45 protein-coding genes and 7 pseudogenes are annotated in these 44,908 nt (G+C 57.3%); 22 read left to right on the top strand and 30 right to left on the bottom strand.

Annotated elements, in window-relative coordinates; genetic code table 11:
* The coding region (locus FQ320_RS26155; protein WP_370513100.1) for a hypothetical protein at positions 1-240 on the top strand (240 nt) is incomplete at its 5' end.
* 480 nt (positions 241-720) lie between these two features.
* On the opposite strand, the gene FQ320_RS22435 is transcribed toward FQ320_RS26155, so the two are convergent.
* Entirely contained in the window at positions 721-894 is a 174-nt protein-coding gene (locus FQ320_RS22435; protein WP_148475529.1) for a CsbD family protein, read from the bottom strand.
* 313 nt (positions 895-1,207) lie between these two features.
* Here FQ320_RS22435 and FQ320_RS25865 point away from each other — a divergent pair, with 313 nt between their 5' ends.
* Together FQ320_RS25865 and FQ320_RS26975 are read left to right on the top strand one after the other, a co-directional pair.
* Positions 1,208-1,378 (top strand): hypothetical protein, encoded by a 171-nt coding sequence (locus tag FQ320_RS25865; protein ID WP_187394039.1) that lies wholly within the window; start codon positions 1,208-1,210, stop codon positions 1,376-1,378.
* Positions 1,363-1,782, top strand: coding sequence for a PHB depolymerase family esterase (locus FQ320_RS26975; RefSeq protein WP_370513099.1), 420 nt, complete (start codon positions 1,363-1,365; stop codon positions 1,780-1,782). Before FQ320_RS25865 ends, FQ320_RS26975 begins: the two co-directional genes overlap by 16 nt.
* A gap of 259 nt (positions 1,783-2,041) precedes the next feature.
* On the opposite strand, the gene FQ320_RS22425 is transcribed toward FQ320_RS26975, so the two are convergent.
* Positions 2,042-2,773 (bottom strand): Crp/Fnr family transcriptional regulator, encoded by a 732-nt coding sequence (locus FQ320_RS22425; RefSeq protein WP_148475528.1) that lies wholly within the window; start codon positions 2,771-2,773, stop codon positions 2,042-2,044.
* 560 nt (positions 2,774-3,333) lie between these two features.
* On the opposite strand from FQ320_RS22425, the gene FQ320_RS22420 reads away from it, so the two are divergent.
* Positions 3,334-4,560 (top strand): IS701 family transposase, encoded by a 1,227-nt coding sequence (locus FQ320_RS22420; RefSeq protein ID WP_148475527.1) that lies wholly within the window; start codon positions 3,334-3,336, stop codon positions 4,558-4,560.
* On the top strand, positions 4,557-4,712 hold the full coding sequence (locus tag FQ320_RS25860) for a hypothetical protein (RefSeq protein WP_187394038.1): 156 nt from the start codon (positions 4,557-4,559) through the stop codon (positions 4,710-4,712). The genes FQ320_RS22420 and FQ320_RS25860 overlap by 4 nt, the downstream gene beginning before the upstream one ends.
* A gap of 223 nt (positions 4,713-4,935) precedes the next feature.
* Here the strand turns inward: FQ320_RS25860 and FQ320_RS22415 are convergent, their stop codons facing one another.
* The 4 genes and pseudogenes from FQ320_RS22415 to FQ320_RS22405 all read right to left on the bottom strand — a co-directional run.
* The gene (locus FQ320_RS22415) at positions 4,936-6,393 is read right to left on the bottom strand and encodes an FGGY-family carbohydrate kinase (RefSeq protein ID WP_148475526.1); all 1,458 of its coding nucleotides are present in this window, start codon (positions 6,391-6,393) and stop codon (positions 4,936-4,938) included.
* Between the two features lie 9 nt (positions 6,394-6,402).
* On the bottom strand, positions 6,403-8,064 hold the full coding sequence (locus FQ320_RS22410) for a glycerol-3-phosphate dehydrogenase/oxidase (RefSeq protein ID WP_255509670.1): 1,662 nt from the start codon (positions 8,062-8,064) through the stop codon (positions 6,403-6,405).
* Between the two features lie 149 nt (positions 8,065-8,213).
* Positions 8,214-8,525, bottom strand: coding sequence for a hypothetical protein (locus FQ320_RS25855; RefSeq protein ID WP_187394037.1), 312 nt, complete (start codon positions 8,523-8,525; stop codon positions 8,214-8,216).
* Positions 8,494-8,700 (bottom strand): annotated as a pseudogene (locus FQ320_RS22405) (transposase domain-containing protein); the annotation flags it as partial. The gene FQ320_RS25855 and the pseudogene FQ320_RS22405, both read right to left, overlap by 32 nt.
* A gap of 162 nt (positions 8,701-8,862) precedes the next feature.
* On the opposite strand from FQ320_RS22405, the gene FQ320_RS22400 reads away from it, so the two are divergent.
* The 3 genes from FQ320_RS22400 (at position 8,863) to FQ320_RS22395 (ending at position 11,057) form a co-directional block, all read left to right on the top strand.
* Positions 8,863-9,753 carry a tyrosine-type recombinase/integrase gene (locus FQ320_RS22400; protein ID WP_222861693.1) on the top strand — a complete coding sequence of 297 codons (891 nt, stop codon included), beginning with the start codon at positions 8,863-8,865 and terminating at the stop codon, positions 9,751-9,753.
* Complete coding sequence (locus FQ320_RS26970; protein WP_370513101.1) at positions 9,749-9,991, top strand: tyrosine-type recombinase/integrase; 243 nt, start codon at positions 9,749-9,751, stop codon at positions 9,989-9,991. The genes FQ320_RS22400 and FQ320_RS26970 overlap by 5 nt, the downstream gene beginning before the upstream one ends.
* A gap of 178 nt (positions 9,992-10,169) precedes the next feature.
* Positions 10,170-11,057: a tyrosine-type recombinase/integrase gene (locus FQ320_RS22395; protein ID WP_148475524.1), complete on the top strand. Its 888-nt coding sequence runs from the start codon at positions 10,170-10,172 to the stop codon at positions 11,055-11,057.
* An 87-nt stretch (positions 11,058-11,144) separates the two neighbouring features.
* Here FQ320_RS22395 and FQ320_RS22390 read toward each other — a convergent pair.
* Both FQ320_RS22390 and FQ320_RS22385 read right to left on the bottom strand, forming a co-directional pair.
* Positions 11,145-12,531 (bottom strand): annotated as a pseudogene (locus FQ320_RS22390) (IS66 family transposase); the annotation flags it as partial.
* Between the two features lie 203 nt (positions 12,532-12,734).
* Positions 12,735-13,667, bottom strand: coding sequence for an IS5 family transposase (locus FQ320_RS22385; protein ID WP_148475523.1), 933 nt, complete (start codon positions 13,665-13,667; stop codon positions 12,735-12,737).
* A gap of 145 nt (positions 13,668-13,812) precedes the next feature.
* Here FQ320_RS22385 and FQ320_RS22380 point away from each other — a divergent pair.
* The 6 genes and pseudogenes from FQ320_RS22380 to FQ320_RS22355 form a co-directional block, all read left to right on the top strand.
* Positions 13,813-13,935, top strand: a pseudogene (locus FQ320_RS22380) (integrase core domain-containing protein); the annotation flags it as partial.
* 214 nt (positions 13,936-14,149) lie between these two features.
* Positions 14,150-15,424 (top strand): sugar ABC transporter substrate-binding protein, encoded by a 1,275-nt coding sequence (locus FQ320_RS22375; RefSeq protein WP_148475521.1) that lies wholly within the window; start codon positions 14,150-14,152, stop codon positions 15,422-15,424.
* Positions 15,425-15,536: 112 nt separating this feature from the next.
* Positions 15,537-16,400: a carbohydrate ABC transporter permease gene (locus FQ320_RS22370; protein ID WP_148475520.1), complete on the top strand. Its 864-nt coding sequence runs from the start codon at positions 15,537-15,539 to the stop codon at positions 16,398-16,400.
* The gene (locus FQ320_RS22365) at positions 16,397-17,206 is read left to right on the top strand and encodes a carbohydrate ABC transporter permease (protein WP_148475519.1); all 810 of its coding nucleotides are present in this window, start codon (positions 16,397-16,399) and stop codon (positions 17,204-17,206) included. Before FQ320_RS22370 ends, FQ320_RS22365 begins: the two co-directional genes overlap by 4 nt.
* 12 nt (positions 17,207-17,218) lie before the next feature.
* Positions 17,219-18,271 (top strand): NAD(P)-dependent alcohol dehydrogenase, encoded by a 1,053-nt coding sequence (locus tag FQ320_RS22360; RefSeq protein ID WP_148475518.1) that lies wholly within the window; start codon positions 17,219-17,221, stop codon positions 18,269-18,271.
* Positions 18,271-19,344 carry an ABC transporter ATP-binding protein gene (locus FQ320_RS22355; protein ID WP_148475517.1) on the top strand — a complete coding sequence of 358 codons (1,074 nt, stop codon included), beginning with the start codon at positions 18,271-18,273 and terminating at the stop codon, positions 19,342-19,344. The genes FQ320_RS22360 and FQ320_RS22355 overlap by 1 nt, the downstream gene beginning before the upstream one ends.
* A gap of 106 nt (positions 19,345-19,450) precedes the next feature.
* Here the strand turns inward: FQ320_RS22355 and FQ320_RS22350 are convergent, their stop codons facing one another.
* Entirely contained in the window at positions 19,451-20,011 is a 561-nt protein-coding gene (locus FQ320_RS22350) for a carbohydrate kinase family protein (protein WP_148475516.1), read from the bottom strand.
* Positions 20,012-20,114: 103 nt separating this feature from the next.
* On the opposite strand from FQ320_RS22350, the gene FQ320_RS26965 reads away from it, so the two are divergent.
* A complete protein-coding gene (locus tag FQ320_RS26965; protein ID WP_370513098.1) occupies positions 20,115-21,218 on the top strand; it encodes an IS6 family transposase in 1,104 nt (367 codons plus the stop codon).
* A gap of 137 nt (positions 21,219-21,355) precedes the next feature.
* On the opposite strand, the gene FQ320_RS22340 is transcribed toward FQ320_RS26965, so the two are convergent.
* The 8 genes from FQ320_RS22340 to FQ320_RS22305 all read right to left on the bottom strand — a co-directional run bounded on the left by FQ320_RS22340 (position 21,356) and on the right by FQ320_RS22305 (position 29,834).
* Positions 21,356-22,144, bottom strand: coding sequence for a polysaccharide deacetylase (locus FQ320_RS22340; protein WP_148475515.1), 789 nt, complete (start codon positions 22,142-22,144; stop codon positions 21,356-21,358).
* Between the two features lie 30 nt (positions 22,145-22,174).
* On the bottom strand, positions 22,175-23,191 hold the full coding sequence (locus FQ320_RS22335) for a membrane dipeptidase (protein ID WP_148475514.1): 1,017 nt from the start codon (positions 23,189-23,191) through the stop codon (positions 22,175-22,177).
* Between the two features lie 33 nt (positions 23,192-23,224).
* Positions 23,225-24,223: an ABC transporter ATP-binding protein gene (locus tag FQ320_RS22330; RefSeq protein WP_148475513.1), complete on the bottom strand. Its 999-nt coding sequence runs from the start codon at positions 24,221-24,223 to the stop codon at positions 23,225-23,227.
* A complete protein-coding gene (locus tag FQ320_RS22325) occupies positions 24,220-25,209 on the bottom strand; it encodes an ABC transporter ATP-binding protein (RefSeq protein WP_148475512.1) in 990 nt (329 codons plus the stop codon). The genes FQ320_RS22330 and FQ320_RS22325 overlap by 4 nt, the downstream gene beginning before the upstream one ends.
* A gap of 1 nt (position 25,210) precedes the next feature.
* Positions 25,211-26,083 carry an ABC transporter permease gene (locus FQ320_RS22320; RefSeq protein ID WP_222861690.1) on the bottom strand — a complete coding sequence of 291 codons (873 nt, stop codon included), beginning with the start codon at positions 26,081-26,083 and terminating at the stop codon, positions 25,211-25,213.
* On the bottom strand, positions 26,080-27,060 hold the full coding sequence (locus FQ320_RS22315; RefSeq protein WP_148475511.1) for an ABC transporter permease: 981 nt from the start codon (positions 27,058-27,060) through the stop codon (positions 26,080-26,082). The genes FQ320_RS22320 and FQ320_RS22315 overlap by 4 nt, the downstream gene beginning before the upstream one ends.
* A 72-nt stretch (positions 27,061-27,132) precedes the next feature.
* Positions 27,133-28,587, bottom strand: coding sequence for an ABC transporter substrate-binding protein (locus tag FQ320_RS22310; RefSeq protein ID WP_187394035.1), 1,455 nt, complete (start codon positions 28,585-28,587; stop codon positions 27,133-27,135).
* Positions 28,588-28,979: 392 nt separating this feature from the next.
* Positions 28,980-29,834 carry a MurR/RpiR family transcriptional regulator gene (locus FQ320_RS22305; RefSeq protein WP_187394034.1) on the bottom strand — a complete coding sequence of 285 codons (855 nt, stop codon included), beginning with the start codon at positions 29,832-29,834 and terminating at the stop codon, positions 28,980-28,982.
* 173 nt (positions 29,835-30,007) lie between these two features.
* Between FQ320_RS22305 and FQ320_RS22300 the strand changes: the two genes are divergently transcribed.
* The 6 genes and pseudogenes from FQ320_RS22300 to FQ320_RS22275 form a co-directional block, all read left to right on the top strand.
* Complete coding sequence (locus FQ320_RS22300; RefSeq protein ID WP_370513097.1) at positions 30,008-31,264, top strand: sarcosine oxidase subunit beta family protein; 1,257 nt, start codon at positions 30,008-30,010, stop codon at positions 31,262-31,264.
* Positions 31,265-31,274: 10 nt separating this feature from the next.
* The gene (locus FQ320_RS22295) at positions 31,275-31,568 is read left to right on the top strand and encodes a sarcosine oxidase subunit delta (protein WP_148475507.1); all 294 of its coding nucleotides are present in this window, start codon (positions 31,275-31,277) and stop codon (positions 31,566-31,568) included.
* Positions 31,565-34,528: a sarcosine oxidase subunit alpha family protein gene (locus tag FQ320_RS22290; protein WP_148475506.1), complete on the top strand. Its 2,964-nt coding sequence runs from the start codon at positions 31,565-31,567 to the stop codon at positions 34,526-34,528. Before FQ320_RS22295 ends, FQ320_RS22290 begins: the two co-directional genes overlap by 4 nt.
* Positions 34,521-35,030: a hypothetical protein gene (locus tag FQ320_RS22285; protein ID WP_148475505.1), complete on the top strand. Its 510-nt coding sequence runs from the start codon at positions 34,521-34,523 to the stop codon at positions 35,028-35,030. Before FQ320_RS22290 ends, FQ320_RS22285 begins: the two co-directional genes overlap by 8 nt.
* A 212-nt stretch (positions 35,031-35,242) precedes the next feature.
* A pseudogene (locus FQ320_RS26960) lies at positions 35,243-35,333 on the top strand (IS6 family transposase); the annotation flags it as partial.
* Positions 35,334-35,423: 90 nt separating this feature from the next.
* Positions 35,424-35,732, top strand: a pseudogene (locus tag FQ320_RS22275) (IS6 family transposase); the annotation flags it as partial.
* Positions 35,733-35,786: 54 nt separating this feature from the next.
* On the opposite strand, the pseudogene FQ320_RS22270 reads toward FQ320_RS22275, so the two are convergent.
* From FQ320_RS22270 to FQ320_RS22210, 13 genes and pseudogenes are all read right to left on the bottom strand, one after another.
* A pseudogene (locus FQ320_RS22270) lies at positions 35,787-35,981 on the bottom strand (DDE-type integrase/transposase/recombinase); the annotation flags it as partial.
* Positions 35,930-36,397, bottom strand: a complete 468-nt coding sequence (locus FQ320_RS22265; RefSeq protein ID WP_370513096.1) for an HPP family protein — start codon at positions 36,395-36,397, stop codon at positions 35,930-35,932. The gene FQ320_RS22265 and the pseudogene FQ320_RS22270, both read right to left, overlap by 52 nt.
* Before the next feature lie 81 nt (positions 36,398-36,478).
* Entirely contained in the window at positions 36,479-36,823 is a 345-nt protein-coding gene (locus FQ320_RS22260; protein ID WP_148475503.1) for a type II toxin-antitoxin system HicB family antitoxin, read from the bottom strand.
* Positions 36,820-37,074 carry a type II toxin-antitoxin system HicA family toxin gene (locus tag FQ320_RS22255; RefSeq protein WP_148475502.1) on the bottom strand — a complete coding sequence of 85 codons (255 nt, stop codon included), beginning with the start codon at positions 37,072-37,074 and terminating at the stop codon, positions 36,820-36,822. The genes FQ320_RS22260 and FQ320_RS22255 overlap by 4 nt, the downstream gene beginning before the upstream one ends.
* Before the next feature lie 190 nt (positions 37,075-37,264).
* On the bottom strand, positions 37,265-37,453 hold the full coding sequence (locus FQ320_RS22250; protein ID WP_148475501.1) for a hypothetical protein: 189 nt from the start codon (positions 37,451-37,453) through the stop codon (positions 37,265-37,267).
* 267 nt (positions 37,454-37,720) lie between these two features.
* Positions 37,721-38,404, bottom strand: coding sequence for an IS6 family transposase (locus FQ320_RS22245; protein WP_148475530.1), 684 nt, complete (start codon positions 38,402-38,404; stop codon positions 37,721-37,723).
* A gap of 139 nt (positions 38,405-38,543) precedes the next feature.
* Positions 38,544-38,696 (bottom strand): annotated as a pseudogene (locus FQ320_RS26955) (Tn3 family transposase); the annotation flags it as partial.
* A 32-nt stretch (positions 38,697-38,728) separates the two neighbouring features.
* Positions 38,729-39,916: an aminotransferase class V-fold PLP-dependent enzyme gene (locus FQ320_RS22235; RefSeq protein ID WP_148475499.1), complete on the bottom strand. Its 1,188-nt coding sequence runs from the start codon at positions 39,914-39,916 to the stop codon at positions 38,729-38,731.
* A gap of 20 nt (positions 39,917-39,936) precedes the next feature.
* Complete coding sequence (locus FQ320_RS22230) at positions 39,937-40,428, bottom strand: RidA family protein (protein ID WP_148475498.1); 492 nt, start codon at positions 40,426-40,428, stop codon at positions 39,937-39,939.
* A 38-nt stretch (positions 40,429-40,466) separates the two neighbouring features.
* A complete protein-coding gene (locus FQ320_RS22225) occupies positions 40,467-41,231 on the bottom strand; it encodes an amino acid ABC transporter ATP-binding protein (RefSeq protein WP_148475497.1) in 765 nt (254 codons plus the stop codon).
* A gap of 25 nt (positions 41,232-41,256) precedes the next feature.
* Positions 41,257-41,928: an amino acid ABC transporter permease gene (locus FQ320_RS22220; protein WP_148475496.1), complete on the bottom strand. Its 672-nt coding sequence runs from the start codon at positions 41,926-41,928 to the stop codon at positions 41,257-41,259.
* 16 nt (positions 41,929-41,944) lie between these two features.
* Complete coding sequence (locus tag FQ320_RS22215; protein ID WP_148475495.1) at positions 41,945-42,604, bottom strand: amino acid ABC transporter permease; 660 nt, start codon at positions 42,602-42,604, stop codon at positions 41,945-41,947.
* Between the two features lie 68 nt (positions 42,605-42,672).
* Positions 42,673-43,536 (bottom strand): transporter substrate-binding domain-containing protein, encoded by an 864-nt coding sequence (locus FQ320_RS22210; RefSeq protein ID WP_148475494.1) that lies wholly within the window; start codon positions 43,534-43,536, stop codon positions 42,673-42,675.
* Between the two features lie 185 nt (positions 43,537-43,721).
* Here FQ320_RS22210 and FQ320_RS22205 point away from each other — a divergent pair, with 185 nt between their 5' ends.
* Positions 43,722-44,492, top strand: a complete 771-nt coding sequence (locus FQ320_RS22205) for an IclR family transcriptional regulator (protein WP_148475493.1) — start codon at positions 43,722-43,724, stop codon at positions 44,490-44,492.
* Positions 44,493-44,908: the final 416 nt, after the last annotated feature.

Here is a 44,908-nt window from a genome sequence, read left to right as displayed (position 1 = left end):
CACTTTGCGCTCAACGCAGGACGGCGCTCGAAGCGCACCCCGCGCAGCCATCACATAAATACCGTAAATGCCCTCATCGGGCGATTCCGCGGCTTCATGCAGCCGTTCTGCGGTCCGGCCTCCAGGATCCTCGCAGCCTACGGCCGATGGCACGCCGCCCGCGACAATGTGGGGCGCAGCCATCGGGACGTGCTCAGCCTGCTGCTCGTGTCAGGCGCTCACACCAACACGATTTGCTGACACCGCCAGATGAAGTATCCACCCATTAATCGTCACTGATTTAGATCCTGACTATGAGCTGCAATCCGTGAGTGCGTCCGATGAAGGCAAGAACCGCCTTTTTGACGCCGAAAAAGATCACTCTGAGAGACTATTGAACGTTTGTTCCTCGGGTGCTCTTTCATCAGGCTCTTTAACCGGGTTTTCGGTAGTGGAGACGGCGGTGCCTCGGAAGGCTCGCGGACAGGCACCTCGGCGGGGAACGGGTCTGGATTATCAGTCATGCTCGGTCCGCCACCCTTGACCGCTCGGTTTGGTTCAGATCACTGGCTGGCGCATCACCAAGGGTTTCCTCCAGTCGACGCAGTTCATCTTTGGGTTTCTTCAGCGGGTTTTCTTTTTTCCTTCATCTGGCTTCGTAATGGCGAATTCCTGATGTTCTGATTTTTGGGTTTGGATGGAAAAAAGGGCCCAGAGTGATCCGGGCCGCTTCATTGACTGTCAGTCTGACAGTTTATCCTTGGCATCACCGACACCCTTTTGGACTTTGCCTTCGACTTGATCCTTCTGGCCGTCACGCTTCATCTTGTCGTTGCCGACTGCATCTCCGGCTTCTTCCTTGATCTTGCCGACAATGTCCTTGGCTTTGCCTTTTACTTGATCCTTATTGGCCATTTTCATCTCCATGATTGAGTCATTAGTATGGCAACTTAACTTGTGAAGGCTGTTAGGGTTCCCGACCGTCGCGTATCCTTCAGGGTAAAAAGTACCGGCTCAGATCCGTTGCATGTCAATCGGCCATGACGGGATGGAGAGCACGGCGTTTTTTCCGATTTCCCGCTCTGGCCAGCACAGAGGTAGACGAGCTTCTCGTCCCGCCAGCAACAGACATGTTGTCAGCCTCGATACATTAGGTTGCCAACCTCCGAATTCCGGCTTTTTGCCTTAACTTCCGGACCCTTATGAATTTCCAGACTTGTGAGGTCAGATGCACGATCTGTTCAAACGCGCACGTGCCAATACACAGCGCAAACTCAGACGCGCGGGCGTTTTAGCACTGACTGAAATGTGGGGCAAAATCCTTGGTGCTCCCAAGCCCAAGAAACGCAAGGTCAAAAACCCCGGAAAACCTGTCAACAAAGCATGCATCGCCTTCTAGGCGGTCGAGCAAGGGTTCGGCCAGGGGCGAAAGCGCCAGTGTCAAAACTCGAATGCCTGTTTCGGCGACATTCCGGTCGCAGGCACGGATCCCGCAAGGACCATAGTTCAAGGACGGATCGCATGAGACTGCATGTGGCACCCGTTTCTACAAGCTCTACGTGCCTGCCACCGCGAGAAACGCACCGGCTCCACTTGATTGTAATGCTGTACGGGTGCGGACAATCCTCAACGGACTTCGCCCGTGGCACCGGGAAGAACACGCTGGCAGACAAGTTCGGGTTTCTGGTTCTTTATCCGGCTCAGGCGCGTGACGCACATCATTGCCGGTGCTGGAATTGGTATAAACGAGGCGATCAGAAACGGGGTGCAGAAGGGACGTTCGGTTTTTCATTGCCACTTTAGTTTTTCGCCAAGCGACTCTACGCAGTGCTCGGACTTGGTGGTTTGTGGGCGGATCTCGCTGTATAGAGCTTCATAAAACAATTATTGACGTAGCAGAGAAGGTTCAAAGGAGGCTCGTCGCTTCTGCCCTATCCTTTTGAAGGCGTTTACAAAATAGCATTATTTGGTAGCTTACCCACCAACCGGCCTATCAATTCAGTTACGCGCAGAAGCGTCTCATTGCGACGAGCCATAGCATTGAACATGTTCGCTTTTGCACCTAAGTCAACAGCCGACGAATTTGGCTTATATATGAGTTATCGAAGCCACAGAAACGGACAAGTTTTTCAATGTCGTGATAAACAACCCGACCGGCGCGAAAGGTCAATAAGCCCTCCTCGCGAAAATCTCGCAGAACGCGATTCACGTGAACTGCACTCAGCCCCAGAGCGTCAGCGAGATGAAACTGAGACAGTGGACAGTCATAACCTTTTTCCGTGGCCAATCCGACCACCATCAACCGCTCACCCAGTTCCAACAGGAAATGTGCCATTCGCTCAGGGGCATTTCGGCGCCCGAGACTTACCAAGCGCTCGACCGCAATGGCCTTATCCATTGAAGCTGCCCGCAGAAGCGAGGTAGCCAGGCGTGGACATGATCCGAAGGTGCTATACAAGTCATCCGCAGTGACCTGCGAAGCCTTTATGTCCGTGATGGATACGATGGAGTGGTTGGAAGTACGAAAAAACACGCTGCGCAGGCCCAGAAAGTCACCAGAAATGCTGAAGTCGATGATCTGCCGCCCACCGTCCGGCATCAGTTTGAATGAGCTCGCCCAACCCTCATACAGGATGTAGGCGGATGGCGCAGCTTGCCCCTCATGAACCAGCTCTTTTCCTTTGGGAAAGATCCTTTGCTTATGGTGGAATTGATCAAGAACCGCTTGTTCTCTATTGGAAAAACTTCCGTAGGGACTGAGCTGTAGTGCTAATGGATTACCTTGTTCAATCATTTTGAAAATTCCTACCATCTTTAAAATAATATTGGATGTCGCGTCTTATAGTTGCTTCGTGGGCCACAAAATTTGGCTGATCAGCATTCGTACTGAAATCTCAAAGGCAGAACGCCTGCTCCAACAGATTGGTGAGTTCTATTATTTTAATCAAGTTTTTTGGGTACATGCGCCTGTGACATCGAGGAGCAGGAAGAAGCCCCACCCTTTAAAAGAACCGCTGCGAGCGCTGCTGTTGATCCGGATCGCAAAATCCTGATCAAACTCAGAGCAAAAGCTTCCCTTACAGAAAACCACCAGCGTATCGGACCGACCGCGATCACGGCCGCAAAAAAATGCGCACCGCGGTGGGTGTGTGCCTCCAGTCGGGCTACGCCCTCCTACGTCACACACCCACCGCGGCGTCTCATCCTGATTGTCGCGCGGCACCTTTGTGCTCTCCGCCCAAGAAGATTTCTCTTGCCGAGTTGCTATCTTTAACATTTTAAAAATGTTCGCAGATCATGTCTTCCTAACATTACAGTTGCATTTTCTTCCGATGTCTGAATCCATGAGTTTCCATGAATCGGAGGTCATGGATGGCAGGTGCATCGGTCGAGGCAACGCTTGAACTTTGGGCGTCTTCGTTGCGGGAAGTGAAGGCGCGGATGCGACCGTTGTTCACGCAGGAGCGTGTGGCCGCATCAGCGGGACAGTTTTTGGACGGCTTGCTGGGGGAGGAAAGACGCAAGACGGGATGGATGCGTGCGGAGGCGGCTGGCGATCCCGGCCCTTGGCGGCAACAGGCGATCCTGGGTCGCGGATGCTGGGACGCGGATTCCCTGCGCGACATCGTGCGCGATTATGCGCTTGAGACGCTCGCCGATCCCGATGTCGTTCTCGTGCTTGATGAAACCGGCTTTCTCAAGCAGGGCAAGGCATCCTGCGGGGTCGGTCGGCAATATACAGGTTCGGCTGGCAAAATCACCAATTGCCAGATCGGTGTGTTCGCATCCTATGTTTCCCGGCATGGTCATGCCTTCATCGACAGGGCGCTCTATCTGCCGAAGGCCTGGACGGATGACCGGGATCGCCTGCTGGCAGCCCATGTGCCGGAAAGCGTTCACTTTGCCACCAAGCCGGCACTGGCGCTCACGATGATCGAGCGGGCGGTTGCTTCGAACGTGCCGTTTTCCTGGGTGGCGGCCGACAGCGTCTATGGCGTGGGCGACATCGAGATGGCGCTCAAACGCGCAGCCAAGGGCTATGTGCTGGGCGTGAACGCCAACCATTCCTTCCGCTCATGGGGCAAGCCGCTGGCCGTGGCCGGAACGGCGAAGGACATCGCTGAAGCTTTGCACGAGAATGCCTGGCGTCGGCTGTCAGCAGGCGAGGGAACCAAGGGCGCGAGACTACATGACTGGGCCTATCTCGATCTCGCTGATCTTGACGCCGATGATTTCAACGCCGCTTTCGCCGGCGTCTGGACCCGCGGGCTGCTGATCCGCCGCAACATCGCCGACGGCGATCTCGCCTTCTTCTCGACCTGGTGTCCGGTTGGCACACCTCTGGAAAAACTGGTGACAGTGGAGGGGCATCGTTGGGCGATCGAAGATAGCTTCGAAACCGCCAAGAACGAGTTCGGCCTCGACCACAACGAAACCCGCTCCTGGCATGGCTGGCATCGCCACGTCTCGCTGGTGATGCTCGCTTTCGCGATGATGGCCATCATCCGCAATCGCGCCAACACCCGTCCTTCGGATCCCCCAAAAACGATGCGGTCGGCAAGGGGCAAGACCGCCAATTGATCCGCTGGTCGATGCAGGAAATCCGCCGCATCGCCACCCGCCTCGCACGGCAACAAATTCATCCCGCCCATGTCATCGCATGGTCCCTCTGGCGACGAGCTCATCAGGCAGCAGCTCAACAAGCACACATCAAATCAAAAATGCAACTGTAATGCTAGAAATGGCGGCATTGATAGCAATCTTACCCGATTGAGGATTCCTGCCCGCCTGAAAGGATAATATCCTTCAGCATGAAACGCATTTGTTAATTTTCGCTTCGGATTGACCCATTTTTTCATCTCGAACTGACTCCTTTAAAACATGATAATATCATGAAATTTCTGACAGCCGGTGGGTCACGAAATTTCGGAAAACTGGGTCAATCTCTCGCAGAAATTAACGCCCTTCCCGGTTATTGTGTTTAAATTGATCGAAACCCGCACGGTAGAATTCTGTGTGTGTCAGGTTAGGCTGATATCTGCGCGCCACGCGCGTCATCCCGGCGCGGGCATGCAGTAGATCCGGATAGGCACCGCCCGCCACTGCTGCGCAGATCACCGCGCCCAAGGCTCCAACCTCGCTGGATGCCACAGCCTCGACCTCGCGTTGGGTGATGTCGGCGAAAATCTGAGCCCAAACCGATGATTGAGCCGCACCACCCGCCAAGCGCACCCGCTCTGGTCGTGTCCGTCCGGCTATTCTTGCGATATCTTCGGCGTGAAGCAGCGCCTGAAAAGCGACAGATTCAAAAATGGAACGGAGCATCGTGCCAAGATTGTCCTGCGCTCCCAAATTAATGAATGCCCCTCTACGTGGGTCCGGTCCAAAGACATGGGGCAGAAATTGACATCGCCGCGTCTGAACCGGGACTTTCGCCACTAGGTGTGACGCCGCCTGATGGGTAATTCTCCCGTCCATCACATTGTCCAGAAACCAACCCAGATTGGCGGCCGAACATGGACTGCCTTCGGCAATCAAACGGGTCGAACCGCGATACAACATATTGAGAATGGGCAATGTTGCTCCCGTTGGCGCGTCTGTCTCGAGGATATTGATTGACCAAGTGCCTGCGATCATCGTTAGGGTGTCGACCCCCTCGGCACCGGCTCCGAGGTAACAGGCCGCAACATCCATCATCGACCCGGCGACCGGCGTGCCTTGCGGTAAACCGGTTTCTGCCGCCGCCGTTTCCGATATATGTCCGGAAACTGCATCGCTTGGTGCGATCGGCGGCAGGCGATCGGTGAAATTGCCCAAACCCAGCAAATCAAATGCGGCAAGGGCATAATCCCTGCGCGCAATATCCATCATCCCACAGCCGCTTGCATCGGTTGGATCTGTCCAGACTTCTCCGGTCAGGCGCAATCGGATGAAATCCTTGCACGACAAAACCCAACGTGTGCGTGCCATCACTTCGGGTTCGTAGCGTGCCAGATGTGCAAATTGCATCACGCCTTGGCCGCCCCATAAGCGAAGACCGACAAGCGGTTCTATCTTCGACGCAAGGCCGGTTTGGCAAAGCTCGTCTACCAACGGTTGTGCCCGATGATCAACTGAAACAATGCCCGCCCTCGTGCCATACCCCCGGGCGTCCACCGCAAACAGGCCATTTCCAAATCCGGTGCAGCCGATCGACAGGATCCGATCCGAACCACAGGTAGAAACGACTTTGCGCAAGGCGGAACAGATTCCCTCCCAGAACTGATCCAAGGGGCGTTCCACCCGTCCGTCGGGAAAGTGTTCTGTCTGAACATCGGCTAGCGCCCGCGTCAATTCGCACCCGGTCAGGTCGAAGGCGACGACCTTGACCGACGTACCCCCCGCATCAATTGCAATCACTATATCTTTGCTCATCCGCCCAACTTACCTTTCCTGAAGGCCATAGATGAGTGGATTTCCAACCAGTCCGGCCACCTCTGCGGCAATGCTCTGGCGGCTGCATTCAGTTTCCTGCTCCACAATCTGGGCAACATCCTCGATGGTTTCTTGCGTGACCCCAAGGCCGAAGGTCAGACGGGTACGGCGCAACAGGATATCTTCAACTGTGACGGCTCCGCGCGCCGCAATAAGCCAGGCGATTTCAGCACGGCTGTAATGCGCGGCACCCGCAAGCGGGCGATCAACGCGTGACGCCACGAAAGCGGCAGCGGACTTGGCCAACTTGCCATAGCGTTCGATCAGCCCTGTGACATGTTCGAGTGGCAATCCATGGGCCTGCGCCAATTCTGCCGCATCGCATGGACCTGCGCCGGGATAACGGCGAACGGCTGTCGAAACCTTCCGCGCGCGCCCCAGCAGAGCCAACACGCGGTCGGATGTTTGTTCACTAAAAGCCCGGAACGTCGTCCATTTACCACCTACAAGTGACAGCACCGGATATTTGAAACCCGAGACGACATCTTCCTTGATCGCATGATCGCGTGACGCTGCCGTCACCAATTCTCCGCCGCGTTGTAGAGGTCTTATGCCAGACGTCGCCGCGACCACCTGCGAGCGTGTCACCGAAATATCGGCAAAGAGTCCGTCCATTGCCTGCAAAAGATAGCTGACCTCGTCGTCCGAGACGTCACGATCCTCAGGATCCGTGATATCCCGCTCGGTAGTGCCGACTAGAATATTGCGATCTACTGGCAGGCTGATCACCATTCGTCCGGTTCCGTCATCAAAATAATAAGCGCTACCGTCCATACGAGCGAAAAGCGCGGGATTATCCAGTACCAGATGCGCCCCCTTGACCAATCGCACATGATTGCTGTTGATCCCCAACGTACCATTCACCCTGTCAATCCAGGCACCTGTGGCGTTAATGATAATCTGTGGCCGCAATGCGGTGCTTTGCCCGGTTACCGTATCCGTGACCGTCACCTGCCCATCCTGGGTTGTCCAACTTACGTGGTTCAATGCGACGCAGCCGTCATTCACCGTGACGGCTTCGGCGATCATTTCGCTTATCAAACCCTCGGGATGCAGGATTTGCCCATCGTAATAAGTTGTAACTGCCTTCGTACTTGGATCAAGGCCAGTGGGGAACCGTGACTTGCGCAGAAAAGTGACGTGGCGCGGCAGTGGATTTTTGCCTCGTCCTAATGCCTCGTAGATCCGCAATCCGCCGTCTAATGCCACAAGGCTCATTGGCCCACCAGTCTGTGACAGGCCTATGAATCTGAACATGGCCTGCAGCAGCCCGCGCACGCGGTATTTTAGCGGTACGACAATGCGCAGCGGTTTGACCAGATGAGACGCGTTTGCAATCAGCGAGTCACGTTCGCGGGCGGATTCCGCAACCAGACGAAACTCACGGCCCTCAAGATAGCGCAGCCCGCCATGCGCCATCCGGCTTGATGCACCGCTGGCACCTGCGGAAAAATCCTTTGTGTCGATTAGGGCGCACGAAACGCCATTAAGCGCCAGATCCCGCAAGGTGGCCACGCCATTCACCCCGCCGCCAAGGATCAATACATCCGGCGTAGGAAGGCTTTCAAGCCGCTTGAAAGCCTGCGATCGGCTGAGTGTCACGATGTCCATGATCATACAGTATCACGCCCGTCGCAGGACATAAAAGATACCGATCTGACTTTTATAGAATGCTTTTCAGAAAGCTGGGCTACCTTCCAAGATTCGGACACTGACGTAAGCTGGGGTTTGCAGTCTGCTGATCTTTACCACGATGGAGATCAGATATGTCGAAACGGAAGCGATATCATCCAGAGTTGAAGGACGAGGAGACGGTCAGCGATTTGGCGTCCATCCAAAGATGATCCATCAATGGAGAGGTGCTTTGCTTTCAGGTTGGCGTGTTCGAACACGCCAGCCTGAAAGCTCCGAAGGTTGATCAGGACCAGGTTAAGGATCTTCACGCCAAAATCGGGGAGTTGGCCGCCGCCAACGATTTTTTGGCCAAAAAGCTCAATCCCTAGACCGGCAAATAAGGCGTAAGCGGTGCGCCGATCCCACCTATTTGACGTAATTCCACGGTAGCAGCTCATTGATCTGGCTTTGTTTGTGGCCTGCGACGATGGCTGTGGGCGTGTGGGCCAGATAGGTATGCGGATCGACACTGTTCAATTTGCAGGTCTCGATCAAAGAAGCGATGACGCCCCAGTTTGTGGCTCCGGCGTCGTGGCCAGCGAACAGCGCGTTTTTGCGTTTATGGAGAGGTCTCCATAACCGCAATTATGCCCACCAAGTGATTATGCGCAGTTCGCTGAGGGATGAACTTCAATTCCTACGGCTACACTGGACGAGAGTGGCCTCGTATAGAGCTTCGTTCTGAACATAATCCTGATCTTCTTGAAGGTTCGTTCAACCTGATAGGAGTTTACCATGTCCCAAGAGATCGTCATTCAGTCGCAGCCGCGATTGTGGTTAGAGGACAGCATTCTTCAGCCCTACGTTTCGCGCTACGGCGCACACCTGTGCCGCGGACGATATGCGCCGAGTTCGCAGCGTGTTTACCTATGCTGCGTTGCGCATTTTGCTTATTGGTTGACTGCGAAGCGGTGTAACCTGAGCGCGATCGGCGAGGCCATGGTCGCGCGGTTTCTGTTTGAACATCTGCCTGTATGCAGTTGCCCCTATCCGGTCCGTCGATTGCGCCACGAGCTGCGCGCTGCACTCGCCCAGCTGCTGGAAGTGCTGAGAGCCGAAGGCATGGGAGCGCAGGATCTCGCCTCCGACACGGCCGTTGCGCAAGAGCTGGCGCGCTTTGACAAACACATGCGCGATGTCTGGGGTTTGGCGGACAGCACCCGCCGTCAGCGCGGTCGCATCATTGGCGAGTTTCTGCTTGCCCATTTCAGCGACCAACCGGTCACGCTATCGAAGATCGGCGCCACCGCTGTCCGGCGCTTCGTCCTCGGCGAACACGGGCGCAGCCCCGGCACCATCCGCGTGATCGGCGGCGCTGTCGGTTGCTATCTTCGCTTCCGCAGCATGTCCGGCGACCGGGTCAGCGCACTGACAGCCGCCATTCCGCGGGCGGCCCACTGGAGATTGGCATCCTTGCCGGAAGTTCTCACCAACGCCGAGATCGATGAGCTGTTGCAGTCCTTCGATCAACCATTTCCGTCGCGCCGGCGAGCCTATGCGATGACGCGGTGTTTGATCGATCTCGGTCTGCGATCCAGCGAGGTAGTCAACCTGCGCCTCAAAGACATCAATTGGGCCGAAGGGACAATCTGCCTCATAGGAACCAAGGGGCGACGCGCCGATTGAGAAGGGGGTCGTCAAGCGTGCGGTCTTGGCGGGTTATCGAAGATGCGGATGGACCCGCACGCGTGTCCACATTCTGCGGCACAGCATGGCCAGTCGAGTTTTACGCACCGGCGTGCCCATGAAGGATATCGCCGATGTCCTACGGCACCGCAGCCTTGATACGTCTGCGATCTATGCAAAGGTCGATTTGACCAAACTCTCGGCAGTGGCCTTACCTTGGCCGGGGAGCGCGTCATGACCGCGCCCTGTACGCTGCTCTCTCAGGCCGAAGATTATCTGGCCGAACGCCGCGGGTTGGGGTTTGATCTGCGCATTCCGGGAGATCAGATAAGCGCTTTCGCCCGGTTCGTTGACGCGACAGGTCATACTGGTCCACTGACAATCCGCATCACCTTGGATTTAGAGACACGGTCCGCCTGTTGCTCAGCTTTGCGGAGTCCAAAATCGGTAAGGCTCCGACCAAATTGGCGTTGGTCGATCTCGACGCCCAGTTCATCCTCAGTTTCCTCGATTATCTGGAGAATGATCGCAAGAACGGCGCGCGCAGCCGCAACTCTCGTTGGGCGGCGCTCCGATCCTTCCTGAAGTATGCCGCCCACTACGACCTGACCGCACTCCCTGTGATCCAGCAAGCACTGGCTATCCCTATGAAGCGGTTTGACAAACCGGTACTGGGGTTTCTGTCGCGCCCAGAGATGCAGGCGATCCTCGAAGCGCCGGATCCTCAATCCTGGGCAGGTCAGCGGGATCGAGCACTCTTCAGTCTAATGTATAACACCGGTGCGCGCGGGTCGGAGGCCATAGGCCTGCGGGTCGGCGATGTTGTCATCGACCAGACGATGTCAGCACATCTTCACGGCAAGGGGCGAAAGGAACGTACCGTGCCGCTCTGGCGTTCAACCGCGTCGCTGATCCGGAACTGGAAACGCAGGCTGGAGGGTACAGCCGATGACAGGTTCCTGTTCCCAAGCCGAAGCGGGGAAAAGATGGCGCGCTCGAATGTCACACAGCGCTTCAAGCGTGCCGTTGCAACTGCGGCTGAGAGTCACCCACAACTCGCGCAACGTGCGATATCACCGCATACGGTCCGCCATACCACGGCAATGCATCTTCTGCAGTCTGGGGTCGACATCACCGTCATCGCACTCTGGCTGGGCCACGAAAGCCCCGCCACAACGCATATGTACCTCCAGGCTGACCTATCAATGAAAGAGCGCACACTTGATCGACTGCAACCCATCGGGGCGCGCCCCAGTCGGTATCGGCCACCGGATCAGTTGATGCAATTCCTTCAGAGCCTTTGAATTATGCGCAGTCCGTTGTGCTGGAAGTCGCCAGCGCGGCGGCACTTGCAGGCGCCTCCTCAGCGAACTGCGCATAATCACTTGGTGGGCATAATTTCGATTCAAAGCGATGGGCCGGATTGTGCGCTCGACGGCATTATTGTCCATCTCGATACGGCCGTCTGTCAGAAACAGGCACAGTCCATCCCAGTATTTTGCGATGTATTTGAGCGCTTCGCCCAGAGGGGCTTTGGCAGAAGGCCGCGCGCGATTGGTCGTGAGCCAGGCTTCAAATGCGGCGATCAATGGCGCTGACCGGTCTTGCCTTGCTGCCAGTCACGCCTCGGAGGTCAGGCCTCGGATATCCTTTTCGATCCGGTAGAGTGCAGCGATCTGTTTCAACCCGTCTTCGGCGATAGGGGCGGTGCCAGATTGTGCAACCTCATGCAGTTTGCGCCGCGCATGAGCCCAACAATAAGCGAGTGCAACTTGGTCATCGGCGCGTTTGAGCAAACGGTTATATCCAGCATAACCGTCCACTTGGAGGATGCCGGAGAAGCCTTTCAAAATGTCATCCGCATATTGGCCAGAACGCCCCGGCGCATAGGTAAAGGCGACGCCCGGTGGGGCTGCACCGCCCCAAGGTCGATCATCGCGGGCCAGCGCCCAGAAGTAGCCCGTTTTGGTTTTGCGCTTGCCAGGATCCAGCACTGGTGCGCGGGTCTCGTCTATTACCCGGCAGGCGATTGCACAGCAATCTGCCGAGAAGGCATAAATAACTTGGTGGAGCGCTTCAGATCGGTGATCAACGCATCAAAGACCGGACGGAGTTCGTAGGCCGCTTTGCCGACCCATCCCGCGAGGGTGGAGCGATCCAGATCGACCCCTTGGCGGCTGTAAATTTGCGCCTGACGATACAGGGGCAGATGATCTGCAATTTGGATACCAACACATGCGCCACTGTTGCCTCAGTGGGCATGCCGCCTGGGATCAGGTGCGCTGGTGCAGGCGCTTGCACAACACCATTGGTGCACGACCGGCAGGCATACTTCGGGCGGCGTGTAACGATTACACGGAACTGGGCGGGGACGATATCCAATCGTTCAGACGTATCCTTACCGATCACATGGCGCTCACCGCCGCAGCCGCAGGTCATGTTATCGGGCGCAATCATCTCTTCAATACGGGGCAAATGTTTGGGGAGTGAGCCACGATTGGTGTTGCGCGGTTTTGCCGAGCGCGATGCAGGCCGATCAAGCGCTTCGTCTTCAGCATGAACCACTGCCGTCGCGGTTTCGATGTCTTCAAGTGATAGCTCAAATTGTTCGGGATCGGCCTTCTCAGACCTTGCGCCAAACAGGGCGCGTTTGAAGTCAGATACCAGCTTTTCCAACTGATCAATACGATCCTGTTTGCGCAGATTTCGATCCTCTGAGGCGACAAGAAGCGCCTTCAGGGTCTCAACATCATTGGGGAAATCGGCAGGTTTTGACATGGGGTAAAACTATCACTTCGAGCACCTCAGCGCCCTTGTAAAAGCCCACCTGATTCACTCTGCCGCAGTGGGGGGACGCACCGACAAAGCCTTTACCTTGCGCCAGTCTAAACCCGAGAACAGCGCTTCAAACTGGGCGTGGTTCAAGGGGCATTGTTGCAGAACTCACGCTTGAGGTGTGAGTTCCCCTTTCCCCACTGACGTCATGCCACGCGAACGATCTCGGCGTTGCCGAGGGCCGAGAAGCGGTTCATGAGGGCGATGCGGATGTCGATTTCGGCGGTCTGTCGGTCGGGGTCTCTTGCGGCGATGCGCTCGCCGAAGGCTTTGAGGCAACGCATCTTCGCCTCGACCCGGCTGCGGGCGTGGTATCCTGTCCACCGCTTCCAGAACGCCCTGCCATAGTGCCGGGTCGCCCGCAGCGTTTCGTTTCGGACGCGTGCTGCCGGACAGTCTTCCTTCCACGGGCTCCCATTCTTGCGGATAGGGATGACCGGGACGGCGCCGCGTTCGATGATGGCGGTGTGGCATCGTCGAGTGTCGTAGGCCCCGTCGGCGGTCACGGTGCCGATTTGTTCGGTCTCGGGGAGCTGGTTCAGAAGGTCGGGCAGCACAGGGCTGTCGCCGTCGCGGCTGGGGGTGAATTCCACGGCGCGGATGTCGGACGTGGTCGTGTCCATGGCCAAATGCACCTTGCGCCACTGGCGCCGGCCCTGCACGCCATGCTTGCGGGACTGCCATTCGCCATGGCCGAGGAACTTGATCCCGGTGCTGTCCGCGAGCAGGTTCAACGGGCCGTCAGCATGGCGATACGGGATCTGCACCATCAGAGTCTTCTGCCTGCGGCACACGGTGGAAAAGTCAGGCACTGGCCAGTCCAATCCTGCCAGCCGGAGCAAGCTGGCCACCATGCCAGCGGTCTGCCGCAAAGGCAGCTTGAAAAGCACCTTGATCGACAGACAGAACTGGATGGCAGCATCGGAGAAGAGCGGCGGGCGACCGGGGAGCCCTTCATGCGGGGCGAGCCAGGCCATATCCTTGTCCACCCAGATCAGCAGCGAGCCCCGATTGCGCAGCACTGCATTGTAATTGGACCAGTTGGTCGTGCGGTAGCGGGCTGGTGATAGCTTGCTCATGCAGCCCGTATAAACGACTGGATTCACAATGTGAATCGTTCGCAACCTGAGTTGTGCAACAACGCCGCATTACGCCCGCCCAAAAACTGACGATGGTCGCGTAAGTTCTACGAATGCATCCCGTTAAAAATTGGGGAAATTAGCCCTACATGCTTGGGAGACCGGATCGGAGGCCGAGGTGGGCGTCAAAAAATGGATCGGGTTCAACAATCACAACCGACCACACTCAGCCCTTGGCGGCCAACCACCCGCTGTGGTCTACTGGTAGCGAATTGAAGCAATCAACCCCCATCAGCAGGTGCAAAGATTAGCTTTTTTACGTCACGTCCTGTCCAACGATTGGGGAGTAGCTCAGTCCCCGTTCCTGAAGTCTGGAGCCTAGTTGACGTGCTCCGACTGTTCAGCGAGACTCACCGCTTAAACGCATAGCCAATACTGTCCCAAAAAGGGCCGGTCGACTATGTTCATGGGAGGAGAGCTTGATGACCGTTGTTAAAAGCCGACTTGTGGCGACTACCGCTGTGTTCGCCTTTGCGCTGACCGGGGCGACAGTCGCATTCGCAGCAGATAAAGTTTGCACAGAAGATCTGCGCATCCTGTCGCAACCATGGGACGGGTTGACCACAACCGAAAAGTTCGCCGATGAATTCAAGGAATTGTCCGGCGTTGGTTTTCAGATCGATTATCTGAACGAAAATGACCGTCGTGCGAAATCGCGTGCAGATGCCTCGACCATTGGTCGTTACAACGTTTATTACATCGATGAGGCGAACCTCGCCCAGTTCGCTGCCGCCGACTGGATTGTGCCGATCACCGATTATTATCCGGCCGAATACGATTTCGAAGATTTCGACCCCGGTCGCCGTACCACCGCCACCTTTGACGGTAAAGTGTGGTTCGCCCCGATTACAGGCGGCGGAGATCTGATGGTGTATCGCACGGACCTTCTTGAGGCTGCTGACGTTAAGCCACCAGAAACGCTGGAAGAGTTGATGGTAGCCGTGGAAAAACTTCACGATCCAGACAATGGTGTTTATGGAATCTCCTTGCGCGGTGGGCGAGGCTCCGGTGCCAACGTCTGGCGCTGGATGCCCTATTTCAAAGGTATGGGTGGCGAATGGTTTGTGGACGGCAAGCCAGCCTTCAACAATGAGGCCGGCATCAAGGCGACCGAAACCTATCTGAAGCTGTTCGAATATTCGCCACCGGGCACCCAAACAGGATCGTGGGATGAATCGACCGGCGCTTTCAACTCAGGTCAGGTTGCCCTTATCATCGAATCCGCGCCACTGGGCGCGATGACGCTTGATCCGGATGTGTCGTCCGTCAGCGACAAGGTCGCCTTCGGAATCCCTCCCAAACCGCTGACTGGGGGCGGCTATGCCCATGGCTTCGCCGTCGGGGTTAAGGCGAACAAAACGGAAGAAGCGAAAAAATGCGCCGCCCTCTGGATCGGCTGGGCCACGTCGAAAGAAAACGAAGAGCGTCGCTTTGAGGTCGGACAACCGGGTGAATTGAACCGCACCTCGATCTTCAAGTCCAAAGCATTCGCCGAAAAGTTCGGAACGGAACTTCCAGCCGCTCTGGAAGCGACTGCGGCAGTGACGGCGGTGAATTTCTGGCAGAACCCGAAATGGCCTGAACTGGGCGACCGCTGGGGCATCATCCTGGAGGAGCTGATCACTGGTCAACGTGACGATATCCCAGCCGCGCTACAAGAGCTTGAGGATTTCGCCAATACACTGACCGCCGGCTGATCCTTCCCAAAATGAAATCTGTCGGCCCCGTCGCCTTTTTTGCTGCGGGGCCGACATGACCGGATAGCGGTGGAGTTTGTGCCACCCATCGTCGCCGAGGAAATTTCCGACCATGCGGATTCGCAACACGCTCCCCTATACCTTTCTTGTTCCGACTGTCCTGCTGTTGATAGTTTTGGCGTTCACGCCTTTGATCTATGCGGTCATGGTTTCGTTCACTGACCGGACCCTGTTCGAGCCGACTTCAAGCTGGGTCGGGTTCGAGAATTACAGCAAGTTACTGGGCGATCGGCGTTTCGTGAGCTCGGCATGGGTCTCGTTGAAATGGGAGGTGGTGACCGTCAGCGCGACGATGCTGCTTGCGGTCGGTTTGGGCGTACTGATGTTTGAAACCGCGTCGCGCCGGCAACGCGCATTTTTTTCGTTGGTGTTTCTGGTTCCGGTCCTGTTGCCCCGGGTCTGCGCCGCCTTCGTCTGGAAATTTGCGTTCCACCCGCTTTACGGCATCATCACCTTTCCTTACCGCGCGATCACCGGCAGACCGCTTGACGTTCTGTCCGATCCCAATTCCGCGCTTTTGGCGGTGGCTTTTGTGGATGTATGGCAATGGGGCTTTTTCTTCGCCGTGATAGTGTTGAAACTGCTTGAATCGTTACCGCCGCAGCCGATCGAAGCGGCCCGCCTGGACAACGCCAAGCCATGGGAAATCCACTTCTACATCACCCTGCCGATGCTGAAGGCACCGCTTGTCAGTCTGGCATTGGTCAAGGCAATCGAATCCCTGCGCTCGTTTGATCTTATCTATGTGATGACGCGTGGCGGGCCCGGAATCGCGACCGAAACTCTTGATATGTACGCCTTCAGTCAGGGCTTTATTGAATCGGGTAACATCGCCTATGCCTCGGCCATCGCCGTAATAATGCTGATCGCCACCATTGTGATTTTCACAGTCATCTGGAAAAGGGTGAACCGATGAAAAGCAATTTCTTTGGACAGACCATTTTGTGGCTTTTCGCACTGATCGTCATCGTTCCGCTGGGCTGGACCCTGCTGAACGCGTTCAAGGTCAACGCTGATCTGCTGACCCCGGTGCCAAAGTTGTTCTTCTCGCCGACGCTGGAAAACATGGCCTATGTGCTGGGCCGTGACAGCGTATTTGCCGCGTTGATCAATTCACTGATCGTCTGTCTTTCGGCGGTCGCGATCGGGCTGGCGCTGGGGTTGCCGGGTGCCTATGCTATCGCCCGCCATCCCAATCGCATCACGAAAGAGATTCAGTTCTTCGTGTTGTCGCTGCGGTTTTTGCCGCCAGTTGCTGTGGCGATCCCATTGATGGTGATCTGGCTGAACCTAGGGATCTATGACACCCGGATCGGCATGATCATCGCCTATTCGTTGATCACGATCTCGATCACGATGTGGCTTGGCATTCCCAGCTTTGTCAGTGTGCCGCGTGAGGTAGAAGAAGCCGCGCGCATCGACGGCTATGGACCATATGCGGTGTTCTTCTGGGTTGCGCTGCCGGTAGCGGGCAAATCCCTTCTAGGAGCGCTGGCCTTCAGTTTCATTCTAGTTTGGAACGAATTCCTGCTGGCGCTGATGTTGACGACCGCGGATGCCAAGACTTTGCCGATCATCGCATCGGAGATGTCGCAGATGGGCATGAACGTGCCTTGGGGCGTCCTGAACGCGGCGGTTGTGCTGCTTTCTCTGCCACCGTTGATGCTGCTCGGACTACTGAGCGGGTTTCTTAATCGCGCCTTCGCGCAGAAAACACGTTGAGAGGTTGGCAAAATGCCCCAAGCCCTTGTTCTGGAACGTATCGGTGAATTGGCGATCCGCAATGTGGACCTGCCCCAAGACGTCGGGCCGCATGATATAAGGATAGAACTGCACACAGTCGGCGTTTGCGGAAGTGACGTACACTATTACACCCATGGCCGGATCGGTGATTTTGTGGTGAACGCACCGATGGTTCTGGGCCACGAAGGCTCCGGCACTGTGACAGAAGTGGGCAGCGCCGTCACAGGGTTGCAGGTGGGTGATCGCGTCTGCATGGAACCGGGCGTGCCCGATATGTCGTCGCGCGCGACCAAGTTGGGGATCTATAACGTGGATCCGGCGGTGTCGTTCTGGGCGACGCCGCCCGTCCACGGAATCCTGACGCCGTCCGTCGTGCATCCCGCTGCTTTCACTTTCAAACTGGCCGATAATGTCAGCTTTGCTGAAGGCGCCATGGTCGAACCTTTTGCCATCGGCATGCAGGCCGCAACCCGCGCGCGGATCGTGCCCGGCGATGTGGCGGTCGTGATCGGTGCCGGACCGATCGGCATCATGGTGGCTTTGGCGGCCCTCGCAGGGGGCTGCGCGCGGGTTATCATTGCAGACGTCAGCGCCGAAAAACTGGCCATCGCGGAAGGCTATGACGGAATCACCGCAGTCAACGTTGCCCAGACCGGCCTTGTCGATGCGGTGATGCAAACGACGTCTGGCTGGGGCGGCGACGTCGTGTTTGAATGTTCGGGCAATCCGCGGGTTTACGGTGACGCGATACGCGCGGTACGTCCTGGCGGCTGCATGGTTCTGGTTGGTCTTCCGCCAGACGCCGTGCCCTTCGATGTCAGCGCCGCCTGCGCGCGCGAATTGCGAATTGAAACTGTGTTCCGTTATGCCAACGTGTTCGACCGGGCGCTGGAGCTGATTGCGTCGGGCAAAGTGGATCTTAAGCCGTTGATTTCCGATACCTTCCCGTTTGAACGCAGCGTCGAGGCTTTCGAGCGCGCCGCCGAAAGTCGTGCAGGCGACATCAAGGTTCAAATTCGAATGAAAGCGGAAGGGCAGGACTGATGGCCGGAATCCTCTGTCGGAACATTCGCAAGAAGTACGGCGAAGTTCTTGTTGTTCCCGATTTCAACCTTGAGGTGACCGATCAGGAATTCATCGTCTTTCTTGGCCCGTCGGGCTGCGGAAAATCGACGATGCTGCGCATGATGGCGGGCTTGGAAACGATCACCGATGGCGAACTGCTGATCGACGATATCGTCGTGAATGACCTTGAACCGCGCGATCGCGGCATCGCCATGGTGTTTCAGAACTATGCACTTTATCCGCATATGACGATCCGGGGCAACATCGGCTTTGGCCTCAAGCGATTGAAGGTGCCAGCCGCAGAAATTGAGCGCCGCATATCGGACGTAACTGAGGTTCTGGGCCTGCACCCCTATCTTGATCGCAAGCCAACGGAACTGTCGGGCGGTCAGCAACAGCGTGTCGCCATCGCCCGCGCGATGATCAAGACGCCGAAGGTGTTCCTGTTTGACGAGCCATTGTCAAACCTCGACGCAAAGCTGCGTGCGACCATGCGCGAAGAAATCGCCCGCCTTCACCGCAAGCTGCGCACGACGACCATCTATGTCACTCATGACCAGATGGAGGCGATGACTCTGGCCGACCGGATCGTGCTGATGAAGGACGGCAAGGTCGAACAGGTGGGAACGCCGGAAGAGATCTATGAAACGCCACGGACCCATTTTGTCGCCGGGTTCATCGGCACCCCGGCAATGAATTTTCTAAACCTGCGGCGCGACGGCAGTGCATTGTGCGGTGACGGAATTGACCTGACGCTGGATCTGTCGCGTTTTAACGTGGGCAAAGGGCAGAATGTAATCCTCGGCGTACGTCCTGCGAACCTGCAGATGGCGACTTCGGAAGGTCCGCAGGTATTAAGCGGGACGACTGACCTGATCGAATATCACGGCGATCAGGTTCTGATCAGTTTTGATGTGGGGTCGCACCGGATTCACGCCTTTGTGCCGGCCCGCGAACGACCCAAGGAAGGTGTCGGCGTCAAATTTTCCCTGAACCCCGCCGAAGTTCACCTGTTCGACAGCGAAACCGGTCTGTCGCTTCTACGGGTATGACCCGCGGGTGCGGTGCCATAGTGAACAGCCTGTTGCACCAGTCTGATGATGGCGCAATGACCGGCTGAATCGAATGGGGTTGGCTGCAACCTTCAACAGTCCGAGCTCAGGTTTGAATTGCCGGGTTCCACCCGGATTCCTCGGCCAGTGTCAGGCACTGTTGCATGAAAACCATGGCGCCATAGGTATCAACGGACCTTAGCGAGGCAGTGGCGGAAGCGTGGGCCAACCTTAACGATGCGGCAAGCGAAAGTTCTTTGTTCAAACCACAGAAAAATCCGGCCGCAAAGGCGTCGCCCGCACCGTTCGTTCCGACGACGGTTTCGGGGCGCACCTTCACCGAAGGCTGGGTGGTCAACTCACCGGAATCCCGGATGGCAACTGCGCCTTCGGGGAAATGCACGGCCACAAGTTTCATCCGGCCTTGTGCCAGTACCAGCCGAGCGGCTTCGATCACCGCCTTGATCCGGGACCGCCCGGTGTCCGACAGAGTATCCATCTGGGAAAGCGCGCCGATCTCATAGTCGTTAACGACAAGGTAATCCAAATGCTCAAGACATGGGGTGACCGCCTGGCGGATTGCCTCGGGCGATACTGTTGAGCGACAACCATCTTGGCCGGTTCCGACAACCACCTTGGCCGGTGGGGCTGAACGGAAGACGGGCATGCCCGTCTGGAGGGCAGCCCCACCGGCCTGATTGATTTCTGGGTTGGGTGCTCGCTGCGGGTTGGTAAGCCGGGTTCTTCTGCCGTCAAACGGAGGATCCGGGTTGGCCTACAAACCCATCACCGACCAGCAATTGAGATTATATATGACCGACCTCCAAAATCACAGTCAGCGCACAGCGGCTGCCCGTGCCGGGTTCAGCGAACGGACCGCCCGGCGCTTCGATGCCGACCCGACACCGCCCTCAAAGCGCAAGATCGCCCGCGGGCGCACGGTGGCCGATCCCCTTGAAGTCTATTGGGAGACCGACCTTCTTCCCCTGCTAAAGAAGGACAGCGCGTTGCAGGCCGTCACCCTGTTGCGCCACCTTCAGAGCGAGCATCCACTGGCCTTCCCCGACGATCGTATTCGGCGCACGCTGGAGCGGCGGGTGCGGCAGTGGCGGGCGCTGAACGGTCCCGAGCGCGACATCATCTTCCGCCAGACCCCGGAGCCCATGAGAATTCTCACCGATATGCCGCGCCTGAAGGGCTTTCCATATCCACGTGAGATCATTGCTTATGCTGTTTGGGCGTATCATCGCTTCGCCCTGAGCACGGCCGACGTTGAAGGCCTACTGGCGGAGCGGGGTGTGCTTGTCAGCCGGGAAGCGATCCGTCTTTGGGTTAACCGCTTCGGGTGGCACTTCGCGGATTGCATCCGGCGTGACCGACCAAGACCGAACGACAAGTGGCACCTGGACGAAGTCGTGATTGCCATCCGTGGGCTGAAACATTGGCTGTGGCGCGCAATCGACGCTGACGGAGATGTGCGTGGGTATTCTCGTGCAAACGCGCCGGAATGCAAAAGCAGCAAACGGTTCTTCCAAAGATTGGCCGCAAGGTTCGGCGAGCCGCGCGTTGTAATCACGGACAAGTTGCGCAGCTACATCAAGCCAATCAAGACGTTAGCCTCGTCAGCGGATCACCGGGCCCACAAGGGTCTGAACAACGCGATCGAAGAAACGCACCGGCCGACCCGAAAACGAGAGAAGATCTTCGGCAAGTACAAATCCCACCAGCATCCTCAGAAGTTTCTGTCTTCAAATGACCAAATCAACCTGATCCTTCGCCCCCGCCGCTATCAACTCGCAGCAGCCTCATACCGCCACGCCCACTCAGATGCTTTCAACCTCTGGGCCGACTACACCGCTGAAATGGCAACATGATCCTGTCTTTTCCAAGTTTCACAAGCTGACGCCAACAACTTGGCAATATCTGCGCGCAGCACATGTGTCAAAATGCCGGTCCAGATTTACACGAACGTGAAGGATTAGATGGGAGCGCTAACAGCCTCGCACTGAGATCAGCTAACCGCTTTCGATACTTCGCAGCAGGTCATGATGCGGACTCTGCTCCGCGATTTCATGTGTTTCAGAATGCGGTCCAGCATCTTAAGGCGACTGGGATGTGCCATCAATTGAACATGCAGCGTCAATTGAAAATAGGTGCCGGGCCAATCATAGGTTGCGTCGAATTCATCCATCCAGATCGTCTCAACTTCTGTCACCGGGCGCACCCGGCGCTGTATATCGCCACCATAAAGGAAATACGGCGCGTCCGCGAGATGCCAGTGAACCGGCAGTTCAATCACTGGCGTTGGCGCACCGTTCTTCAGATGGCGGTAAGGGCGCAGGCTATCCTGAAAATTGCAGGATACCTCGACACCCTCATCGACCAGGTAATCCAGCGTGTGCGCCGACCACTCCCAAGACGCCGAACGCCAGCTTGTCGGGCGAACGCCGCTGTGACGTTCGACAGCTTCAATTCCGCGCACCAGTTCGTCGCGTTCCTGCGCGGGCGTCAGGCCCATGACCGGCAGGTGATTATAGGTGTGGCTGCACAGTTCGTGGCCGCGGTCATGCAACAGCTTGACCGCGCCCGGGTAGCGGTCAGCGGTGATGCCCGGTACAAAGAAGGACGCCTTTGCATCATTGGCATCCAATAGATCAAGCAGAGGATTCAGCCCTTCGCGGATCGCGTAACTGCCGGTGGACAGCAGAACCGGACGGTCCCTGTTGGCAGGGCTCTTGCTGAGCCAGATTGCTTCGGCATCAAGGCAGATACCAAGAACAACGGGAAAAATGTCAGCCATCAGAGTAACTTTCGTAACACGATCGGCGGCTCACCCGACGAAACGCTTGAAATGATTGAACCAGTTTCCGCCCAGAATGGCGGCGACCTGATCTTCGCTATAACCACGGTCGATCAGTCCCTGAGTAAGATTGGGAAGCTGCTCGATCCGAGTCAGGCCGTCGGGATAGGTCTGGGTCATGAATTCATCGACCGTTCCGAAAATGTCGGGGCGATAGGTGCGCCAGCGCCGCGACATCGGCAATATCTCTCCGCTGGCCTTGTAGCCGGTGGTGAAGTCCAGCCCGATACCGATATGATCGGTGCCGATCACGTCGCGGTAATGATCGCAGTGGTTCAGCATATGTTCAAGCGTCGGCGCCGTGGGGTGAACCGATTTGGGCAGACCACACAGACCGACGACACCGCCCTTAGTTGCGATTGCCTTAGCTGTCTCATCCTTGGTGTTGCGGTCGTTGGCGTTCAGGGTATAGGCGTTGGAATGGGTGCAGACCGGCACACGCGCCAATTCGGTCGCCTCTGCGCGGGCACTGTGGCCGCTGTGCGAGAGGTCAAGGATCAGCGGCAAACCGTTGATGACCTCGATCGCCTCTTTACCAAGAAACGTCAGCCCGGCATCGCGATGTTCACCGCAACCATCGGCAAGCAGCGTCGGGCCGGTATAGGCCAGCCCGAAATAGCGCATGCCAAGGCGGTGCATCAGCGTGATCCGTTCAAGCCGGTCCTCGATCATGGATGATCCTTGGGTGCCGAGAATGACGCCCAGCTTGCCCTCGGATTTGGCCTTTTCGATATCGGCGGCGCAGGTGACAAGGTGCAGAAACTCGCTTTTCTCGACCTTTTCCAGCCCGGTTTCGATATTGGCGACCATCGCGCCCCAATCGTTTTCCGAACCAAAGGTCACGTTGCAGGCGTTGACCCCGCCCTCGATGCACTGCTGCGCGTATTTGTCGTCAAGAACATAGAACAGCGACAGGCAGTCGAACACCATCGTGTTCTTGGTAAATGCAATTGCCTCGGCGCTGGCGGTTATGGGGGCTGGTGACATCTGAATCTCCATATTGGGTATGATCTTGCAAGGTCAGGTCGCCGTCAGTTCCGGCATTTCTTCGGCCCGGTGACAGGCCGTCTTAAAGGCGCCGACAAGGCGCAGCGCCGGTGTTTCGTTGCGGCAGCGGTCAATGGCCAGCGGACAGCGCGGATGAAAATGGCACCCTTTCGGCGGATTGATCGGCGATGGAACCTCGCCTGTCAGCGGAATACGCTTACGCGCCCGGGCGGCCACCGGATCCGGGATCGGGCTGGCCGCCAGAAGCGACTGTGTATAAGGGTGCGTTGGGCGCTCGAAAAGATCCTGGGTCGATGCCTCTTCGACGACCCGGCCCAGATACATGACCAGCACATGATCGGCCAAAGAGCGTACCACACCCAGATCATGGGAGATAAACAGATAGGCCAGCCCAAGATCTTGCTGCAACCGGCGCATCAGCGTCAGCACCTGAGCCCGGATCGAAATATCCAGCGCCGATACCGCCTCGTCCGCGACGATCAGATCGGGGCGCACGGCGATGGCGCGGGCGATGCCGATACGTTGCCGTTGGCCGCCCGAAAACTGGTGCGGATAACGGTTAAGGAACGCCGCACCAGGACTTAACCCCACCATATCCAGCAGGCGAATGCATTCGGCCTGATACTCGGTCTTGGGCACAACCGCGTTCGCCCGCAACGGCACCGCAAGCGATTGCAGCACCGTGCGACGCGGGTTCAGCGACTCGTAAGGGTCCTGAAACACCATCTGAACCCTGCTTCGGAACTCGGGCGTTCGCCCTTTTCCGTGTTCGGTCACATCCTTGCCGTTCAGGGTGATGCGCCCGTCGCTGATGTGGTTCAGACCAAGAATGGTGCGGGCCACGGTGGTCTTGCCACAACCGGATTCACCGACCAACGCCACGACCTTGCCATTGGGAATGGCAAAACTGATATTGTCGACAGCCTTGACCGACCCGGGAGATCTGCGGAACGCGCCGGAATTGACTGGAAAGTGAACCTTCAAGCCTTCAACCCGCAATAGTTCGCTCATGCCCCCTCCTCCAGCAGCAGACAACGGGCGCGCTGCGCATTTCCCATATCGGTAAAGCCGGGATGTTCTCGCGCGCAACGCTCGATAGCGACGGGGCAGCGCGGGTGAAAACGACACCCCTTGGGCGCATTGGCCAGGTTGGGCGGCACCCCAGCAATCGTCTCGAACACCTCGGTGCGGCGATCAACCGATAGCGACGATTTCAGCAGCGCCTGCGTATAGGGGTGCTTTGGCGCCGCAAAAAGATCAAAGACGCTGGCCTCTTCGACGATCTCGCCGGCGTACATTACATACACCCTGTCGACATATTCCGCGACCAGACCCATGTCATGGGTGATCAACAGCATCGAACTGCCCAGTTCGCGCCGCAGATCCGCCAGAAGATCCATGATCTGGGCTTGAATCGTGACGTCCAGCGCTGTTGTCGGTTCGTCCGCAATCAACAGTTCGGGTTTGCAACTGATGGCCATGGCGATCAGTATCCGTTGGCGCATTCCTCCGGACAGTTGGTGCGGATAGTAACGCATCACCTGCGCCGGGGCAGTGATGCGCACGCGCTCCAACGATTCCAGCGCCAGTTGGCTCGCCTCTGCCTTGGTCAGGACATTGTGAACCCGGATTGCCTCGGTCACTTGATCGCCGATACGCATCACCGGATTAAGGAACGTCAGCGGATCCTGAAAGATCATCGCCATCTTGCGACCGCGCGCCTTGCGCATCTCGGCATCGTCCTGTGTTGCAAGATCAACGCCGTCGAACGTCACGGATGTCGGCGGTGAAAGCCGTGCGACGGACGGCAGCAATCGCATCAGCGATAGTGCGGTCAGGCTCTTGCCGCATCCGGATTCACCGACCAGCGCGACCGCCTCGCCCCGGCCAATGGTGATTGATACATCGCTCACCGCGTCAAACTCTGACGTATCCGTACGCAGGGTTGTGGTCAGCCCGCGAACGCACAGCAATGGTGCTGTAGCATGGTCTGTCATTTCATCGCTCCCGCGAGCGGGGGCTGAACACATCGTTCAGACCATCCCCGACAATGTTGATAGCAAGAACCGCGATGGCAAGCGCAACACCCGGAAACAGGGTTGCCCACCAAGCGGCGCGCATAATCTGCTGCGCCTGCTGCAACATCATGCCCAGCGATATCTGGCTGGGATCGCCGACGCCCAGATAGCTGAGGCCCGCCTCAAGCAGCATCGCCTGCCCCACCTGCAGCGTGGCGTTCACAATCACCGGCGCCAGCGCATTTGGCAGAATTTCTACAAACACCAGCCACATCGCACCTGCCCCGCACACCCGCGCTGCATCGACAAACTGCCTGCTGCGCAGGGTCAGAAATTCGGCGCGCACGATCCGGGCCAGTTCGGGCCAGGACAAAAGCGATATGGCAAGGATGATGTTCACCAGGTTCGCCCCAAAGAACGACACCAGTACGATCGCGAGAAAGAACCGTGGAATGACCTGAAACACTTCGGTGACGCGCATTATTACGTCATCGATCCAGCCAGTGAAATATCCCGAAAGCGCACCCACCGTGATGCCGACAAATGTGGCGATGAACGCGGCGGCAAGTCCCACCAACAACGATGTTCGCGTGCCCAACAGAACCCGACTGAAAATGTCGCGGCCCAATTCGTCAGTGCCCAGCCAATGAGGCGCACCCGGCGGCGCCATGACCGGCCCCGCCGTAGTGGAATAGGGCGAAAACGGTGCAATCCATGGCCCCAGCAGCGCCAGAACCGCCAGAATCACAATCAGAACAAGCCCGAACACCGACATGCGGTTGCGCCGGAAAATGCGCCATGCGCTTGGCATTTCGGCAACTTCAGTCGCGGCAAGTGGTTCGACAACGCTCATGAGTAAGTCACCCGTGGGTCAATCAGCGCATAAATGATATCCGTCAGCACATTGGCCAGGATCACCATCAGCGACAGGAATGTGAAAAGACCCAGCAGCACCGGATAGTCGCGGGCATTGATCGCCTCGTACAGCAGCCGCCCGGTGCCCGGCCATGCGAACACCGTCTCGGTCAAGACCGATCCGGCCAGCATGAACCCAAAGTTGAGGCCGATCACCGTCACCACCGGCAGCATTGCGTTGGGCAGCGCGTGACGGCGAACGACACTTGCTTCGCTCAGCCCCTTTGCGCGGGCTGTGGTGCAGAAGTCCAGTGTCAGTGTCTCCTGCATCTTTACGCGTGTCAGGCGATAGATCAGCGTCAGGTGATAAACCGAGTATGTAATTGCCGGAAGCGCCAGGTGATGCATCAGATCGGCAAACCGAGCCCATCCGTGGCTGGGCACCCGAAGCGAGAACATCCCCTGCACCGGAAACCATTGCAGTTGAACCGCAAAGATCAGCAGCAGGATTTGCCCGAGCCAGAACACCGGCATGGAGTACCCGGCAAGCGCGATAAAAGTCACGGCATTGTCGCTTAGGGAATAGGGCCGCCGCGCGGCGAACACACCCAGCATGATTCCAAGAAAGCTGGAAAAGACGAGCGCTGTGCCCATCAACAGCAAGGTCGCCGGCAATCGGCTGAGGATCAGCCCGGTCACATCCTGACGATAGCGCATTGAATACCCCAGATCGAAATGCGCCGCCTTCCAGAGATAGATTCCGAGCTGTTGAACCAATGGCTTATCCAGCCCGAATTCGGCGCGCAGCTCGGCAATGTATTCTTCGCTCGTCTCCATCGAACCGGTCAACACATCCACCGGATCTCCGGGCGCGGAGTGTATGAGGAAGAAATTGACGATGAGGATAATGACGATCATCGGGACAGCCTGAAGCAGGCGGCGCAAAGCGTAGAGGAGCAGACGCGTTCCCGTCATTTGTTCGGTTCCCGATATTCGAGGCAAGGGCAAATGAATTGCGGTCCGGCAACGACGCCGGACCGCCAGGTATCACTCTTCGAAGTAGGTGCCTTCGCGGCTCTGGATATAGCCAAAGGGTGTCGTGATCACGTCTTTGAACCGGTCGGAGACCAGATTGACCACCGGTATCTCGAAAAGCGGCAGGGCAGGCATGTCTTCGAACAGGATTGTCTGCGCATCTCTCCACATTCCGGCCCGCTTTTCGCGATCAATCTCACCGGACTCCGTGTCAAAGATATTGTCCAACTCGGGGTTGGAATAGCCCATCGAATTGACGAACGGGATCTTCTTGATCTGTTCGGAATGATACCGCGGGCGAACGCTGATCGCGGGATCCGGGCCGGTGGTGAAAAGTTGATTCGCCAGATCAAAATCCCACTGGCGCATCACCTTCTCGATGAAAGAAGTGCGGTCGGACATTTCGACAGTGACACCAATCCCCACCTGAGCCAGATTATCCTTGATGATCTCATCGGCACGGCCTTCGTAATCCCGCCCCGACGCAAGAGCGATGCGCAGATCAAATCGTTTGCCATCAGCATCGCGCGGAAAGCCAGCGTTGTCGAGCAGTTCGTTGGCCTTGTCCAGATCGACCGACCGATAGACATCGGTGCTCCCGTCAGAGACCCATGAAAGGCCGCTGTTGATGAAACTGTGAGCGACCTTGCCCTCGCCGAACACTGCTTTCTCGACGATTTGCTCGCGATCAATGGCCCAAGCCAGTGCATGACGGACATCCTTGTTGGCAAGCGGGCCACTGCGCATGTTCATCAGCAGAAACTCGTTGGTTGCAGCCCCTTCGCCGCCCCGTTCGATCACCCGGAATTTGTCGTCTTTTCTGAAGCGCGCCACCTGATCGAATGGCACGATATACATATGGAGGAAGTCCACTTCGCCTTGCTCGAACGCAAGCAGTCGGGACGCGGCATCGGGCAGGAACTGCAAGATGATCCGGTCAAGATATGGTAACCCTTCCTTGAAATAATCAGGGTTCCTCTCCAGTTCGATGTGGCTGCCGCGGTTCCATGCGACGAACTTGAATGGCCCGCTCCCGATCGGCGCGAAGTTGGCGGGGTTTGTCTTGGGGTCCGTGCCTTCATAGATATGCTTGGGCATCATCAGAGTGCCAGAACCCAGCGTATTGCCGATGATCGTCATGAAGGGCGCATAGGCCGCCTTTAGTGTGATCACAAAGGTGTGCTTGTCCGTTGCGACGGCGCTTTCAACGTTTGGCCACCATGACCCGGCGCGGGGGTGCGCAACGGCGATGATATCGTTGAAGGTATATTCGATATCCTCGGCGGTAACCGGCACCCCGTCATGCCATTTGGCATCTTCGGCCAGATGGAAGGTATAGGTCCGTCCGTCATCGGAAATATCCCAGCTTGTCGCCAGATCGGGTTGCGGGTTGAAATTGAAATCCAGTGATACCAGACCGTTGAAAATGTTCGACGCGACCATGAGCGCGACCGTATCGGTCGCCAAATGACCAGTTGCTGTGGCTGGCTCTCCTTCCAGCCCGATGATGAATGTGCCCCCTTGGGAAGGCGCGGCGCTGGCTGTCCCCCCTGGCACCACGACGCTTGTCAACGCGAATGCAGTAATAAGTGACAGAAGACGTAACACGGTGTTCACCTCGCTGTTCGGGTTTCGTGCGGATAGTTCAGAGTTCCGTCACGATCTCTGGGGCCCTTGCCAATTGATAAGGCCGGTTATGGATCTTGACTTGCGCATGGCCGAACAACGGCTACGCAGGTATTGCCCCACCCCTGAACCAAACGCTACATTCTTATCTACAACCGTGTCAATTGTAATATAACATTAACCAAGACCTTCGAGGTTGCCGACCGATAAATCGGCGTGAAATCCGTCTGGCGTCATTCGAAATAGGCTCCGCTTTGAAGGCGCAACTTTTCGACTGTCTCGATCCGCTTGATCGCGGCGCCCTGACTCCCCGCCACGGCGCAAGCCAAAAGCGCCTCGGCCACCGCAGCGATCCCGACAACGGACGGATAATAATGCGGGCTCGCCGTCGGGGCGAACAAACAGTGGTTGACCAGCGTGGCAAACGGAGAACTGCGCCTGTCGGTAATCGCCATCGTCTGCGCGCCCGCCTCGTTGGCATAGGTCAGCGCGTTCACCGCCACCTTTGCGTAGGGCGAAACGGCAATGATCAACACCGCATCCTTTGGTCCGATCAGACTGAGCGTTTCCAGCACCGTCGCAGTGCCAGGCCGAGCAGTGCGCAATCCCCGGAACGCGATTCCGCCGGTGTTTTCCATATGTGCTGCAATCCAGTACATCGAACCGGCAGCAACAAGATGCGTCGTCTCGGCGGTGCGCAGAATCGTAGCCATTTCCTTGAATGTCTCGGGGGCGTTCTGGGTCATCGCGCTTGTCACGTTGTCCAACGCCGCCACCTTCAGACGGTCGATCAGCGGGCTTCCCACGCCCGTCCCGCTGCCCATCAAAGCCCCTGCCCTTGACGAAAAACTGTTGCCAGCGATTTCATTCTGAAAGCAGGCTTTGAAATCTTCGTAACTGTCGAACTCCAGATGTCGTGCCAGCCTCAGCATGGTTGGCGACGACACACCACATTCGACTGCAACCCCACGCATTGATCCAAAGGCAATCCTGTCCGGGTTATCCAGAGCGTATTTTGCTGCCACCTTCAGTTTTGTCGGAAGTTCGGCAAGCTCGGCAGTCAGCCGATCGAGAATGCTGTGTGACATGATACCTCGCAGTAACGGATGTACCATTCGTTACTTGTTTCCCCTCATGCTGTCCAACATCCCGACATCCGGTCGAAAGTAGGGCGCACAACATTAATAGCGATTGATATTTTCCTTTGAAATGGCGTAGCGTATGCTTCATATAGCGTATGAAACAGCAGAGGCTCATTGGTGTGACACATTATTCCGCATGGTCGATCGTTCGGAATGGCCTTTCAGGCAACCGAGGCTGGACGCGCGCCTGGCGCGATCCTGCACCGAAACCTGCCTATGATGTCGTGATCGTTGGTGGCGGCGGTCATGGCCTGGCCACCGCGTTTTACCTCGCCAAGGAACACTCGCTGCGTAACATCGCAGTGATCGAGAAAGGCTGGCTGGGGGGCGGCAATACCGGGCGCAACACCACCATCGTGCGATCCAATTACATGATTCCCGGCAACACGATGTTCTACGAACGCTCGATGCGGATGTGGGAAAATCTGAGCCAGGAATTGAACTTCAACGTGATGATGTCGCAGCGCGGACAGTTTCACCTAGGTCATTCCCCGGCGCAGATGGACGGCTTGCGGCGGCGCGGCAACGTCATGCGCGCCCATGACATCGACTCTGAACTGATGGACCGCGCCGAGGTGATGCGCCGTTTGCCCTATCTCGATTATTCGGAAAAGGCGCGATACCCGATCTATGGCGCGATGTTTCAGGGCCGCGCCGGCACCGCCCGCCATGATGCCGTGGCCTGGGGATATGCCCGCGCCGCAGACAGGTTGGGCGTCGATATCATCCAGCAATGCGAAGTGACCGGTTATCTGCGCGACGGCGAACGGATCTGCGGCGTCGAGACCACGCGCGGCCCGATCCGGGCCGGCAAGGTCGGACTGGCCGTTGCCGGGCATACCAGTCTGCTTGCAGCCAAGGCGGGGTTGCGGCTGCCGATCGAAACCCACGCGCTCCAGGCGTTTGTCACCGAACCGATCAAGCCGTTCATCGATCACGTCATATCTTCTGGGGCGGCGCATTTTTATATCAGCCAGTCCGACAAGGGCGGATTGGTGCTGGGTGGCGATCTGGACGGGTATAACAGCTATGCCCAACGCGGTGGCCTTCCCGAGGTTGAACACACGCTGGCAAGTGCGATGGCCCTGATTCCGTCCCTGTCACGTCTGCGCCTGCTGCGCCATTGGGCGGGCGTCATGGACATGACCATGGACGGAAGCCCGATCATCGCAAAAACCCCGATCGAGGGTCTCTATCTGAACGGGGGCTGGTGTTACGGCGGGTTCAAGGCGACCCCGGCCAGTGGCTGGTGTTTCGCCCACACCATCGCAACAGACACCCCGCACGACGACAACGCCCGCTTTACCTTATCCCGGTTCGAGCGCGGCACCCAGATCGACGAGAAGGCTGCCGGGCCGCAGCCGAACATGCAGTGAGGATCGCCGGATGATACGGCTGGATTGCCCCGTTTGCGGGCACCGCGACGAGACAGAGTTTGCCTATCTGGGCGACGCGACGGTGCGCCGACCGGACCCGTCGATTACCGATCCGGGCACCTGGGCAGATTTTGTGTTCCTGCGTGACAACCCGCGCGGTGCGCACTGTGAATATTGGCAGCATGTAATGGGCTGCCGGGAATGGTTGATAGTCAATCGCAACACGGCCACTCACCAGATCGACAGTTGCCAGTTGGCCCGCTCGGTTTTCGCAGGCGAAGCAACTATGGCGGCGTCATCATGACGGCGCGTCGCCTTGCAAAGGGCGGGCGAATCGATCGCAGCCGCATGATTTCAATGCAGTTTGACGGGCGCAGGATCGCGGCGCATCCGGGCGACACACTTGCCTCGGCACTGCTAGCCGCCGGGGAAATGATCATCGCGCGCAGCTTCAAGTATCACCGTCCACGCGGGGTTTTTTCTGCGGGAACCGAAGAGCCGAACGCATTGATCACCCTCGGTGAAGGTGCCCGGTCTGAGCCGAACACGCGCGCCACAACTCTCGAGGCGTTCGACGGCCTCGTCGCGCGGGGCCAAAACGGCTGGCCCAATGTCCGGCATGACCTCAGCGCGATCAACGGAGCATTGTCACCATTCATCGGTGCGGGCTTTTATTACAAGACATTCATCGGTCCGTTTCGCGGAACGGCCTTTTGGATGTTCTGCGAACGATACATCCGCAAAGCCGCCGGCATGGGACGCGCTATCACGCTTTCTGATCCTGACAGCTATGACAAGACCAACGCCTTTTGCGACGTTCTGGTCATTGGCGCGGGTCCAGCAGGGCTGAGCGCGGCACTGACAGCCGGGCGGCAAGGCCTGCGTGTCATACTTGCCGAGCAAGATTTTGCCCTTGGTGGTGCGTTGTTGTCAGCCCCACCGGATGCGGCGACCGATGCTTGGCTGAGCACAACTGCGGACGAATTGCACTCTTTGCCAAACGTCACCATTCTTGCCCGGACAACCGTTTTCGGCGCCTATGACGGCAATGTTTTTGGCGCGGTGCAGCGTCAGTGGGACCATGTCGCGCAGCCCCCCTCCGATGAGGCACGGCAATGCTATTTGAAAATCCGCGCCAAGCGTACCGTGCTGGCCACCGGCGCCTTTGAACGTCCACTCGTCTTTGGCAATAACGACCGGCCCGGTGTCATGCTTGCCTCGGCAGTGCGAACATATCTCAACCGATACGGGGTGTTGGCAGGACAGAACGTGCTGATCGCCACCAATAACGACAGCGCCTATGCCACGGCGCTTGATCTGGTACGGGCTGGTGCCCAAGTCACGCTTTGCGATGCGCGCGCCAGTGTGCCGCAACCTCTTGCCAACGAACTGACTTCAGCTGGCGGTGTCTGCCTTTCCGGACACGGCATCGCCTCCGCGCATGGGCACAGGCATATCACCGCAGCCTCTGTGGTTCCCGTTGATCGGAACGGCCGCGCAACCGGTGTAACCGTCAGACTCAGGTTCGATCTGATCGCTGTTTCCGGCGGCTGGGCGCCGGCTCTGCAATTGTGGAGCCAACGCCAGATGAAACCGGTTTATGACACCGAAAATGGTTGTTTTCTGCCTGTGCCCGATCTTTTGCCGGACATGTGCTTTGCAGGCAGTGTCATCGCGGCGCCGGGCCTTTCGGACGCCATCATTCAAGGCGCACTGGCCGGGGGCGCATCCACCTCACAGACGGCCCACCTTGCCGACACGGCCCCGCACTGGGCGCGTGACCTGCATCCGCTCTGGTGTGTGATGAATGCGCAGGACAAACCGTTCGGCAAGGCCTTTGTTGATATGCAGCACGACGTCACAGTGCGCGATCTGGATCAGGCCCATGACGAGGGATATGTCTCGGTCGAACATCTCAAACGCTATACCACGACCGGGATGGCCACCGATCAAGGCAAGCTGTCGAACGTCAATGCACTGGCGCGTATGGCCCAGCTTTCGGAGAAATCTCTGCCCGAAACTGGCACCACCACGTTTCGTCCCCCGGTTACGCCGGTAACGATCGGTGCGCTTGTCGGGCATGATTCCGGTGAACATTTCCACGCGACCCGCCTGACGCCACTGCAAGATTGGCACCTGAGGAATGGTGCGGTCATGACACAGGCCGGGCCTTGGCTGCGCCCTTGGTACTATCCAATAGGCGACGAAACACTTGACCAGGCCTACCGGCGCGAGGCCGCCCATGTGCGTCGTGCCGTCGGCCTAGTCGATGTGTCGACGCTGGGCAAGATTATGGTGCAGGGACCTGACGCCGCAAATTTGCTGAACCTGCTATACGTCAATGGCTGGAGCACCCTGAAGCCCGGAAAGTTGCGCTATGGCGTCATGCTGCGCGAGGATGGAATCGTGCTGGATGACGGAGCAACTGCCCGGCTGAGCGAATACGATTATCTGATGTCGACAACCACCAGCGGTGCGGGCCGCGTAATGTCGCATATCGAACACCTGCTGGCGACGTCGTTGTATGACCTGCGGGTGCGCGTTACTTCGGTCAGCGATCAATGGGCGGCTATGGCGCTGGCCGGCCCTGCCTCACGCGATGTTCTGCGCGCGGTTTCCGGCGATTTTGCCGCTGCGCTGTCGCCCAACTCATTGACCGACGCACAGGTTGAAGGGGTTGCCGTGCGGGTTCACAGAATGAGCTTTTCCGGCGAGTTGGCGTATGAAATATACGTTCGCTCCGAAGACGCTGAAGATGTTTGGGCGGCACTGATAACGGCAGGCGCCCCACATGACATCGCCCCATATGGCACCGAGGCGATGGGCACCCTGCGCATTGAAAAAGGCCATGTCGCGGGACCCGAACTGGACGGTCGCGCAACCCTGCGCGATATGGGGATGGGGCGCATGGCATCGTCACGCAAACCATTCGTCGGCTCGGTGCTTGCCCAGCGGCCCGACCTGCAAGACCCGGATCGCCCCATGCTGGTCGGATTGGAGATCGATGGCCCCATCGGCGCGAAAGCCGGTGCGATCCTGTTCGCCGCCGACGGTAAGACCGAAGGAAACGGCCTTGGCTGGGTTACCTCGACAACATGGTCGCCCGCGCTGGAGCGGTTTATCGCTCTTGGCTATCTCGGCGGTGCCCCCGAACGGATCGGCAGCACGGTCCGCGCCATTGATTTCCTGGGCGAAAGCACCGTAATGGCGCGCGTCGTGTCTCCGCAATTTTTCGACCCCGAAGGAGAGCGCCAGAATGCCTGAGGATTACGGAGTCACATTGAAGAAATCCGCGGCTGGTGGGGTCGCCCAGATGGTCGTCTGGGGCGATCTGCAAAGGCAGTTATCGCTCATCTTTGACAAGACACTGCCCTTGCCCGGCTATGACCTTGCCGTCAGCATCGATGGATTCATTCTGTTTCGCATCGCGCCGGATCGGGTTCAGTTTCACCATGCAGACTCGACTGCGATCATGTCGCTGGAAAGCCGGGTCAATCTCGAGGACGGTGCGTTTTGCGATCTGAGCCATGCCCGTGCACGGCTGGAGATTTCGGGCGCCAGCTCGGAAAACGCGATGTCGAGTCTTGCTCCGATTGATTTCAGCTCGTCCGGTTTTATGATTGGCGCTTTTCGACAAACCGGAATTCACGGGATCCACGCGTTGATTCACCGGACCGCTGCGGACAGTTTTGCGGTCTGGTTTCCAGCAAGCTGGTCGCACAGTTTACAGCGTTACATCGCAGATGCGGTACATATTCATCGCTAGCAACTTCTGTGGTTGCCGCCGATTGTGCAAGGACCTCTGACCCCTGGGCTTGGTGATCGAGTGCGGTCTTCTGTCGGGCCTGTTTATGCGGCACGTTTCAGGAGCCGCTGGCCGGGATGGTGAACGGCGAAGCGGGTCCGCATCTGTATCTCGGGGATTGTCACATAAACTGTCGTTCGGTTGCTTGCGTCACAATTTGGACATAGCTGGCAATGATGCACACACCTTCTATCAGCTACAAACGTCACCGCTTCCCAGCCCAGATCATCGCTCATGCAGTGTGGCTGTACGTCCGTTTTAACCGGTAGTGTCGCAAGCTTTTCGCACTGTCGCCCCGGCGGCGTATGCAGAACTGGATGTGCGAGACCGGACACGCACGATCGGAACGGAACGATAATTGACTTCAAGGGCGCGCAATACCCGAAATCCGTCATTCTGTATGCGGTCTATTTCTATGTCCGTTACGGCGTCTCGTACCGTGATCTGGAAGAGATCATGTCCGATCGTGGCGTCAGCGTTGATCATTCTTCTTTGAACCGTTGGGTCATCAGATATTCCCCGCAGATCGCTGCAAATGCGCAGTCCACAAAGCGACCAACAGCTGTGTCCTGGCGAATGGATGAAACCTACATCAAGGTTAAAGGCAGTTGGACGTATCTCTACCGAGCTGTTGACCGTGAGGGGCAAACCCTTGATTTCTTGGGATGTGTCGCAAATATATCCGCAGGCTAAACGCAAGCGTTTTGCTGGACACAGTTATCCTGCCAGCGCCGCGAACTGCTGAAAGGCGGTGCCACCGTTGCCGGCAAGCTGACCCTTTCGGATCATATGTGCGGTCTCGATCCCGGCGAGGGTCGCCTGCGCAGCAGCGAAGGATTTGAAACCCTGCATCGGCCGGGTCAGCTTCTTGATGAAGCGGTGGTCCTGCTCCACGATGTTGTTGAGGTATTTTCCATCGGTTCAGGATCTGTGGTGCCGTGGGTGTTCGAGTCATCGAATTGACGGAATGGATAGTGCCGCCCCGTCAGCCGACCATAGGCGATTGCGATCAGCACAAGCAGAACTGTCCCCACGGCAACCGGTGTCAGGGCGAACATGAACCCCAGTTCTCTTACGGCATCGGGGCTCATCGCGACGGTCATTGCAACCGCGCCGGCAGGGGGATGCAAGGCGCGGCAGAGGATAGTGGCCGCGATGGTAAGCCCAACGGACAAGGCGATACGCAACATGGGGTCCGACACCGCCAGACAGACAGCGACGGCGACGATGGCGGCCACGGTGTTGCCAACAACGGCTGACCATGGTTGCGCCAAGGGGCTGTTATGAACGGCGAAGAGGAGGATAGAACTCGCACCGAAGGGTGCCACGAGGTAAAGACCGACCTCCGGGTCAATCTCCGGCGAGAGGAGGCATTGAGCGATTATGGAGTTTTGCGGCGGGCTATTCAGTCACGCGTGTTCACCGCGAGCAGCATGTTTTAGAACCTCTTCTGCCCACTGGTTCAGGCTCTTGCCTGCTAGTTCTGCCGCCAGTGCAGCCTTGCGGTGAACTTCTGGATCGACCCGGAACATCACGCGGCCAGAATATGGCTTCTGCGGCTCTTTTCCGATCTTGGCGCAGGCATCGACGTAATCATCGACGGCCTCATGAAACGCCTCTTTTAGCTCTTCTACGCTGTCTGCATGAAAGCCCACGCCGTCGCGGATACCAGCGATCTGGCCTGTCATGATGCCGTCTTCATCATCGTATTCGATGCGCGCAGAGTAGCCTTTGTAGGTCATGATGTTTGTCATGGCGTGATCCCTATTCTCTCCAAGAACGCGCGGGCTGCGCGGACCTGATACCGCTTGGCTTCCTTGGCTGGGTGCGGACGGTGGAACGTCTCGACCTCACCATCTTTCTCGAAGCGGACCCGCGAACCGTTGCCCTCAATCACCCGCGCCCCAGCCGCAACGAGCAGATTTTCGATTGCCGACCATTCAACTGTCCCAGACACGGGATCGGTGAAAACAGTGGCAAGTGTTTTGCGGTGCTTGTTGTTCATAAGGCTATATAAGCCGCGCTTGCATTAAGTGCAAGCGCGCTCGTGAAGCCGCGCCAATGATCACAGACGTTTCGCGATCTAGGAACGCCCCAGAATCCGTGGTTTTTGGCGGGTTGTGGAAATGCGGAAAAAGTCGGTCCGAGCAGAATGTGCACGAAGCAAAGCAGCCCGTTCCAGCATCAGCCAAGCGTTAGATTGGGACGTTATTCAACAGCAGGCTATCATCTTCAAGGGACGTCGTTTCGGGCCCGGATTTTGTTTCGTTGCTGGCTTCCAGGCGAATCTGACGCTGCGCGGCGCGACGTGTATTCGCGGCATCAGCCTCAAGGACCAGATGATCCAGTTTGGTCATCTGGTATTCAAACGAACTCATTTTCATGGCGACCTCAATTCATATCTGGAATGGTTTAGGAGATTTCTGAAAACGGAATTTTCGAAAAAAATGACGATGCTCGCCCACTGTCATGCAAGCTTCACCAGAGGCTGTAACACGAAAACTCCTGCCGAGAAACAAGCAAAGCGAAATTTTCAAGCTGGACTGACGGCCTCGCCCAAAGTGTCCCGCCTGAGGCTAGATTCTCCGCACTATGATCGGTTGTGTCGCAAACTTTGGGGTAGCCTGAGGGTGCCAACCTTTTCGACATGATTATGCTGCGAGGGCGGCAAACTGCTGGAATGCGGAAAGTCTATTGGCGCCGAACTGGCCCTTGCGGATCATGTGTGCGGCCTCGATACCAGCGATGGTTGCTGCTGCAGAATGGAGGGCTTTGAAGCCTAGCATCGGACCGGTGATGTGCTTTATAAAGCGGTGATCTTGTTCAAGGATGTTGTTAAGATATTTTTTCTGCCGGATGGTGATCAGCTGGCCATTCCCTTTAAATTTGAGGATCACATTCACCGCCTGAAGCCCCGCAAAATTAGCGCCGCTTTTATCAATGTTTACGCGGTCCGGCTGACCGTTTGCAGCGATAGCCTGCTTGAAAAACCGTCGCGCCGCAGCCGTATCTCGGCGCTCTGAGAGCATGAAATCAAGGGTTTTTCCGAAGCTGTCGACGGCCCGGTACAAGTACGTCCACCTGCCGCGAACCTTTACATAAGTCTCGTCCATCCGCCAGGATTTGGCCGTCCCGCACTTTTTGGCTTGGGCGGTGGCCGCGATCAGCGGCGAATACTTCACAACCCACCGGTTCAGCGTAGCGTGGTCAACGGCCACGCCGCGCTCGGCCAAGATTTCTTCAAGGTCGCGGTAAGAGACGGCATAGCGGACATAGAAAAACACGGCATGCAGGATTACTGCCTTCGGGTAGTGTACGCCCTTGAAATCTATCACCGTTCTGACCCGCCTGTCTGCTTCGCCTGAGAGCCAAGCATTGCTCCAGTGGTGATCCATATGAAACCCAGAAAAGTTTGCGACACTATCCGTTCAGCCCTTCGTGGATTTCCTGGCGGAACGCCTCTGAACGCAGTTACCGGGATAGAAAAATCGTCTTGATAGCGCGGCCAAGTTCCGCCAGCGTCTTGTAGGTGGGGTGCATCACGTCCGAACGGGGGAACCGGCGCAGGATACCTAAGGACCCTTGGGCGTTGCCAGCCTCATAGCATAGCACCCTGCGCCGTACCACTCAGGGGCTTCTCGCGAATTTGCTCATTTGCTTCATGCCAGCCATGCAAGATAACTGTTCACCCCGCCATTGCGTGCGTCGGATACGGCAGTCGGCAGGGTTTTGCGTGTCATCACATTTGTCAGTGCAGTTGCGACCTTTTCAGCCTGACCGGGCAGGATATTGCAGGGGTCAAGCTGGAAAGAGTCCTGTTCGACCTTGTGATTGCGTACGATGATCTTCGGAGATTGCGCCCCTAATTCGGCCGCCGCCTGCGCTGCACTCCAACCGGTTTTCAGTGGATCTATTTCGACCTGCAAGCGATCCAGAGGATTATTGGTCGGGTCTGGCATGATCCGCGCCGTCACACCATCGACCCCGGCGAGTGCCGATTGCCAGAGGGTCAGCGCCGCAGTCTCGGTCTTACGGATCTCATCGTGATCGCGCACTGCCCAGGCCTCAAGCGCGGCGATGGTACCGGCGATGCTTTCCTTGCCGATCTTCATGCCCCGCCCGATCCCGATATTCTGGAAATAAGTAGCGCGCACCAGATCGCGGCGCCCAGCAATGACCCCAGAGGTTGGACCGCCGAGAAACTTGTGGCCGGAATAGATCACAATGTCCGCCCCCTGATCAAGGAACCAGCGCAGATCGTATTCAGATGCCGCATCGACAATCACCGGCACCTGTTTGGCATGACAGATTTCGGCAAAACGTTTCAGCGGGATCTGCCCATAGTGGACCACATGGTGCGAGGCAACAAACAGCGCCGCGGCCGTCCGGTCGCTCAAAACACCTTCTAATTGGTGATCCGCGCAAAGGGTCGACTGCCCGACGATCCGTACCGTCGCGCCCGCCAGTTCGACTGCTTGGGATACCGGTGCACCATACCCGCAGAGGTGGCCCATCTGCACGGCAACTTCGCATTTCTCGCCGGGCCGCTGGGGCAGGTTTTCGACTGCTGCGGGGTCCAAACCAGTCATGGCGCCTGCAATCGACAGCGTCATTGCGGCACTCGCCGAAGCCGTCAGGCAGCCCGCCTCGGCGCCGGTCAACTCGGCGATCACCCGACTTGCCTCCGCCTGCAACTCGTGCATATTCACAAAGCGGGCCATCATGGCGCTGGTGGCGACGCGGACATCCTCGGCGCATACGGACCCGCCAAGGGCAGTCATCGTGCCTGATACATTGATAAGGTCCGCAAAACGGTTGTTGAGGGCAATTGTGAAAGTCTCGCGCATAATTACTCCGTGCTTAAACGTCAGGTGTTGTCGGTCAGCGTCAGGATAGCTTCGATTTCAACGGTGATCCGGTTGGGCAATGAGGAGACACCGAAGGACGAGCGCGAATGCACCCCCCTTTCGCCGAATACCCCGTGAAATAGTTCAGATGCGCCATCGATGACAAAGGGATGCCGCTCGAAATCCGGCACAGCATTGACGAGACCGAGGACCTTCAGAACCGAGTGCACGCGAGCGAACCCGCCAAGGTGGTGGCGCACCACAGCAAGGATGTTCAGCGCCACAAGCCTGGCATGTTCGCGCGCCTGTTCGGCGCTCACATCCCCGCCAACCTTGCCGACCATCGCGACACCGTCTGCGTCAATTGGCCCCTGACCCGAGACATACAGATACCCCTTATGTTCGCGTATATTGCAAAAAGCACCAATGGGGCTGGGCGGGCACTCTGGCAGCGTCAGGCCCATTGCGGCAAGGTTCGCCATCGGATCGGTGCTTTGCTGCGAAATTGTCATGACCGTCTCACTTTGGTTTGACCATAGGACACGACATGTCACCTTTGGCTCCGTGCCAGAAAGTCCTGCAAACGCGGGTGTTTGGGATTGGTCAGCAGCGTGGCGGGGGGGCCCTCTTCGGCGATCACTCCTTCGTTCATGAAAACTACACGTGTCGAGGCGTCTTTGGCAAAGCTCATTTCATGGGTAACGACCAACATAGTCATGCCTTCGCTCGCGAGATCGGTCATCACCTGCAAGACTTCGCCCACCAATTCCGGATCCAATGCCGATGTCGCCTCGTCGAACAGCATAAGTTTGGGGGCCATAGCCAACGCGCGGGCGATACCCACGCGCTGTTGCTGCCCGCCGGACAGTTGAGAAGGATAGTAATCTTTGCGCTCGCTCAGCCCAACCCGGTCCAGCCAGTGCGCGGCCGTCTCCTCAGCCTCGGCGCGGGGCTGTTTCAGTACCTTGCGCAGGCCCAGCGTGACGTTGCCCAGAGCCGACAGATGCGGGAACAGATTAAAGGTCTGGAACACCATTCCGGTCAATGCGCGCTGGCGCGCCTTCTCGGCTTCCGAGATCGAGCTTCGCCGCCCTCCCTTGTCGCGATATCCGATGAGCTGCCCCTCGATCACAATCTCGCCTGCCTGAAACTCCTCCAACAGGTTGACGCAGCGCAAAAGCGTAGTTTTTCCCGAGCCGCTGGAACCGATGATCGAGACCACCTGCCCCTGATTGACCTCCAAGTCGATCCCCTTGAGGACTTCGAGATTGCCAAAGCTCTTGTGCAGACCGTTAATTTTCAATAGCGATTGCATGTTTTTCCTGTTGTCAGTCAGCCGATTAATAGCGCGAGTACCGGCGCTCCAAGTGGGCACCGAGCAGTTCAATTGAGAAGTTGAGTAGGAAATAGACTATCATGGCAAAGCCATAGAACTGGATATAGAGGAACTCGCGCGCTGCCAGCTCGCGGATCGTGATGAAGAACTCCGGCACAGAAATCAACGACAGCAGCGTCGTGCCCTTCACAATTTCGGTCGATGATGTCACCCAAGTCGGCAGGATCTGGCGGATCGCCTGAGGGTAGATCACATAGAACTGGACCTGCCAGAACCGCAGCCCAATCGCCTTGCCCGCCTCGGCCTGTCCCTTGGAAAGCGCCTGAATCGCGCCGCGCGCCATCTCGGACACCTGCGCGCTGGCATGGATCGACAGCGCGACGACGCCACAGGCCATAGCCGAAAGGGTGAAACCCGCGACTTCGCTCAGCAGAGCATTCACCAGATAAAAAACAGTAAAGATCTTGACCAGACCGGGGATGCCTCGGACGATGTCCACATAGATCCGCACCAGAAACCGCGTGACCCACCCGCCATAGGCCGAGGCCAGCCCCAACAACAGGCCTATCGCGGTGCCTATGACGATGGACATTGCGCTGATGGTGATGGTGAACCACAACGACCCGAGAAGAAAAGGCGTTGCAGTGACCAACGTATTGCTGAAATCTTCGATCATGTTCTCTGCCTCCCGCTCACGGAATTTTAAGCTTGCGTTCAAGGGCAAGCAGAAGCTGCGCGATGATCATGCAGGCAACGACATAGATGACGCAGGCGGCAATCCAGCTTTCCAGCACGGCGAAGGTATCGGTGGAGATCTTTCGCGCCTGCCAAGTCAGTTCCGCCACTGCTATGCCGGCGGCCAGCGAGGTATCCTTGAACAGCGAGATGAAGGAATTGCCGAGCGCAGGTATAGCATTGCGAAACATTACCGGCAGAACCACCAAAGTATTGGTGCGCACCGGCGTCAGCCCGATGGCCAGCCCGGCTTCGCGGATGCCCTTAGGAATATTGGCAAGCGAGGCGCGGAACACTTCGGTCAGTTGCGCACCGGCATATAGCCCCAGCGCCAGAACTACGCTTTCCACTCGGTCAATGCGAATGCCCATTCGCGGCAGCACGAAATAGGCAAAAAACAGCAAAAGCAGCGGCGGCTGGTTGCGCAAGAATGTCACATAGACCTTTACTGCGGCCCGGATCCAAAATTGCCGCGCGTGCGACGCAAAGGCTAGAACCAATCCGATGACTAGGCCTATGATGATGGCCCCAAAGGCGATCTCAAGTCCCAGTAGCAGCCCCCACATGAGCTTGTCCCAGTCTTCGACGATGACCTTCCAGTTGAAATGATAGTTCATGGCTTCGCAATCAATTGGAGGGCGCGGCACCGAAAGAACGGTGCCGCGTTGAGGTCAGCGGACGCTGCTCACCGGTTCTCGATCGGGAACCCGATCTTGGGTGCAGGAGGCCGCACGCCGAACCACTCTTCAAATGAGGCAGCATAGACGTCGAAGTCACGGCCATTCATCGCCTCACGCAAAGCGGTATTGATGAAGTTCAGCCAGACTTGGTCGCCCGGCTTTACCGCGCAGCCATAGCTGGAGGCCTTTTCGCCGTCACCACCGTGCGCGTAACGCTCGGGGAACTTTTTGGACAGCCAAAGCACATTGGAAAGATCGACAATGCCGCCATCGGCACGCCCGGTGTCCAACGCCTCAAAGACCAGTCCCTGCTCTTCATATTGGTCGATTTCGACACCTTCAATCACGTCATGGACGGTGTCTTCGACATCAGCGTTTTGTAGGACCGCAACGCGGATTTTTTTGCCATCCGCGAGTGCCTTGTCGATGGATGCACGGTCTGGATAAGGGCCTTTCTTGTTCAGGATCATCGCCACGCCTTCCCGGTAGTAGGGCAAGGTAAATTCGACCTTCTGGGCGCGGGCGGTATTGATAGTCATGAATTGACAAGTAAAATCTGTCTTGTTTGTCAGCAGGTTCGGAATGCGCGCATCGGGTGCTTGGCGGATATACTCGATCTTGGTCTCGTCATCGAACAGCGCCCGGGCAAGAATCTTTCCCATATCTACGTCAAAGCCGGCCAGTTCGTTCTTCTCGTCCACAAAGTGCCAAGGCACGTTGGTCGAACCGGTCCCAAATATCAGATGGCCGCGCTCGATCACTTCATAAAGCTTGCTCTCGGTCTGCTGTGCCGCAGCCATGACCGGGGCAATTGCGATTAGTGTCGCGGTCGCAAGTCCGGCAAGTCCGAGGTTTCGGTGAATGTTCATTCAGTACCCTCCCTGATCTTCGAATCGGATGTGAAACACAGTTTACATAAAAGTGGTCTATAGTCTATAAATATGTATATCGCGATTTCAGGTAAATCGGCTACGCTCGGGGCACAGCGGGTTTTGCGGCTTGAATTTGCTGCGCCGGTTCCATAACTGCAGAGGCTTGGAGGATCATAGCCATCATGACCGATCAGCCGCGGCGCCGCGTGGGAGCCATAGACCGAACACTCCAGATCCTCGACATTCTGACCGAGCGGCAGGCTTCCATGAGCACCTATGAACTGGTGCGAGCCACCGGCTCTCCCGCATCGACCATCTACAAGATCACCGAGGAACTGGTAGAACGCGGGATGCTCACGCGCATGGATGCCAACGAAGTCTGGCTTGGGCCCCGCTTGATGCGTTATGGCCTCACCTATCGTTCCAAGATGGATTTTTTCGCCGCCGCCAAGCGTGAAATGGAGCGACTGGCAGAACGAATAGACGAAACAATTCAGGTTTGCGCGCGGGACGAGGACATGATGACCGTTATCGCAATGGCCCGCGGGCATGGGCATTTCAACGTTGCCTCCGACGTTGGTACCCGAGTGCCGCTGAATTGGACGGCCTCTGGACGACTTTTGGTGGGTCACCTCAGTGAGGCCGAACGACTACACATCTTCCGCGACTGCGCGCGTCCCTCGGGCACTGGACTGGCCGAGATCCAGCCGGAAAAGCTGGCCGAGATCTCTGGGCGCGAGTTCCGTGACCGACTGTCGGTACAACTTAGCGCTTCTGAATACTCAGTCGCTTGTATCGCCGCGCCAATCTGTGACGAGACAGGCGCCTGCGTAGCCACAATTTCGATCGTGCTGCCCGAAGCACGGGCACGGGCAAATTACGCCCAACTGGCCGAAGAAGTACAGAATTCTGCCAGCACTATCGAGGTAGAAATAGGACGGCGCGTGACCTGATCGCGCCTCAGATCCCTTCATCTAACATGGTTCGTATTGTGTCTGACGTAAGCACTCGTGAGACAGATTTGAGGATTTGAACATGTATGGATGCCCCCATTGATGCAAGTGGTTTTTGAACGGCGCGAGCGTGTGATCGGGTGCGGTCATGTATCAGATGCCATAATAGGGCTGGCCCCAAATCATCAGCGTTTCGGCTTGTCGTGACTGTGGATGTGAGGTGTCGTTGCCCTCGGCACGCGATGCGTGCTTACGGGGTCTTGCCGTGAGGCGCGCCCCAATTCTGAATACAGAATGAAAGGGCAACGACATGGATCACTTTATCGGTTTGGACGTCTCTTTGGCAAGCACTGCGATCTGCGTTCTGAACGCGCATGGGAAGGTGGCCAAGGAAACGACGGCTTCCAGCGAACCGG

The organism is Oceaniovalibus sp. ACAM 378 (assembly GCF_008085915.1).
GTDB lineage: Bacteria > Pseudomonadota > Alphaproteobacteria > Rhodobacterales > Rhodobacteraceae > Oceaniglobus.
The sequence above is the reverse complement of the archived record's forward strand: the minus strand, read 5'-3'. Positions and strand labels throughout refer to the sequence as shown.

Bases quoted from the DNA above. Each gene is read 5' to 3' on its own strand.
- FQ320_RS22435 (WP_148475529.1), bottom strand. From the start codon at position 894: ATGGCCAATAAGGATCAAGTAAAAGGCAAAGCCAAGGACATTGTCGGC.
- FQ320_RS25865 (WP_187394039.1), top strand. From the start codon at position 1,208: ATGCACGATCTGTTCAAACGCGCACGTGCCAATACACAGCGCAAACTC.
- FQ320_RS26975 (WP_370513099.1), top strand. From the start codon at position 1,363: ATGCATCGCCTTCTAGGCGGTCGAGCAAGGGTTCGGCCAGGGGCGAAA.
- FQ320_RS22425 (WP_148475528.1), bottom strand. From the start codon at position 2,773: ATGATTGAACAAGGTAATCCATTAGCACTACAGCTCAGTCCCTACGGA.
- FQ320_RS22420 (WP_148475527.1), top strand. From the start codon at position 3,334: ATGAATCGGAGGTCATGGATGGCAGGTGCATCGGTCGAGGCAACGCTT.
- FQ320_RS22415 (WP_148475526.1), bottom strand. From the start codon at position 6,393: ATGAGCAAAGATATAGTGATTGCAATTGATGCGGGGGGTACGTCGGTC.
- FQ320_RS22410 (WP_255509670.1), bottom strand. From the start codon at position 8,064: ATGGACATCGTGACACTCAGCCGATCGCAGGCTTTCAAGCGGCTTGAA.
- FQ320_RS25855 (WP_187394037.1), bottom strand. From the start codon at position 8,525: ATGAGCTGCTACCGTGGAATTACGTCAAATAGGTGGGATCGGCGCACC.
- FQ320_RS22400 (WP_222861693.1), top strand. From the start codon at position 8,863: ATGTCCCAAGAGATCGTCATTCAGTCGCAGCCGCGATTGTGGTTAGAG.
- FQ320_RS22385 (WP_148475523.1), bottom strand. From the start codon at position 13,667: ATGAGCAAGCTATCACCAGCCCGCTACCGCACGACCAACTGGTCCAAT.
- FQ320_RS22375 (WP_148475521.1), top strand. From the start codon at position 14,150: ATGACCGTTGTTAAAAGCCGACTTGTGGCGACTACCGCTGTGTTCGCC.
- FQ320_RS22370 (WP_148475520.1), top strand. From the start codon at position 15,537: ATGCGGATTCGCAACACGCTCCCCTATACCTTTCTTGTTCCGACTGTC.
- FQ320_RS22365 (WP_148475519.1), top strand. From the start codon at position 16,397: ATGAAAAGCAATTTCTTTGGACAGACCATTTTGTGGCTTTTCGCACTG.
- FQ320_RS22360 (WP_148475518.1), top strand. From the start codon at position 17,219: ATGCCCCAAGCCCTTGTTCTGGAACGTATCGGTGAATTGGCGATCCGC.
- FQ320_RS22355 (WP_148475517.1), top strand. From the start codon at position 18,271: ATGGCCGGAATCCTCTGTCGGAACATTCGCAAGAAGTACGGCGAAGTT.
- FQ320_RS22350 (WP_148475516.1), bottom strand. From the start codon at position 20,011: ATGCCCGTCTTCCGTTCAGCCCCACCGGCCAAGGTGGTTGTCGGAACC.
- FQ320_RS22340 (WP_148475515.1), bottom strand. From the start codon at position 22,144: ATGGCTGACATTTTTCCCGTTGTTCTTGGTATCTGCCTTGATGCCGAA.
- FQ320_RS22335 (WP_148475514.1), bottom strand. From the start codon at position 23,191: ATGTCACCAGCCCCCATAACCGCCAGCGCCGAGGCAATTGCATTTACC.
- FQ320_RS22330 (WP_148475513.1), bottom strand. From the start codon at position 24,223: ATGAGCGAACTATTGCGGGTTGAAGGCTTGAAGGTTCACTTTCCAGTC.
- FQ320_RS22325 (WP_148475512.1), bottom strand. From the start codon at position 25,209: ATGACAGACCATGCTACAGCACCATTGCTGTGCGTTCGCGGGCTGACC.
- FQ320_RS22320 (WP_222861690.1), bottom strand. From the start codon at position 26,083: ATGAGCGTTGTCGAACCACTTGCCGCGACTGAAGTTGCCGAAATGCCA.
- FQ320_RS22315 (WP_148475511.1), bottom strand. From the start codon at position 27,060: ATGACGGGAACGCGTCTGCTCCTCTACGCTTTGCGCCGCCTGCTTCAG.
- FQ320_RS22305 (WP_187394034.1), bottom strand. From the start codon at position 29,834: ATGTCACACAGCATTCTCGATCGGCTGACTGCCGAGCTTGCCGAACTT.
- FQ320_RS22295 (WP_148475507.1), top strand. From the start codon at position 31,275: ATGATACGGCTGGATTGCCCCGTTTGCGGGCACCGCGACGAGACAGAG.
- FQ320_RS22290 (WP_148475506.1), top strand. From the start codon at position 31,565: ATGACGGCGCGTCGCCTTGCAAAGGGCGGGCGAATCGATCGCAGCCGC.
- FQ320_RS22285 (WP_148475505.1), top strand. From the start codon at position 34,521: ATGCCTGAGGATTACGGAGTCACATTGAAGAAATCCGCGGCTGGTGGG.
- FQ320_RS22260 (WP_148475503.1), bottom strand. From the start codon at position 36,823: ATGACAAACATCATGACCTACAAAGGCTACTCTGCGCGCATCGAATAC.
- FQ320_RS22255 (WP_148475502.1), bottom strand. From the start codon at position 37,074: ATGAACAACAAGCACCGCAAAACACTTGCCACTGTTTTCACCGATCCC.
- FQ320_RS22250 (WP_148475501.1), bottom strand. From the start codon at position 37,453: ATGAAAATGAGTTCGTTTGAATACCAGATGACCAAACTGGATCATCTG.
- FQ320_RS22235 (WP_148475499.1), bottom strand. From the start codon at position 39,916: ATGCGCGAGACTTTCACAATTGCCCTCAACAACCGTTTTGCGGACCTT.
- FQ320_RS22230 (WP_148475498.1), bottom strand. From the start codon at position 40,428: ATGACAATTTCGCAGCAAAGCACCGATCCGATGGCGAACCTTGCCGCA.
- FQ320_RS22225 (WP_148475497.1), bottom strand. From the start codon at position 41,231: ATGCAATCGCTATTGAAAATTAACGGTCTGCACAAGAGCTTTGGCAAT.
- FQ320_RS22220 (WP_148475496.1), bottom strand. From the start codon at position 41,928: ATGATCGAAGATTTCAGCAATACGTTGGTCACTGCAACGCCTTTTCTT.
- FQ320_RS22215 (WP_148475495.1), bottom strand. From the start codon at position 42,604: ATGAACTATCATTTCAACTGGAAGGTCATCGTCGAAGACTGGGACAAG.
- FQ320_RS22210 (WP_148475494.1), bottom strand. From the start codon at position 43,536: ATGAACATTCACCGAAACCTCGGACTTGCCGGACTTGCGACCGCGACA.
- FQ320_RS22205 (WP_148475493.1), top strand. From the start codon at position 43,722: ATGACCGATCAGCCGCGGCGCCGCGTGGGAGCCATAGACCGAACACTC.